Origin of the sequence: Synechococcus sp. Cu2B8-bc1011 (genome assembly GCF_047302735.1) — a bacterium.
Classification (GTDB): domain Bacteria; phylum Cyanobacteriota; class Cyanobacteriia; order PCC-6307; family Cyanobiaceae; genus Synechococcus_C.
The window spans coordinates 507,688-565,358 of sequence record NZ_CP138915.1; the positions used below are offsets into that span (position 1 = coordinate 507,688).

Here is a 57,671-nt window from a genome sequence, read left to right on the forward strand (position 1 = left end):
AGACATCGCCCCCGAAATGGTTTCATTCGCAACCTCGAGCTTCAACGTTCAAAGAGAAGATTTTGTGAGCTTATGGCCTCTTGGATGCGTTTAGCCATTTCACTTGGACTTCTTCTTGGCTCTCTTCACGGCTGGTATACCAGCGAAGCCAATGCGCATGCAGGCACCCCCTACGGCGTCAAGAATGTGAATTATCCTGGAGCTTTTGCTTCATTTGGTAGCGATTCACTCAACACGTTTCCATAGTGAGAGTCTGAATTCTTCAATTTAGGCATGAACTCTGGGGTCGTCTCTACAGGAAATCGCAGCCAAATCGCAATCGCGACGGGCTTTCTAGGAGCCTTCATTGTTGGCTCACTTGCGGTCCAAATGGTGCGCAGTCAAGGTGGGGTTGCGATCGACGGCACCAGACCCAATGCACAAGTGGAGCCAGTGATTGCTTCACCAGCCACCCTCTGGGCCGATATGGGATCCCGCAGCGAGTTGGTTGAGCAACTTTCGTCAGCAACGGCCACCAACGCATCGCCAAAAGCCGTTGTGGATCCAGTTGTGGGATCTGAGGCAACACTTTGGTCTGCCTTAGGAAGCCGCTGAACATGGAAGAAGGCCTCACTCACCTCAACACATCAGGTGAAGTTCACATGGTTGATGTGGGTGATCGCCGTCCAACGAAACGCCAAGCAACCGCTAAAGGCTGCCTTCAAATGCAGCCAACCACGCTGGAACTGATCCGTTCCGGCAACACACCTAAAGGTGATCTGCTCGCTGTTGCGCGAGTCGCAGCCATTCAGGCGGCGAAGCGGACCTGGGAACTCATTCCCCTTTGCCACCAGTTACCACTCAGTGGTGTGGAGGTCACGATTGAACCGGACTCCTCACTACCGGGACTCATCCTGTGCTGCCGATGCAGCACAACAAACAACACGGGTGTGGAGATGGAGTCCATGACAGCAGTGTCCATTGGATTGCTCACGCTTTACGACATGCTCAAGTCGATTGATCCAGGGATGACGTTGAGTCAGATCGTTCTTACCCATAAAGATGGAGGTCGCAACGGTGCCTGGTCCCGTTGAGCCCTATGGACGCGAAGGGTTACCTCTTAGCGAAGCCAGACATCGTCTACTCGCAGACATCCGCCCAATCAATGCGTTAACAACCGTGTCTCTTGAGGAGGCTCTAGGGCGCGTCAATGCCCGGTCAATCACTGCTCAGGTCTCGATTCCAGGGTTCCAAGCCTCGATCATGGACGGGTATGCCCTAGGGCAAAACAAGCGTCCAACAGTCGGCCAACACTGGACTCTCCAAGGTCGATCAGCCCCTGGCTCTCCTTTTGATCGGGTCTTAAACGCTGGTGAAGCCATCCGTATCTTGACCGGAGCCCCCCTCCCAGAAGGAGCAGGCTGGGTCTTGCCACAAGAATGTGCGGAGACCAGCCAAACGCAACTGACCTTGGCTGTTGAAGTTTCGGATCAACCCTGGATCAGAGCCGAAGACGAAGAATGCAAAACCGGGGATCTATTGATAAATCATGGCCAGCGCTTAACGCCTTCCCAGCTTGGACGCTTAGCAGGTTGCGGTGTAGCCACGCTTCAGGTCCATCAAAAACCTCGCATTGGCCTCCTGATCAGCGGCGATGAGCTCGTGCCAGCTGGCCTAGAACGACGAACAGGAGAGATATGGGAGAGCAATGGCACCCTGCTTGAGGCGATCTTGCACAACCTCCGCCAGGTCGTGCATTCGCGGTGCGTGGTTCCCGATCAACCAGAAGCTTTGCGGCAGGCGCTAGCTGAACTCAGCCAAACCTGTGATGTTGTGGTGAGCACAGGGGGAATTTCCGCTGGTGACACTGACTGGATCCGGGAGCTTGTCAACGAATTGGGGCAAGTGAGTTTCTGGAAACTGTTTCTGAAGCCAGGACGCCCCTTCGCCTTCGGGCACATCAACAGCCCAGAAGGCAACGTGCCTTTCTTTGGCCTCCCTGGAAACCCTGTCGCTGCAGCAATCACCGCCCTACAGCTGCTCTGGCCCGCCTTGCAGTTGCTGGAAGGTCAAGAAGAGCCTGATTTATTTCCACGCGTCAAAGTCAAACTGGCCAACGCTTTGGCTCGCCGGCCAGGCCGCCCCGAACTCGCCCGCGCTCAATTGGAGGTCGATGCGAGCGGAGAGCTCATGGCGCGAGTGAGCGATTCACAAGCCTCATCCCGCATTGGCTCCCTGCTAAACAGCGATCTTTTGCTGGAGATTCCCGCACAAACAGGAGGGTTGGAAGCGGGCGAGAGTCTTTGGGCGCAACTGATCCGAACACGCCTCCTCTAGTTCATGCATTCAAAGCGGTGTATTGCCGCTGAGCCATGTGCCCTGCCCATTCCTCCATTCTCTTTTCCAGAAAGGAGCCTGATGCTTAATCGCCTCCAGCAAATCCATGCAACAACGCTGAGCAGGGCCACGACGATCAGCCTCAACAGCCACTAGCACAATCACCTCCGAGGGCAGCATGCGACCCACCCGATGAAGCACAAGAGCTGAGTTGGCACCGTGATCAATCAACAACCGTTGTGCGTTCTGACGGATGACTCCCTCACACATTTTTGGATAGTGCGTGAGCTCAAACGCGTCCAAAGGTCTTCCATCCTGCGCAACATCACGCACACGACCCACAAATGTGGCTAACGCCGCCGCCTGAGACGACCACGCAGCCAAGTGAATCCAAGGATCAAAGATTTGGCTGTGAATTTGGATCGTGATCTTCTCTTGCATCAAACTCCCTTTAACCTCCCGTAAATGGTGGAAGAAACGCGATTTCATCCCCGGAATGCACCGACGTCATCGGAGCCACCAACTGCTGATTAATCGCAATTTGCACCGCTGCAGGTCGAGGACCAAGGTGCAACTGAGTCCAGATATCTTCAGCGGTAACAACCTCTCTGTCAGGGAGCGTCAGCAATTGTTCAGCCCAGCCCGCTTGGTCGCGAAGAGAGGCAAACAACAACACGTGGATGGATCTCTCCTGAGATTTCGTCATAGTGGACAATCTCGAGCACTGTTTGGTTTTAGCGTCAGAACAGGCGCATGATCTTGAACTGACCCTCTCCATTGCTCTTCTCACCATTTCCGACCGACGCACAAGGGCGGAAGACAGCAGCGGCGACGCACTGGCACAACGCCTGGCAACGGCAGGTCATCAACTGAGTGATCGAAAAATCTGCCCTGATGATCGTTACCTCATTCGATCTGAGCTGAGTCAATGGATCGCCAACCCAACCATTGATGTGGTGATCACCAGCGGCGGGACTGGGCTCACAGGTCGTGATGGGACCCCGGAAGCCATCGCTCCCTTACTCGACAAAACCATCGACGGTTTCGGAGAACTGTTCCGCGTTCTGTCCTACGAAAGCATTGGCACCAGCACTCTTCAAAGTCGTTGCCTTGCTGGCGTCGCCAACGGCACCATCGTTTTCGTTCTTCCCGGTTCTTTAGATGCTGTTCAAACAGCTTGGGATCGAATTATCTCCAGCCAATTGGACGCGAACACCCGTCCTTGCAACCTTGTGCAACTTCTGCCGCGATTACGGGAAACATCTTGGACACCCAAGCTCAATCCTGATTAGGTGAATAGGACTCGGACTGGTCTGAATCATCGCTGCGGCAAAAGGAACGGACTTCAAAATGGAATGGGCATCGTGACCGCAGCGGGCTCAGGTGAGCAAGCAGTGACTTGCTGGTTCACCACATCTCCCACGACAACGATGGAAGGCGATGCAAATTTTTCTGTTCGGGTGGCTTCTGCCACCTCCCGCAAGGGTGCCTTCAAGCAACGCTGACCAGCAACCGTGCCTTGCTGAACGACAGCCACAGGAGTATCTCCATCTAAACCACCGGCGATTAATTCCTCGGCAATCCGAGGAAGGTTATGCAAACCCATATAAATCACTAAACCATCACTCGCCGTAGCTAACGCACGCCAATTCACGGATGGGCGACGTTTGTCAATCTCCTCATGACCCGTTACGAAGGTGACCGACGAGCCTGCTCGACGATGCGTGACCGGAATTCCGGCATACGCCGGAGCGGCAATCCCGGCCGTGACTCCCGGAACCACCTCAACCGCAATGCCATGGGACACCAGATGAGCGGCCTCCTCTCCACCACGACCAAACAGGAAAGGATCTCCACCTTTTAAGCGAACCACCGTTTGATAGCGCTGACCCAAGGCCACCAACACTGAGTTGGTACTGGGCTGAGGCACGGAGTGGTGTCCGCGACGTTTGCCGACAAAATGACGTTCACAAGAGTCTGGAACGAGATTCAGGACCTCGCTTGGAACCAGGGAGTCGTAGACGAGAGCATCACAACATCGCAGTAGACGATGAGCCTTCACGGTGAGAAGGTCGGGATCTCCTGGTCCAGCACCGACGAGATACACAGTTCCTGTCATGGTCGAATCAATCACGGCAATGCAGCTAGACAATGAATAAGACCCTGACGAAGCTCGGGAACTTCTAAGAGGGATGGCAGCCCACCAGCCTGACCCAACGCCTCCGACATCCGGTTGGGAGCCAGCGAGAGCGGCAATGGAACCATGTTGGGTTGATTCTTAGCAAACTGGTCCCAGACATCAAAGGCCACCACAGGTAAGCCGAAGCGACGTTGCACTGAAATCAAAAAGCGATCAGAGAGCCCTGGCCTCAATGGATGGTGAACGAGTGCCAGAGATCGATTTTGAGCAACAACAACCTCAATCCAACGGGACATCAGCACCCACCAACACTCCCAGGAACCAAGAAAGGGAAGAGGCTTCACCACAACGCCCTCGCTCCTCAAGCGATCACGAATCAGAGGCACATCGCTTCTGGCATGACTGCCAGGAAGCAAGAGAAGGGGCACCAGCCATTGTGAGTCACACTGCGCTGCCGTCGGAACCTCTGCGGTGAGCACCTCCAATTCAACTGGGGCCGCTCGGCACTCAGCAACAGCCACCGAAATCTCCCGCACACAAGGGGGAACGAGGCCACCAGAACGGCCGTGGACCACCAGACGAAGGGCAGTTGCACCCCCTGATTCGCCCCGTTTCCGTAACAACGGCCACGGATCAAAAGCCCCTTGAACTGATGTAGTCAGGTGGTTTCCGTTCATGCATGCATGACTTACTACCGCAGAGGGCATTCTCGCGCCCCCATGCAATCAAGCGTTCGCAACAACCGAGCATCGCAGCGGTTCAAGAATGATTTCGATCGCGACTTAGCTGCCATGGCAAGGGTTTGGTCCATGATCCGCCAGGGGGCTGTTCGCTGGATCGGAGAAATCGGCCGCCAATACTGATGCAATCTTCTGCTTCTGAAATTCAAATCTATAGAGCCAGAAATCAAAGCACTTGCATGTAGCCAATCAAACAATATTTCAAGTCAGGAGCCGCCAATTTGGTTCCAACCGATACCGAAACATCACCCCATCGATCGCTATAAACATTTTGCAGCACGGATTTTTCTCTGATGTGCTGGAAATGTCGCTTACAGACGAATTCCCGTATCAAGCATCAGCGCTATGAGCATTCAAATCCCAACAAGACCATTCCTAGAAAACAAGACGCTCAATAAAATTGAGCAAAACAAAGCCTCTAAAGATGGCCTTCTTGTTGGAAGTGAATTAGAAGAGTTTGCAAGAATTGGCTGGGAAGAGGTTGATGAAACCGATCTTCAGCTGCGCCTCAAATGGTATGGGATGTTCTGGCGGCCAAAAACTCCAGGAAAATTCATGCTTCGCCTGCGAGTACCCAATGGTGTGCTCAGCAACGAACAGATCCGCGTTGTCGCTTCCATTGTTGAACGTTACGGCGAAAATGGAAGCTGCGATATCACAACACGACAGAACTTGCAACTTCGAGGAGTATTACTTGACGATCTCCCCGATATTATAAAACGCTTGAAGGCCGTTGGTCTCAGTTCAATTCAATCAGGATTTGACAACCCTAGAAATGTCACTGGAAATCCCTTAGCAGGAATTGATCCGAACGAAATCATCGACACTCGTCCCTTCACAACCGAACTACATAACTTTCTAACCAATAATTGCCAAGGCAATCCAGAGTTTTCCAATCTTCCTCGCAAATGGAATACTGCTGTTGCTGGCGCCAAAGATAATTTCTTACTTCACAACGACATCGTCTTTCACCCCGTTGAACGCGATGGTGTGATGGGTTTCGGTGTCTGGATCGGAGGGATCCTCTCTTCACAGATGAATGCTTATGCCATTCCCCTGAATGCCTGGGTGAAGCAGGATGAAATTTGTAAAATGACAGATTGCGTCATTCGCTTATGGCGTGACAACGGCGAACGAAACAAGCGCCCCAAAGGCCGGTTCCGCATGTATCTCGATCAACTAGGTATCGACACTTTTAGGAATGAGGTGGAAGGCCTCTTTGGTCCACTCACAGAGGATCCAGGGTCAGTCTTTAACTCCAACCCACGTTCTCACTACGGAATCCACCCACAAAAAAATGCAGATGAGTTTTTCGCAGGGCTGCATGTAAACGTTGGAAGACTCACTGCAGCCGACCTTCACAACCTAGCCACAGTGAGCCAGGAATACGGAACTGGAGAAATTCGCCTAACAGAAGACCAGAACGTCATCATCGTGGGGCTTACAACATCCAAGCTGGACCGCTTCAAAGCCGATCCTTTGCTGCAGCGCTTCCCTCTTGAACCAGGTGCAATCGCAGCGGGAACAGTCTCCTGCACAGGCAACACCTACTGCAGTTTTGGTCTCACGAACACCAAAGATCAAGCGATTGCTGCTGCTAAGCGACTCGATGCAGAACTCGAACTGCCCGAAGAGCTCAAGATCCATTGGACCGGATGCCCCAATACCTGTGGGCAAGCCTTCATGGGTGCGATTGGCCTGACAGGCACCAAAGCGAAAAACAGTAAGGGCGAAATGGGTGAGGGCTACACGCTGAGCATTGGAGGGTCGCAAGGCGAAAACCCACAGATCGGCGAAATTCAGCAAAAGGCTATTCCTGCAGAGGAGATTCAAAATGTTCTTAAACAGGTTCTGATTGAACAATTCGGAGCAAAACCTCGGGCTTAATCGCACTAAATCGCTACTCCTTTCAGAAAACCGTGGCGCTTTGTTTTGAAGCCATGGTTCAACGTTTCAGCAATCTTCACATCGGCTTATTTCACAATGGCTTTCAAAGTTGATTTCCTATCGCGTTTTGTTAACTGGCTTAGCGCAAGTGGGGAAGATAAAGCACCAATTTCTGTAGCACCACAGAATCAAGATTTTTTCTCACGCTTCATGAATCGCGTCAGCGGTTGATTCCCTTTCATCTACTAAACACCCAATCATGAGTGCAACAGCGTCCCAGATGGACTACGTCCTACCTAATGAACTCGTCGACGGCATGATTTTAGCCGGCGGCAAGAAAGCAACAGTCAGCATTAAAAACCTGCTGATCCGTGGTTTTTACTCCGGAGCCATTCTTGGTCTCGCAGTGGTCCTGGCCCTCACGGTGGGAATCCTGACAAAACTGCCATTCGTAGGTTCTCTCCTATTCCCATTTGGTTTTGCAAGCATTGTCCTCTTCGGGATGGAGCTCGTGACCGGTAACTTCGCATTGCTGCCGATGGCAACCTGGGCCGGCAAATGCAGCTGGAATGCAACATTTCGCAATTGGGTGTGGGTGTGGATTGGTAATTTCATTGGCACTCTTGTGGTGGCGATCATCATGGCCATCAGCCTGACGAGTGGCAGCTTGGATGCTGCTGCTGAAAATGTTGGACCACCGATTTGGGATCTCGTTGCTCAGAAAATCGTTGCTCTTAATCAGATCAACGTTGTGAAGAAGTACGAGGCCCTTGGAAGTATGGGCTTCTTTTTAGCATTCCTGCGCGGAGTTGTTGCCAACTGGTTGGTTTGCCTCGGCGTCACGATGGCTCTTGTGAGTAAAAGTGTTCCAGGAAAAATCTTGGCTTGCTGGTTACCCATCACCGCTTTCCAATCATTAGGCATGGAACACATTGTTGTGAATCAATTCCTACACACCGCTGGACCGATTCTTGGATCAGGAGTGCCCTTTTACAAAGTAATCTTCTGGAATTTCCTCCCAGTTACGCTAGGTAATATTGTTGGAGGCATGGTATTCATCGGCATGCTCTTTTACAGCACCCACCGCACCAAAATTTCAGATGTTCTACCTACAGAGCATGATGAGAAACTGGAACGTGAACTGGCCGCCGAACTTGGTGCTCGCTAATTTCAAACCCCATGAGTGCAATAGATGAGGCCACCCTCTGGGATCGGCTGTCCAATGCACGGAGGATTCCATTGAATCCAACCTGGCTGGGAGAGATTTTCTCTCCCAGCCTTTCTGATGAACTCCGTTTTGCAGTGGCTGAACGCTTGGGGATGTTGGCAGAAACAGGCTGGCCAATCATCCAGACTCTGATCAAGGAACACGGAATTCAACCTGAATTCATCCATGCCGCCGGCCTCTGCCATCAACCTGAAGCAAAAGATTGGCTGCTCGCACAACTGAACCAATCCAATACTCCCGATGCCTTACTGCTCAACGCACTGAGTTGCTGGGGTTCCGAACTGACACTGCCTCAATTTGAGCACATTCTGCAATTACCTGGCCAAGCACAACGCCTCGCTGGTTTAAATCTTCTTGGCTTCAAATCTCATCAACTTCAAGCAAGTGAATTACTGCAATTGTGTGAATGTACTCTTCAAGATTGGCGTGATCCTGTAGTGATTGCCTGCATTCGTTTGCTGCAGCGGCGAGACGAAAAGGTCATCAGTGACCGGTTGGCCAAGCTCGTCCACAACGGATCCGACGACAGTGCTCAAGCCGCATTAAAAGCACTGGGATGTATAGGAACAACCCATAGCAAAGCACAATTGAATTGTTTAAGCCTAGAACTCACGAACCCGCAACGACTCGCCCAAGCAAAGCAACAACTTCAACAGCAATATTAAGCCAAAAAAGCCCGGCCATGCCGGGCAATGCTCTTTAAAAAGTCAATGGCTCACCATTTCTTATAGGGAAGAAATTTTCCGCACATCGTAATCTCAACCCTATCCCCCTTTGGGTCCTCAACCTTATCAACATCCAAAGTAAAATCAATGGCACTCATAATTCCATCACCAAACTTTTCCTGAATAACATCTTTCAGAGGCATTCCATAAACCTGCATGATTTCATAGAAGCGATAGATCAATGGATCTGTAGGGATCACAGGATCAAGGCTACCTTTCGTCGGAAACTCCTGCAGTGCAGCGGTTATGGCTGGATCTAAATCTAACAATGTTGCTAATTTCTCTGCTTCTTCAGGGGAAGCGGTTGCCTGGCCATAAAAGAGAGAAGCAATCCAAACCTCATCGAGCCCAAGGGCCGCCTCTAAATCAGCGAAGGACAGTCCCTTCGCCTTTTTGGCCGCCATGAGCGAAGCGGTGAGCGTCGACGGTGAGGGACCAGCCAATGACGGCGCCAAGGTAGAAGTAGTCATGTAATAAGACCAATAAACGAACTACTAGAGATCAGCAACCCTTGCGGTGCGACTTAGCAGTGAATGAATCATCTACAAGATCAAGGCCTAAAACTGATGCATTAACTACCGATTCATAATCTCGGTAGAGCCAATAGCAGCATCGGCGACAGAACGACGGCGAGGAAGACAGCATCATATAAGCGTTGATGGTTAGTTCGTTTCATGTTTCTCTCCGCAATCGTGAATCAGTTCAATCAAATTCAGAATCAAACCCTAAAAATTATCAATAGCTTCCTAACGATTGACTCTCTATCAGTCACACCAGCAGTTGTACGTCAAACCTTCCCGAATCTGCTGATTGAACGCCTTTATTACGCCGAGGGGCGTCAGCATCCATTCCACCCCCTTCATGGAAGCTATGCAGACCTATGCAGGACCTAACTCGGAAGCTTCATAAAAGGCTCAGGTATCAATGAATACCGCCGAAGGGGATAATTCTGCGGAACGATCGCCTTCGGTTCCGGGCCTATCAATGCAAACCTCTCCTGAAGCCGCAAAGCGTGCATCCTTCAAGCAATTGCTACGCAAAATTGGCAGTGGAGAGCACACCAGCAAGGGGTTGACTCGAAACGAAGCCGATGAAGCCATGGAGTTGATGCTCACGGGAGGAGCATCAGACGTTCAAATCGGCGCCTTTTTGATTGCCCATCGCATTCGCCGGCCCGAGCCTCAGGAGCTCACCGGCATGCTCGACACCTATAAACGTCTTGGTCCCTGTCTTCTCAGTGAACCCGGTCAACCCCGGCCGATCTGCTTTGGCATGCCCTTTGATGGCCGCTCCCGCACGGCACCGATCTACCCCTTAACGGCCTTGATGTTGGTGGGGTCTGGTCAGCCTGTGGTCTTGCAAGGAGGGAGGCGAATGCCGGTGAAATTTGGAATCACCGCCGCAGAACTGTTTGCTTCGATCGGGCTCAACTTGCATGAACTGTCTCTCAACGATGTGCAAACAGGTTTCAACCTGCATGGTCTTGCCCTGATTTATCAACCGGAACACTTCCCCCTGGGCGAGGCTCTGATTCCCGCCCGAGATGATCTCGGGAAACGCCCTCCACTAGCCAGCGCCGAGCTGCTTTGGACCGCACACCAAGGGCATCACCTGCTTGTCAGTGGTTTTGTCCATCCCCCGACGGAAAACCGAGCCTGGCAAGCCCTGGAGCTCGCCGGAGAAAAGGAAGTCATCACCGTGAAGGGCTTAGAAGGCGGCACTGACCTACCTGTCAGTCGGGCAGGGATCACGGCGCGGATTCACAACTCAGGTGAACCCGAACGACACATCGTTCATCCCCGTGATCATGGCTGTTTCGGAAATGATCCCCGCTGGGAATCAGAGGAGGTCTGGGCTACCCACGCCAAAGAAGCACTTCTGGGTCAGGGGCCGATGGCCCAGTCCCTGCGTTGGAACACAGGCTGTTATCTGTGGTTGTGCGGAGTCAGCAAAAGCTTGGAGGAGGGTGTGGAAGAGGCTCAAACCATGCAAAGCAATGGCGTTGGCGCTGCCGTCTTAGAGCAACTGATCGAGTGGCGAGCGACTGTGGGAAGGTGAATAACCGCCTCGATCGAACGTGCGCCGTCCTCACGTTCCAACGTTATTTAGTGCGTTTCTAACGCTGCTCAATGACCGACTGAGCGAAAGCATTGTTTTTCCATTGCTGCCATATCTGTTGGCATCGTTCAATGCCGACGGTCGCACCCTTGGTCTGCTAGCTGGCAGCTACGCCCTCGCACAGTTCGGAGCAACTCCATTCATCGGTGCTCTGAGTGATCGCTTCGGCCGCCGACCCGTGATCGCCATCTGCGTGAGTGGTTCCGTCGTGGGCCTCGGACTGTTCGCGACCACGGTGAGCCAAGACTGGCCCACCGGTGCTGTGTTGCCCCTCTTTCTCCTGTTTGGAGCCCGTCTGATCGATGGGGTGAGCGGTGGAACAGCCGCAACGGCAGGTGCTGTACTCGCAGACATCACACCGCCGGAAAAACGCGCAAGGGCCTTCGGATTGATCGGGGTGGCCTTCGGCCTTGGTTTCATTATCGGACCCTTTCTGGGCGGCCAATTGGCCCGCATTGCCGTGACGCTGCCGATCTGGGTGGCAACCGGCTTCGCCGTGTTCAATCTTGTCGTTGTATTGACGTTGCTCCCTGAAACCCATCCGGTGTCAGAGCGCCGCGTGCTTCCTCGCAAACGGGAGCTCAACCCTTTCGCTCAAATCGCGCGGGTGATTGGCAATCCAGCAGTCGGGCGTCTGGCCTTGGGCTTTTTTCTATTTTTTCTTGCCTTTAATGGCTTCACCGCAATCCTGGTGCTCTATTTCAAGCAGCGATTCAACTGGGGGCCAGAGCTGGCTACCACTGCCTTTTTGATTGTTGGGGTCGTCGCCACCGTGGTCCAGGGTGTACTGATCGGTCCGTTGGTGAATCGTTTTGGGGAGTGGAAACTCACGTTGATCGGCCTCGGTTTCGTCATCGCCGGCTGCTTGCTGATCCCCACCACAAATCCTGAGCAAGCCAGGATCGGAGTGTTTACAGCTGTAGGGATTTTGGCCAGCGGAACGGGTCTCGTGACCCCGAGCCTTCGCAGCCTCGTATCTCGACGTCTCAGCGATGAAGGGCAAGGCGCAGCCCTTGGCAGCCTGCAAGCACTGCAGAGTCTTGGCAGTTTTTTAGGTCCACCATTGGCTGGACTGGGCTACGACCTCCTCGGTCAAACCAGTCCATTCTTTGGAGGCGCTGGATTGCTCGTGGTCGTAGTGCTCTTGGTGACCCGCAGTCCCCTTGAACACACCACAGGCTGACGGACGATTGCTACCTTTCCCTAGCGAGCACAGTGCTCAAGACACATCATTAACGGCGACATGCTTCCCGAGAATCTCTACATCAATCGGGAACTCAGCTGGATCGCCTTCAACAGACGGGTGTTGGCTCAGGCGCTTGACCAAAGAACGCAGTTGTTGGAACAGGCCAAATTCAGCGCCATTTTCAGCAACAACCTTGATGAGTTTTTCATGGTGCGCGTGGCGTCCTTGAAGTCTCAGGTTGAGGCCGGCATCGACAAGCGAAGCGAGGACGGCCTGACACCCCGGGAGCAACTCCATGAGATTCGCAACCAGCTCTCAGCTCTGCTGGAAGCCCAACAAAAGCACTACCTCAACCATCTCCGCGTAGGCCTCGAAGACTTTGGAGTCTTTCTGTTCAACTACGAACAATTGAACGAAGCACAACGTCACTGGGTGGACAACTTCTTTCAAACGGCGATTTTTCCGGTCTTAACGCCCCTAGCTGTGGATCCTGCCCATCCCTTTCCATTCGTTAGCAATCTCAGCCTCAACGTCGCCGCCCTAATCCATGACCCAGAGTCGGGCCAACGCCAACTCGCCCGAGTGAAGGTCCCTCAAAAGATCTTTCCTCGCTTTGTATCGATTCCAGTAGAGCTTGGCAGCGATGAATCCAAGGCCATGCACACGGCAGTCCCTCTTGAGCAGGTGATTGCCTTCAATCTCAGCTTGCTCTTTCCAGGAATGAGCATTGAAGGGCATTACTTTTTCCGGGTCACCAGAGATGCAGACCTGGAACTCCGCGACCTTGAAGCCGACGATCTCATGATCGCAATCGAACAAGGCCTGCGAAAGCGACGCATGGGTGGTGAAGTGGTCCGCCTGGAAGTGGCTGACGACACCCCTCAAGACGTCATGGAGATGTTGATGGAGGGAATGTCCGTTGTTGAAGAAGACCTCTACAGGGTGAACGGACCTCTCGGGCTCGATGACCTCTTCGGCTTGATGAGCCTGCCCCTACCACACCTAAAAGACACCACGCACTCAGGTCAAACTCCCACCGTCCTCAGTCGAACTCAGAGAGGCATGTTGGAAGACGGATCCATCAAAGAAGAGGAATTCGAGAGCATTTTTTCGGTGATACGCCGCCACGATGTTCTCCTGCATCACCCTTACGACTTGTTTTCCACGTCGGTCGAGGAATTCATCAATCAAGCAGCAGATGATCCCCTCGTGATGGGCATCAAAATGACCCTCTACCGCACCTCCAAAGATTCTCCGATCATCGCAGCACTCATCCGTGCAGCAGAAAACGGGAAACAGGTGATGGCCCTGGTCGAACTAAAAGCACGTTTCGACGAAGACAACAATATTCAGTGGGCCAAACATCTGGAACGCTCAGGAGTGCATGTGGTCTACGGCGTCATTGGCCTTAAAACGCACACCAAGATTGTTCTGGTTGTACGCAAAGAGAAAGAACGCTTGCGCAGCTATGTCCACATCGGCACTGGCAATTACAACTCCAAAACCTCACGTCTTTACACCGATCTAGGTCTGCTTTCAGCAAGACCAGAACTCGGCCAGGACCTCGTGGAGTTGTTTAACTATTTAACCGGCTTCTCTAAGCAACAAAGCTTTCGCAAGCTACTCGTCGCGCCTGTCTCCTTAAGAAAAGGCATGGAAGAATTGATTCGCCGTGAAATCGAACACGCCCAGCAAGGACGTGGTGGATCGATCAAAGCGAAGATGAATTCTCTGGTAGATCCAGGAATCATTGCCCTTTTGTATGAAGCCTCTCAAGCCGGAGTCACGATCCAATTAATCATCAGAGGGATGTGCAGCCTTTACCCCGGCCTTGAAGGCATTAGCGACAACATCAGCGTGGTCAGCATCATTGGCAGATTCTTGGAGCATTCACGTATTTTTTGGTTTAACAACGGGGGCGAGCCGGAGGTGTTCATCGGTAGCGCCGACTTAATGCCTCGCAATCTTGACCGACGCGTCGAAGCGGTTACCCCCATCGATGATCCTGACTTAAGAGCACAGCTCGAACGTCTGCTTGAACGCTACCTAAGCGACAACAGGGGTGCTTGGGACATGCAAACCGACGGTACTTTTATTCAGCGTTATCCAGAGGGAGAAGAACGCAACTCCCAATTGCAGTTAATTGAGGACTGGAAAGGAGGCTCAGTAGTTCAACCAAATCGCTAGCAAGTCGCTACAGCAACGAAAAGCCAAAAAAAGAAATAAATCATATATTTCCGTAGCAATTGACACCACCAACGGCTCCAAATAACCAGTTACCGAAAAGCTTCAGATTTACATCAATCCATCAGCCCTCAAGGTGCTAAATTGCGCCCAAATTCGTCAGGAGGCCAGGGTGATGGGGATCCCTCTGGAGTCCAAAGAAGCTGCCCCTAAAGGCACTTCCAAGGAACTTTTATTGCCGACAGCCAGTCGCCGCAGTGCGACCAATCGCGCAGGTGGCACAACCTCTGGTCGAGGGAATCGTTCAAGCGGTCGCTTAGCCACCGATTCCATTGGTCATTACTTAAGCAGCATTGGTCGCGTTCCTCTTCTTACAGCTGCTGAAGAAATTGAGCTTGCACATCATGTGCAAGCCATGAAAGAACTTCTTGACATACAAGAAGAAGAACGCACACCCAAACAACGCCATCGCATTCGAATGGGGAAGAGGGCACGCGATCGGATGATGGCAGCCAACCTCAGGTTGGTGGTGAGTGTCGCCAAGAAATACCAAAACCAAGGTCTCGAACTTCTCGACCTTGTTCAAGAAGGGGCCATCGGTCTTGAGCGTGCTGTCGATAAATTTGACCCAGCCATGGGTTACAAGTTCTCGACTTACGCCTATTGGTGGATTCGCCAAGGCATGACACGGGCGATCGACAACAGTGCACGCACGATCCGCCTGCCAATTCACATCAGTGAAAAGCTGTCGAAGATGCGCAAGATCACCCGGGAGCTCTCCCATCGTTTCGGGCGTCAACCAAACCGCTTGGAATTAGCCCATGCCATGGGCATTGAACCGAGAGATCTCGAAGAGCTCATCGCCCAAAGCGCCCCCTGCGCCTCTCTTGATGCTCACGCCCGAGGCGAAGAGGACCGCAGCACCCTTGGTGAACTGATCCCAGATCCCAACGGCGATGAGCCGATGGAAGGTATGGATCGCAGCATTCAGAAGGAGCACCTGGGCGGTTGGCTCTCACAGCTGAATGAGCGCGAACAAAAAATCTTGCGTTTACGGTTTGGACTTGGTGGCGAAGAACCCCTCACCCTTGCCGAAATTGGCCGTCAGATCAATGTGTCGCGAGAACGCGTACGCCAACTGGAATCCAAAGCCATTTTGAAATTACGCACGATGACCAATCATCAGCAGGCTGCCTGAGTCGTCCTTGCCTCTGCCATCTCTGTTGCTCATCGCCCTCTGGATGGCTGGTGTCCTCGGCAGCGCTCTTGCCTGCCGCAGCCTCTGGCCTCATCAACGCGAATTGAGTCGCAAGATTGTTCACATTGGCACTGGACCGGTTCTGCCACTCGCCTGGCTTCTCCATATTCCTTTCTCCATTGCAGTGCCTTGTGCTCTGGTGGTCACCCTGCTCGCCTTCATCAATCACCGTTGGAATTTGCTTCCCGCGGTGGAAGATGTGGGGCGAAACAGCTACGGGACCGTTGCCTATGGCATCGCGATCTGTCTGCTTTTGATCCTGTTTTGGGCTAACAATCCTGCCGCTGCCTGTGCCGGGGTGCTGGTGATGGCCTTCGGTGATGGCCTGGCCGGTTTGATTGGGCGTGCCGTCCGTTCCCCGAGCTGGACGATCTTGGATCAGCGCAAGTCCATCATCGGTACAACCACGATGGCCATCGCAAGTGCTGTGGTGTTGCTCGCTTTAGTGCTGATGACCCAAAGTCAACTCACCCCATTTCGGCTTTTAGCCGTCTGCACGCTGGCTGTAGGGCTCGAACAATTGAGCGTCTGGGGCATCGACAACCTCACCGTGCCCCTTGGAGTGGCCTTGAGTTGGACCTGGATGACTGGCTGATCAACTCCTCGTGAGCTGTGATCTAACTGAACCTTGCCCGAGCGACTGAAGCAGCAAGCTCTCCAAGCAATTCAGCAGTGGTTTCGATGCTGATGCATGCATCGGTCACGCTCTGGCCATAAGTCAGGGTCGATTGGTCTGCAGACAACTTTTGGTTGCCTTCCACAAGGTGGCTTTCAATCATGACGCCCATGACATGGTCTGACTTCTGATCGACCTGAGAGGCAACTGCCTGTAAAACCTCGCTCTGACGGCGGAAGTCTTTACTGGAATTGGCATGGCTGCAGTCCACCATCAAGCGATCAGGGAGACCGGCACTCGTCAGTTCGGCAGCTGAATCCTGAATCGCTTCCAGGTGGTAGTTGGTTCCTCGATTGCCACCACGCAAAACTAAGTGCCCATTTGGGTTTCCAGAGGTACTGACGATCGAAGCATGGCCCTCACGATTGATACCCAAAAAATGATGGGGCTTGGCGGCAGCCTGCATCGCATTAATGGCAATCGTGGCGCTGCCATCGGTGCTGTTCTTGTAGCCAATGGGCATCGATAAACCTGAAGCCATTTCACGATGGGTCTGGCTTTCCGTGGTGCGTGCACCAATCGCTGTCCAGCTGATTAGATCCGCGATGTACTGAGGGACTACAGGATCTAACAACTCAGTTGCTGTGGGCATTCCTTCTCGAGCCAAATCAAGCAACAAGGAGCGGGCCATCCGTAGCCCTGTATTGATGTCGTAAGAGCCATCAAGATGGGGATCATTAATCAACCCCTTCCATCCAACAGTGGTACGGGGTTTTTCGAAATACACCCGCATCACAATCTCCAGCTCGGCTGCATGACGCTCACGCAGAGGCGCCAAACGACGGGCGTAGTCGCGAGCCGCCTCCACATCATGCACAGAACAAGGACCAACAATCACAAGCAGTCGGCGGTCCAATCCACGCAAGATGGCTTCAATGCGGCTGCGAGCCGTTACCACTGTGTCTAAAGCCGTTGGATCAATTGGCAGATCGCGATGCAACAGAGCCGGAGGGATCAGTGGTCGCGTGTCCACCACATGGAGATCGTGGGTGGTGGTCATGCCTTGGCCTGAAATTCAATTCAGATTACGCAAGTCGATCCACCACAACAAACAACAGTGTGGAACGCTGACCAACAACAATGGTGTTTATCGCTGTCTGCGCCGCCAAAACCGATGCTGAGCACCTATCGCGAGAACGCCAAGGAACGGGAAAATCAGGGCATCCCGCCGCTTCCTCTTGATGCCGCTCAGACCCAGGCCTTAACGGAACTTCTGCAGAAGCCACCAGCGGGGGAAGAGCAGACCTTGCTGCACCTCTTAAGTGAGCGCATTCCTCCCGGCGTCGATGAAGCGGCCTACGTCAAAGCAACCTGGTTGAGTGCCGTCGCCCAAGGCAACGCATCCAGCCCCTTGATAACCCCGTTGGAAGCGGTGCAACTACTCGGCACCATGGTTGGTGGGTACAACGTGGCTGCACTGATCGAACTGCTCAAGCATCCGGACGAGACGCTTGCAAGCTGTGCCGTTCAAGGGCTAAGCCGCACCCTCTTGGTCTACGACGCTTTCAATGACGTCATGGAGCTGGCCAGCAGCAACCGTTACGCCCAACAGGTGGTGGACAGCTGGGCTGCAGCGGAATGGTTTACCCAGCGAGATCCACTGGCCAAAGAGATCACCGTCAGCGTGTTCAAGGTGGACGGCGAAACCAACACCGACGACCTCTCACCAGCCACCCACGCGACCACACGTCCAGACATCCCCTTGCACGCCCTGGCGATGTTGGAAACCCGTGATCCAGAGGGACTCAACACGATCGAAACCCTCAAGCAGAAAGGACATCCCGTGGCCTATGTGGGTGATGTGGTCGGCACGGGAAGCTCTCGAAAAAGCGCCATCAACTCCGTGCTGTGGCATACCGGCAATGACATCCCCCACGTTCCCAACAAGCGCGCTGGCGGGGTGATCATTGGCGGCAAGATTGCGCCAATCTTTTTCAACACAGCGGAAGATTCAGGTGCCTTACCGATCGAGTGTGATGTCAGCGATCTGAACACCGGAGATCTGATCACGATTCGCCCTTACGCCGGCACGATCGAACGCGATGGCAGGGTGATCAGCCATTTTGAACTCAAGCCGAGCACGATCAGCGACGAAGTTCGTGCTGGTGGTCGCATCCCACTGATGATTGGCCGCGCGCTCACCGACAAGGTGCGCAGCCAACTTGGACTTCCCCCTTCTGAAACGTTCATCCGGCCTAGTGCTCCTGCAGACACTGGCAAAGGCTTCACCTTGGCTCAAAAAATGGTGGGCAAAGCCTGCGGTCTTCCAGGAGTCCGTCCAGGCACAAGCTGTGAACCACTGATGACCACCGTTGGCAGTCAAGACACCACCGGGCCGATGACCCGGGACGAAATGAAGGAGTTGGCCTGCCTTGGCTTTTCCGCCGATTTGGTGATGCAGAGCTTCTGCCATACAGCCGCTTACCCCAAACCAGTGGACCTGCAGACCCAGAAAGATCTACCTGATTTCTTTGCCCAACGCGGCGGTGTCGCCCTTCGCCCCGGTGACGGCATCATCCACAGCTGGCTCAATCGCATGCTCTTGCCCGACACCGTGGGCACAGGGGGTGACAGCCACACCCGGTTCCCCCTGGGGATTTCTTTCCCAGGGGGTTCCGGGGTTGTGGCCTTTGCTGCCGCCATCGGCGCCATGCCCCTCGACATGCCCGAATCGGTCTTGGTGCGGTTCAGTGGCTCTCTTCAGTCGGGGGTCACACTCCGCGATGTCGTGAATGCGATCCCCTGGGTTGCGATCCAAAAGGGCCTGCTCACCGTGGAAAAAGCCAACAAGAAAAACGTCTTCAATGGCCGAATCATGGAAATTGAAGGGTTGCCAGATCTCAAGCTGGAGCAGGCCTTCGAGCTCACGGACGCCTCGGCCGAACGCTCTTGCGCAGGCTGCACCATCAAACTCTCCGAAAGCACAGTGAGTGAATATCTGAGCAGCAATGTGGCGCTGCTCAAAAACATGATTGCGCGCGGCTACAGCGATGCCCGCACCCTGGCGCGACGGATCAAGGTGATGGAGGACTGGTTGGCCAACCCCCAACTCCTCGAAGCGGATGACGACGCTCAATACGCCGAAGTGATTGAGATCAATCTGGATGAACTCACCGAGCCCGTTCTCGCCTGCCCGAACGATCCCGACAACGTGAAACTGCTTAGCGAAGTGGCTGGGGAAGCCGTTCAGGAGGTGTTCATCGGCTCTTGCATGACCAACATTGGCCACTACCGCGCGGCGGCCAAAGTGCTCGAAGAGGCCGGCGACATCGCCGCCAGGCTTTGGGTTTGCCCGCCCACGCGCATGGACGAGGACATGCTCAAGCAAGAGGGCTACTACGCCACGTTTGAAGCAGCCGGCAGCCGCATGGAAATGCCAGGCTGCTCGCTTTGCATGGGAAATCAAGCCCGGGTCGGGGACAACACCACGGTGTTCTCCACCAGCACCCGCAACTTCAACAACCGGCTTGGCAAAGGCGCACAGGTCTTCCTGGGAAGCGCCGAATTAGCAGCTGTCTGTGCCCTGCTCGGGCGCATCCCTACACCCGAGGAGTACCAGAGGATCGCCGCTGAAAAGATTGACCCACTCTCCGCAGAGCTCTACCGCTATCTCAACTTCGACCAAATCGATAACTTCGTTGAACAAGGTCGGGTGCTGAGTGCTTCAGAACAAGCGGAGGTCATGGCCGGCGCCTGACTCGCTTCCGCGCAAAACCATGTCTGCAGCTAGCGAACTGAAAGAAAAACAAGATCCATCCGGTTCGAGTCGGAGCATTCGCCGGCTGCTTGAACGCCGCTGGCTGGTTGTTGTGCTCGCCTTGATGTTCACGGGCCTTGGCGCAGCCCTCACAGGGGTGTTGTTCAAGGGAGGCATCAAAGTTTTAGGTGGCTGGCGCCTGGAACTTCTGGCAGACCTTCCCGCTTGGGCCGTTCTGCCTGGCTTAGGTGCAACAGGTGGTTTGGTGTCTGGATTGCTGGTATCTCGGCTGGCACCATCAGCAGGTGGATCCGGAATCACCCACATCATGGGATTCCTGAACCATCGGGCCGTTCCGATGGGTCTCAAGGTGGGCTTGGTCAAATTGGTTGCGGGAATCGTCGCCATCGGCAGTGGCTTCCCCCTCGGGCCGGAAGGTCCCGCCGTTCAGATGGGGGGATCGGTGGCCTGGCAACTGGCGCGTTGGCTAAGAGCACCTGCGGCATTCCGTCGCGTGATCGTTGCCGCGGGCGGTGGAGCAGGGATTGCGGCCGTGTTTCATGCTCCTATTGGCGGATTTTTCTACGCCATTGAGGAATTACTGCACTCCGTAAGACCAGTCGTAATGCTGCTGGTGATCGTCACCACCTTTTTGGCAGATGCCTGGGCGGATGTATTGGGGTTAACGGGTTTAAGCACGGGTGGTAGCGGGCTGAACACTGGCCTTGGCTTTCAGCTGGAGAAGGAATACGAACCACTGGTGAGGTTTTTGCCCATCGATCTGGGATACCTGATCGGACTGGGCGTTGTTGTGGGTGTGTTGGCCGAGCTGTATTGCCGCTATGTCATCGCCATGCAGAAACAGGGGCATCGGTGGTTCGGCGACCGCCTCGTTCTGCGGATGGTGATCAGCGGAGCACTGCTGGGTGGGGTGTATTCATGCCTCCCCTCAGAATTTCACAACCTCGAGGGCTTACAGAACCTCATCGGTGATGGGAAAGCTGATATTCCAATGGCGCTAGGCACCTTTGTGGTGCTGTTTTTCAGTACGGGATTAGCAGCAGCATCCGGTGCACCCGGAGGCTTGTTTTTCCCAATGTTGACCCTGGGCGGTGCGATAGGCCTCGCCTGTGGGATTTGGGTGGAAGCTCTCACCGGCCACGTCCCCAGCACCTATGTCTTTGCGGGGATGGGAGCATTCGTGGCAAGTTGTTCTCGCACACCAATCACGGCCATGTTTTTGGCCTTCGCTCTAACCAAGGATTTGCTGGTCTTAAAACCAATTCTGGTGGCCTGCTTAGCGAGTTTTCTGATTGCACGCCTGTTTGATCACCGCTCGATCTATGAACGACAGATGGGACTTGAGTTGCTGGAAGAAGATCACCTCCAAGCCAACAACGAACGTCGGAGAGGCCTGCACGATGAATGAGAAGGCTCGACGCGACCCCGTGCCTTTCAAGCACCAAAGCCAGAAACATCAGAACCAAGCAACGATGACTGAACATTGAGCTGGCAATGACAGTGCATCCGATAGCAGATCAAGACTGGTTATTGAGAATTCGCACTGATTAAAAGCACTTAACCACTAAGACACCAAAGCAGAATGCAGAAAAGAATTTACTAAGAGGGGTTAATCCAAATCTAAAGAAAATAGAAGTGTCGGACCTACGCCGACCTAGAATTTGTTATCAACAGCATTGATCCCCGATGGATCTCGCAGTTACCTGGCTAGATGAGCTACTCAATCTTTCTCTAGCAGCAAGGAAAACATTCAAAAAAAGGGCACTTCAAGAGCAATCATCCGAAACCCAAAAATCCCAGTGGCAGTCAGAAGGAACCAATTCGCAAGCTTTAGAGAAAACAGCTGAGAACTACGAGTTTACCAATAAAGCAGATAGATCGACTGAGATTAAATACGAAAAGGAAACCTCGATATCTGCTCATACCTTTCTAAGCAATTTAAATAAACAGACAGCCTGGACATACAACGGCAAATCAAAGCCCAGTTTCGATACATCAAACTTTAGCGCGGCAATAACAGAGGCAAGCAATTCCTCTAAAAAAGAGAGCTTTCAAACGCCAAATAATGAGCGACCTAGTGGCTATAGTTTCACCGAAGAAAGCTCATGCTTTTGTCCTTCATGTTCACGACTAAATCTATTGAGTGAGGGCAGCGATGCCTTAAAGGCATTAGCGCCGCAAGAAACACCACGCTATACAACTCTTAGCGACAATATCAACTTTGAAAATACGTTTTTCTTGCATAGCAATCCCCTAGCAAATCATACAATATACCTCGATTTCGACGGATTTTCTATTAATAGCACACCATGGGAGAATGGCGGCTCGATGAGTCTTGACCCATTTTATGTCGACCTAGATTTACCTGAAGTAAAAGCAGAAATACAACATATTTGGAATCGAGTATCCGCAGACTTTGCTCCTTTTAACATCAATGTTACAACGGAAGAGCCTGATATTGAAGACTTAAAAAATAGTGGAGGAAGTGACCAGAGATGGGGAATACGAGTAGCCCTAACATCCAATCAAAACCGCGATAACATCGATTTTTTGGGCAATCCTCGCGAGATTACAAATGCCGGAGGAGGAGGAACTGCATATTTTAACAGCTTTAATTGGGCAGATGATGATGTAGCACTAGTCTTCAATCAAGGCGAATATGCTGCATCAGAGACAGTAAGCCACGAAGTAGGTCATGCTTTAAATTTAAGACATGATGGAACAAATACAAGAACAGATAACCCAACCTATTATGAAGGCCATGGGACTGGCCAAGTCTCATGGGCGAGCATTATGGGAGCGTCATTTATTGGTGATGAGGAAAACGTAACAACCTGGTCCAAAGGTGAATACAACGATGCAAATAATCTCGAAGATGATCTTTCAATCATCACATCTGGCAATGGATTTGGATACCGAACTGATGATCATGCCAACGAATTCAATCTAGCAAGCAGCCTAAACTACTCAGAGATTAATCCTCTCAATCCAAGCGAAACGAACATTCTCACTCACGGCATAATCGAAACGAATGATGATATTGATTACTTCACTTTCCAGACAAGCAGTGGATTCATAAATCTAGATATCTCCAATACGACAACCGCATACATATCAGATGGTAGTGGAAATTATGAAAGCCAATATCTTAATTCCCGAGGGGCGAATCTTGATATTTCAGCAACATTGTACGATAGTAGCTGGGGGTTAGTAGCAACTAGCAATCCAAACAACTTTCTCAGTGCAGGTTTTGACAACCTTGCCTTAGACGGGGGAACTTACTTTCTAACAGTTGAAGGGGTTGGCACTGGGGATCCATTTAACGCAAACCCTACCGGCTATACATCATATGCAAGCCTCGGCGAGTATCTAATCAATGGATCTGTAGTCACAACAGAGGCCAACCTACGCCTTACTCCAATAGAGAGTACCAAAACCGAAGGGAACGAAGGAATAACGACATTCAGATTCGATATTATTTTAAGTGAGGCTCGGCAAAATCAAGTCACCGTAGACTGGAGTGTATCAGGAGATAATTCAACCAATGCAGCAGATTTTGTCAACGGATTGCAATTTGGAACAGCAGTAATTAACGCGGGAGAAACAAGAGCACAGATCGAAGTCTACGTACAGGGAGACAGAGAGATTGAGGATGATGAAACATTTTTAGTTGAACTCAGTAATGCACTCGATAGTGAAGGTAATTCTATTGATTTGAGTGCAAGTTCAGCCACAGCCACCATCAAAGCTGATGATGCCGAGATTCGAGGTCGCACCTGGAGAGATCTAAATGAAAACGGCGCCGTTGATGAAAACGAAAGAGGCCTTGAGGGTATAAAGATTTTTATCGACACTAATCTCAATAATCAATTAGACCCAGGAGAGCTTTTCACTTCAACCAACGAGCAAGGAGATTATAGCTTCCTAGTCGATCCAGGTTCTTATAATATTTCTACCGAACTAGACAACAATCAAACTTTAACGTTTCCATCGGGCTATAGCTCAGAAGTAGAACCAGACAGCTTCACACAAGGGACTGTACTCAATTCAATTAATGAATTAGCCGTACTCAGTGCCATTGGATCAAGCATCAGCAATCAAGATGTTACCGCCTTAGCACAAGATTACGTCTCCACAGGAACTTTAGGCCTAAGCAGCTCCTGGAATGGAGGACTTTGGAATACTGGGAATGCAGAGCTACGCGTTGACTTTGCATTACCAACAGATGAAGTAAGAATCGACTTTATTTCAGATGACAGTTCAGATTTTGGGCATATGCGGGCATATGACTCCAGCAGTAATCTTCTAGAAGAATATGTGACACAAGATTTGGGTACAGGCATCGTGGAAACGATGACGATCTCCAGAACTAATCCTGATATCGCGTATATCCTGGCATCAGGCAAAGATGGACAATTTGGATATCTAGATAACCTTCGATTCTCCAGTAAGTCTGGAGATAGTCAATCAATTGAAGTAACAGTTGGAGCAGAGATTTCAATCAACAATGATTTTGGAATTGCCATTGCAAGTCCTCCCCCAACCCTGAGCATCAGTGCGGACGCGTCTGCACAACCAGAAGGTGCTCCCGGAGACACAACAACATTCCTCTTCACTGTCACACGCACAGGCGATACCTCCAGATCAAGTTCTGCCGAATACACCGTTACAGGTTCAGGCAGCAACCCAACTGATTTACAAGATTTTATTGGCAATTCTTTCCCATCTGGTGTCGTCAACTTTGCCGCCGGTGAAGACACTCAAATCATCTCCATCGAGGTTGCTGGAGACAGCATCCTCGAGCAAGACGAAACTTTCTCGGTCAGCCTCACCTCTCCCACAAATGCATCCATCTCCCCCTCTAACGCTTCTGCTATAGCCACCATCTCCAATGACGACTCTCCTCCTCCCCCAACCCTGAGCATCAGTGCGGACGCGTCTGCACAACCAGAAGGTGCTCCCGGAGACACAACAACATTCCTCTTCACTGTCACACGCACAGGCGATACCTCCAGATCAAGTTCTGCCGAATACACCGTTACAGGTTCAGGCAGCAACCCAACTGATTTACAAGATTTTATTGGCAATTCTTTCCCATCTGGTGTCGTCAACTTTGCCGCCGGTGAAGACACTCAAATCATCTCCATCGAGGTTGCTGGAGACAGCATCCTCGAGCAAGACGAAACTTTCTCGGTCAGCCTCACCTCTCCCACAAATGCATCCATCTCCCCCTCTAACGCTTCTGCTATAGCCACCATCTCCAATGACGACTCTCCTCCTCCCCCAACCCTGAGCATCAGTGCGGACGCGTCTGCACAACCAGAAGGTGCTCCCGGAGACACAACAACATTCCTCTTCACTGTCACACGCACAGGCGATACCTCCAGATCAAGTTCTGCCGAATACACCGTTACAGGTTCAGGCAGCAACCCAACTGATTTACAAGATTTTATTGGCAATTCTTTCCCATCTGGTGTCGTCAACTTTGCCGCCGGTGAAGACACTCAAATCATCTCCATCGAGGTTGCTGGAGACAGCATCCTCGAGCAAGACGAAACTTTCTCGGTCAGCCTCACCTCTCCCACAAATGCATCCATCTCCCCCTCTAACGCTTCTGCTATAGCCACCATCTCCAATGACGACTCTCCTCCTCCCCCAACCCTGAGCATCAGTGCGGACGCGTCTGCACAACCAGAAGGTGCTCCCGGAGACACAACAACATTCCTCTTCACTGTCACACGCACAGGCGATACCTCCAGATCAAGTTCTGCCGAATACACCGTTACAGGTTCAGGCAGCAACCCAACTGATTTACAAGATTTTATTGGCAATTCTTTCCCATCTGGTGTCGTCAACTTTGCCGCCGGTGAAGACACTCAAATCATCTCCATCGAGGTTGCTGGAGACAGCATCCTCGAGCAAGACGAAACTTTCTCGGTCAGCCTCACCTCTCCCACAAATGCATCCATCTCCCCCTCTAACGCTTCTGCTATAGCCACCATCTCCAATGACGACTCTCCTCCTCAAACAAGCATTCTTTTTGAAGAAACCTTCGAAGACTCCGCAACGTGGGGAAGAAATTGGGGTTTAGATCCCCTGACTGGTTGGCAACGATCCAGTCGAAGAGCCACCGAAGGCACTTCGTCCGGTGAATTGAATGGAAATGTAAACAATGGAAGCATGACTTCTTTAGCTATTGACCTCAGCGGTAATTATTCATCAGCAACACTAAATTTTGACTGGCGAATTCAGCGTAATTTAGACAATAATGAATCCGTATCTGTAGACATCTCTAATGACAATGGAGAATCTTGGACACAGAACGAGCGCACTTTACGCGGCAATATTGACACTGAAAACCTCTGGACCCAAGAAAGCATTGACCTTACAAGCTTTATAGGTAGCTCAGAAGTTCGTATTCGCTTCCGTGGCACAATGAATGGACAGAATGAGCGAGTCAATGTTGATGCCATAAGAGTCACAGCAGAAAATATAATCAACGGTGCAGCTCCAATTCTGAGCATCAGTGCGGACGCGTCTGCACAACCAGAAGGTGCTCCCGGAGACACAACAACATTCCTCTTCACTGTCACACGCACAGGCGATACCTCCAGATCAAGTTCTGCCGAATACACCGTTACAGGTTCAGGCAGCAACCCAACTGATTTACAAGATTTTATTGGCAATTCTTTCCCATCTGGTGTCGTCAACTTTGCCGCCGGTGAAGACACTCAAATCATCCCCATCGAGGTTGCTGGAGACAGCATCCTCGAGCAAGACGAAACTTTCTCGGTCAGCCTCACCTCTCCCACAAACGCATCCATCTCCCCCTCTAACGCTTCTGCTATAGCCACCATCTCCAATGACGACTCTCCTCCTCAAACAAGCATTCTTTTTGAAGAAACCTTCGAAGACTCCGCAACTTGGGAAAGAAATTGGGGTTTAGATCCCCTGACTGGTTGGGAACGATCCAGTCGAAGAGCCACCGAAGGCACTTGGTCCGGTGAAGTGAATGGAAATGTGAATAATGGAAGCATGACATCTTTGGCTATTGACCTCAGTGGTGATTATTCATCAGCAACACTGAATTTCGACTGGCGAATTCAGCGTAGTTTAGACAATAATGAATCCGTATCTGTAGACATCTCTAATGACAATGGAGAATCTTGGACACAGAACGAGCGCACTTTACGCGGCAATATTGACACTGAAAACCTCTGGACCCAAGAAAGCATTGACCTTACAAGCTTTATAGGCAGCTCAGAAGTTCGTATTCGCTTCCGTGGCACAATGAATCGCGGAAATGAACGCGCTAACGTTGACAACATCAATATATCTGCCACAAGCGGGAACATTAACGGGCAATTAAGAAGCGAGAATTTCGAAGATAGTCAAAACACGATTGATGATTTGCTTGAGGTCGTGAAACCTTTACCTGATCCATTATCTTAACAAGGATTCAGATTTCAGCAAAGCAATTTAGAGGTCTTCCTTAGATTTATCGCATGCGTTTAATTGATATATCAAAATGGTGCAACGCGTTGCACCACCGCTGAAACAAGAAACTCTGCTCTTTAAACCTGCCTCACCTGAGGCAGGTGCACTGAAGACGGTGCTGGCATTCCCCAGCACCTACACCGTGGGCATCACCAGCCTTGGCTACCAACTCGTATGGGCCAGCTTGGCCATGCGCTCCGATCTCGATGTCAGGAGGCTGTTTACAGATCAGGGGGATCCTCAACACCGTCGCTGCGATCTCTTCGGCCTATCTCTGAGCTGGGAACTCGATGGGCCTGTTCTGTTGGATCTCCTGGAACAACAGCGAATTCCCCTCTGGAGCCATGAACGAGGTGATCAGGATCCAATCGTGTTCGGTGGTGGTCCCGTTCTGACCGCCAACCCCGAACCGCTGGCCCCATTTTTTGATGTCGTCCTTCTCGGGGATGGAGAAGAGCTGCTGCCCGCCTTCATCGATGCCCTGCTTCAAGTGCGGGACGAACCCCGTCACAAGCGCCTTCATCATTTGGCTCAGATCCCTGGCATTTACGTGCCCGATCTCCATGCTCCGCAATTCAGTGCCGACGGTGCCCTTCTCGGGCTACAACCCAGGGAGGCAGATCTACCTGAGCGCATTGCGAAGCAAACCTGGAGGGGCAACAGCCTGAGCCACTCCACGGTGATCACCCCTGAGGCCGCGTGGCCCGACATCCACATGGTGGAGGTGGTGCGCAGCTGCCCAGAGCTGTGTCGCTTCTGCTTAGCGAGTTATCTCACCTTGCCCTTCCGAACCCCATCTCTTGATGACGGCCTGATTCCTGCAGTCGAGAAAGGACTGAAGGCAACCCGTCGTCTCGGCTTGCTCGGTGCCTCCGTGACCCAACATCCTCAATTCAACGACTTACTGCAGTGGCTGGATCAAGACCGCTTTGATGACTTACGCGTCAGTGTCAGCTCCGTGCGAGCTGCCACCGTGACTCCTCAACTCGCTGGAACTCTGAGTCGCCGCGGTAGCAAGTCGGTGACGATCGCCATCGAGAGTGGAAGTGATCGGATGAGACGCGTCGTGAACAAGAAACTCAGCCGCGAAGAAATCAGCGTCGCCGCCCGGTACGCAAAAGAAGGTGGACTCAAAAGCCTCAAGCTCTACGGGATGGTGGGACTTCCTACGGAGCAGGACGACGACATCGAGGCAACCGCTGATCTACTACTAGATCTCAAGAAACACACCCCAGGGCTGCGCTTCACCTTGGGCGTGAGCACCTTCGTTCCAAAAGCCCACACCCCATTTCAGTGGCAAGGGGTCAGGCCAGAAGCTGACAAACGCCTCAAACGACTGGCCAAACGACTGAAACCGAAGGGTGTGGAACTCCGACCTGAGAGCTATGGCTGGAGCGTGATCCAGGCCCTGCTCTCACGCAGTGACCGTCGACTTGCGCCCGTCATCGCAGCTGTTCGAGGCTCCCAGGAGACTCTTGGCGGTTGGAAAAAGGCCTATCGCGCCGCACGCGCAGACGAATTACCACCCGCCAGCTCCGCCGGAGTGCTGTTGCCCCGGCCCCCCGCCTGGGAAGAGGTCGTCCATCACACATGGGGCGATCACCACATTCTTCCCTGGTGTCATCTTGATGGCCCCTTGCCCAGCAACACGCTTCTCAAGCATCAACGCCAAGCGCTGAGTCCAGAGAACGCTCCCGAACAGGCCTGATCAAACAGCGCAATCCCGCTAACAAAATCCAGCCAGCAATATTCACGCGGCTATCAAAAAACGGCAAATCGGTGCAGTGCAGAACCATCAAGGTCAGCACTGCTGCCCACCAGGCGCGATCAAACAATCGTGATAGCCCGCGACGGAGCGCCACGATCAACAAGGCCAGCACCAGCGCCGAAACCAGCAGCGCCACTGGCAATCCATGGGCAATGGCCAGTTCAAGGGGAAGGTTGTGAGCATGGCCATGCCATTGTCCTGTTCTCAGCGGATAAATCACCGAAAAAGCCGCTGCCCCCCATCCCAGCCAGGGCCTCTCAGCGATCAACTGAACCGCCACACCCCACTGACTCAGGCGCGTAGACGCAAGAACGCGCTCACCAGCGTGCTGACTATCACTGAGCCGGCCCCAGATCCCCTCTGGCAAAAGCGACCGTGCGGGGTCCTGAAGCAACAAAGGCACCCCAGGAACAACAGACACAAACAACAAGCCAAGACCAACAACCAACAACGGAACGAGCCAAGGCCAGCTAAGAGGACCCAACACAATCGGTAGCGCCAGGACCAATGCGCCCCAGCCATTCCGTGATTCCGTGAGCACAAGGGCCGTCACAAAAGCAACCACCAAGGCCAGAACAACACCCCTCCGCAGCTTGCTCAAACCAGGTTGAATCAGAGCGGCCAACGCCAACGGCCAAACCAGTGCCAACCAGGCGGCGGCGATATTGGCGTAATCAAACAGTCCTGACAGACGACCCTCTGGTTCGCCACCAGGGGTCATGAACCAAATAATCAATCCACCCAACACTTGCCAGGGACCTTGCCAGCCCCACCAAAGTTGTCCCAAACCCGTCAACACCACTGGGAAGCTGCCCGCCACCAACCAAAGCGCTGAGCGACGGCGTGCATCAGCCGAGCTGACGTAGGGCTGAAAGCCCCAAAACGCCCAAAAGAAAGGCAACCAGTTCCCCATGCCCACCCAGGCGAGAGATCCGGAATAGGAGCTAAAGCATCCAATCACCATCAACAACGACGCCAAAAACAAGGGCGCGTTCCAGGGATCACTCCAAAACGGACGCTCACTCCTCCAACTGCCCATCAGCAGAGAGGGAAACAACAACAAGCTGGCCAGCAGAGCCGAAGAGGGCAGTAAGAACAGGCCAATCTGGAAACATCGCCAACCCCAGAGCGACGCTTCGAGCGGGCGGGACGCGTCGATTTGCTGGATCACGCGTTTTGAGAGCAACGTCATACGAACGCCCTCATACAAGTGCCCTCATGCGAACACCGCAGTACGGCCGCGATACACCATGACCTGTCGGCACAAATGCAACCGCAGAGCCCTGGCCAGCGCTAACCGCTCCGTGTCTCGACCCTTGCGAATCAAATCCTCCACTTCATCACGGTGACTGACAGGAAGGGTGGCCTGCTCAATGATCGGCCCATCATCCAATTGTTCGGTGACGTAATGCGCCGTAGCACCAATCAACTTCACCCCCCGATCCCAGGCGCGGTGATAAGGCTGAGCACCTTTAAACGCTGGTAAGAACGAATGATGAATATTGATCACCTGGGGGAAGCGCTCTAAAAATTCGCCACTCAGCACCTGCATGTATTTCGCCAACACAGCCAGCTCAATGCTCTGCTCTTGAAGGAGATCAAGAATGGTGGCTTCAGCATCCCGCTTGGTTGCTGAAGTAACCGGTACATGAACAAATCGCCCTCCAAAGTCACCACAGAGTGGTTCCAAATCGGGATGATTGGAGATCACCAAAGCAACCTCCATCGGCAATTCACCACTGCGTGATCGCCAGAGCAAATCCAGCAAACAGTGGCTCTGCTTACTCACAAAGATCGCAACACGGGGCAACTCATCGGAGAAGTGAAGCTGTGCCTCACCACCGAGCCGCTCTGCGAGGGCACGAACCGCTGGCTCAATCGCATGCCGAGGCAATCCAAAGCCATCAAGCTCCCACTCAATCCGACTTAAAAACAACCCTGCACCCGAGTCGGTGTGGTGATCAGCGTGACGAATATTGCCGCCATTGGCCGCCACCCATCCAGCCAACTCGCTCACGAGTCCTGACCGATCAGGACAGATCAGTTGAAGGACGACCGTTAACCCGTTCACGCGCAGCAGAAATTCACAAGTTCATTCTCTCTTGGCAGTCCGTGCTGTGGGATCGAGATCACGCAGGTAAAATCTCGGCCTAACCTACCGACCTTTCCCCATGCTGAGCGCCCTACGTCGCCTCGCTGCGTTTTGCCTCTGCGTGTGCCTCTGCTTCAGCCTTGCGGCTTGCAGCGGTGATGGCAATGCCAAGCCCGCAACGATTAGCCCAGAAGACATGGCTGTGATCCGCAGGCAGGCTGAGGGATTCACGCAAGCTCAGGAACGCCTCCCAGACCTGGCCGCCCTCGTCAATCAGCGCGATTGGACCTTCACCCGCAACCTGATTCACGGGCCCATGCAAGAGGTTGGTCGCGAGATGTTGTACATCAATCAACGTCTCCTTCCCAGCGACCGAGCCGAAGCCAACAAACTGGCGACAAAGCTCAAAGAAGCTCTCGCTGATGTGGATGAGGCCGCCCGTCTCCAAGACGGAACACGCTTGCAAAGGTCCTACACATCCGTTGCAACCGGTTTTGCTAATTACGTTCGCGTCATTCCCGCCGAAGCTTTGAGCTGATCACTTCGATTGCCGTGATTGGTGCTGGTGCCGTCGGCGCCGGCACGGCCTGGCATCTAGCCCGTCAAGGGCACAACGTCACGTTGATCGATCCGTCCTTAGGCGCGGCGATTCAGCGCAGCAACAACCTTGGCCAACCCCTCAATGGCACGACTGCATCGCTTGGTGTCTTGATGGGGAATGTGTTTCGTCGATCCAGTGGACGTGCATGGCGTTTGCGTCAACGCAGCATGGAACTCTGGCCTCAATGGGTGGAGGGGCTGAACCATCCCGATACCCCCCTACAGCTCGATTCTCCACTGATCCAAATGGCTTCTAGCCCTGCGGAACAAGAACGCATGCAGAGCCTGGCCAATCATCGGCGCGAGCTTGGACTCGAAAGCTTCAGCGCAGCGAGCACAGAGTCCCATCACATGTTCAATCCAATTCCTTGGCCCAATCCTGGGCATGGAGGATTGCGTTCCCAAAATGACGGCCGTATTGATCCCCTGGCCCTGCAACGGGCGCTACGCCGAAGCCTCAAGGCGAAAAAGGTGGATCTCTTACCGGCTCGCGTGACGACACTCCGTCGAGCGCAGCATGGCGACGCAGACCGCTGGCGCCTGGAACTGGATACGGGACACAACACCCACTGCGACTTTGTTGTGATCTGCACAGCTTTGGCCAGTGCACTGTTGCTGCAACCTCTAGGGCACGAGTTGCCAATGGAAGCAGTCCTAGGCCAGGTGCTGGATCTTCAAGTGTCGGCCCCTACCAAGGCCTGGGATCACTGGCCAGCAGTGCTGGTCTGCAACGGAGTCAATTTGATTCGTCATGAAAGCGACAGGCTTTGGCTTGGAGCAACCCTGGAACCAGGAAAGGAGCCTTCCGCTGAGGAGACTTCGATCATGAGGCGATTGGATGGCCTGGCACCGAACTGGCTGCAACAGGCCAAGGTCGTTGATCAATGGCATGGCCTCAGGGCCAGACCCTCTGGGCGGCCAGCTCCCTTGCTTGAGGTCTTGGAGCCAGGCTTAATCCTGGCTAGTGGTCATTATCGAAACGGGGTTCTTCTGACACCTGCTACGGCAGACTGGGTTGGTCAGCAAATTATGACGACTACAACGATTCCAGACTCCTGACCTTGTCTCAACTCGATCTTTATTGGTCTTTGCCACCTCAGATGTAGAGATGACATGCAAGTAAATCGCCCACTCGACCTCATAGGTCGCCGTTTCTTGAACCGCTCCGGCACTGCACTGATCGGCATTGCAGCCGCTTGCAGTCTTACTGCCTGCTCGTCGAGCGATCAGGGAACTGGCAAACAACAAGGCCGTCTCTCCGCTGCAGGGGCATCGTTTCCGGCGGCGATTTACCAGCGCTGGTTCCAAGATCTGGCACCTCAAGGAATCCAGGTCAACTATCAATCCGTTGGATCCGGAGCAGGAGTCCGTCAATTCACGGCAGGCACGATTGATTTCGGGGCTTCTGATAAGCCCATGCAAGCCGAAGCTATTACCAAAGTGAGTCGCGGCGTCGTCCAAGTTCCGATGACAGCGGGTGCCATTGCTGTGGCGTATCACAATCCCGGCTGTGAATTGAAGCTCACCCGTGAACAACTGGCTGGAATCTTTTTAGGCACCATCAGCAACTACAGCGCATTGGGCTGCCCAGACAAAGCCATCAAGGTGGTCTATCGCTCTGATGGCTCTGGCACGACGTACAACTTCACCAAGCACCTCTCTGCCATTAGTCCGGAATGGAAAAACAGTGTTGGCGCGAGCAAATCCGTGCAATGGCCTACGGGTGTGGGAGCCAGAGGCAATGAAGGTGTCGCTGCCCAACTCACCCAGATCGATGGCGGCGTGGGCTACGTCGAGCTCGCCTACGTCAAAGGCGATCTACAGGCGGCAGCCATTCAAAACGGATCCGGAAAAAAGGTGACGCCAACCAATGCCACAGCAAGTAGAGCCCTGGGTTCGATCGATCTAGGACCCGATCTGATTGGTAGCAATGCCAACCCAATGCACGGTTATCCCATCGTGACCTTCTCGTGGGTGCTTGCTTACGCCACCGGGAACGGAAGCAACACAGCTGTACTCAAATCAACATTCGATTACATGTTGTCTGAGGAATCACAGGCGAAAGCACCTGAGCTGGGCTACATCTCTCTTCCCCCAGAGGTGATCGTTCAAGCCAAGGCAGCAGCTAACACGATCAAGGAATAACAGAAATCAACTGGATAAAAACACAAAAAAAGGGGGACTAAAGCCCCCCCTTTTTATATTCTTATTGGATCAAAAACCAAGACCTGAGTTACTTAGTTTCAGTAAATTCGGCATCGATAACATCATCTCCAGCATTACTAGATCCATCAGCAGAGTTACCAGAAGCAGCACCCTCCTCACCGGAAGCTGCTGCTTCTGCACCAGCCTGTTGGTAGACAGATGCACCAACGGTGTAGAGCTCTTGCTGTAGCTCTTCAAGAAGAGTCTTCATCGAGTCAAAGTCCTCTTTTTCCGTTGCTTCCTTGAGCTTGGTGGACTTCTCTTCAACCTTGGCCTTGGCCTCAGCATCAACTTTGTCGCCCAGTTCAGCCAACTGCTTTTCAGCCTGATACACGAGAGTTTCAGCCTGATTCTTCAGGTCGATCTTCTCGCGCTTCTCCTTATCAGCACTGGCATTACTCTCGGCATCCTTCACCATCTTCTCGACTTCATTGTCAGAGAGAGTGGAGGCTCCGGTGATCGAAATCGACTGCTCTTTGCCGCTGCCCTTGTCCTTCGCAGTCACGCTCAAGATGCCGTTGGCGTCAATATCGAACGTGACTTCGATCTGAGGCACACCGCGAGGGGCGGCAGGAATCCCATCGAGACGGAAGGTCCCCAAACTCTTGTTGTCTGAGGCCATCTCGCGCTCACCCTGGAGCACGTGAATCTCAACGTTGGTTTGACCATCCACAGCAGTGGAGTAGGTCTCTGATTTTTTAGTTGGAACGGTGGTGTTCCTCGTGATCATTTTTGTCATCACACCGCCAAGCGTCTCGACGCCCAGGGATAGGGGTGTGACGTCCAGCAGCAGGATGTCCTTGACTTCTCCAGCCAACACACCGCCTTGAATGGCGGCTCCAATCGCCACCACCTCATCAGGGTTCACGGTCTGATTGGGGTCCTTGCCGGTAGTGCGCTTCACAAGCTCAAGCACAGCTGGGATCCGAGTGGATCCACCCACCATCACAATCTCGTCAAGCTCACTCGATGAAAGCTTGGCGTCTTTCAAAGCTTGCTCAACCGGGATGCGACAACGATCGATCAACGTGGAAGCCAGCTCCTCAAACTTGCCGCGTGTCAGGGTGAGATCAAGGTGCTTAGGGCCTTCCGGAGTCGCCGTAATAAAAGGCAGATTGATTTCGCTCTGGGTCGCACTCGAAAGCTCAATTTTCGCCTTCTCAGCAGCTTCAGTCAGACGCTGCAGAGCCTGCTTGTCCTGACGAAGATCGATGCCTTCATTGGATTTGAAGCTGTCGGCGAGGTGGTCAACAATCACCTTGTCGAAATCATCACCACCAAGGTGCGTGTCACCCGAAGTGGAGAGCACTTCAAACACTCCATCTCCAACTTCCAGCACAGACACATCAAAGGTGCCGCCACCAAGGTCGAACACGAGGATGCGCTCATTGCTCTTTTTGTCGAGGCCGTAGGCCAGCGCCGCGGCCGTGGGCTCGTTGATGATGCGCAGGACTTCCAGACCGGCAATCTTTCCAGCGTCTTTTGTGGCCTGGCGCTGGGAATCGTTGAAATAAGCGGGAACAGTAATAACCGCTTGAGTCACAGTTTCACCGAGGTACTTACCAGCATCTTCAGCAAGTTTGCGCAGCACTTGGGCGCTCACCTCCTCAGGGGCGAACTGCTTCTCGAGAACAGGACACTTAACTTTGACGTTGGATCCCGATTTCTCGACCGAATAACTCACCTCTTTGGATTCTTCATTCACCTCGTCTACACGACGTCCAATGAAACGTTTGACGGAATAAAACGTGTTGTCGGTGTTCATCACCGCTTGACGCTTCGCGATCTGACCGACCAGTTGATCCTGATTTTTTGTGTAGGCCACCACCGATGGAGTGGTGCGGAAGCCCTCAGCATTGGCGATCACGGTGGGCTTGCCGCCCTCCATCACCGAGACACAACTGTTGGTGGTACCTAAATCAATGCCGACAACCTTGCCCATCAGTGCCCTCCTATCCCTCGAAAAAATGTGACTAGAACACGTGCATCTTCGTCAGAGACATCGCCAAGAGGCGAGGTGTGGTTCCCGAACAGCCCGAACGGCAGGCTGGTCATGGCCTGTCAAACAAAGGAATGATCAGCGGAAACACGGCACTGGTCGCACTGTTGGGACAACCAGTCAGTCACTCACTCTCACCGGCCATGCAAAACGCAGCCCTAAAGGCGATGGGCCTCGACTGGAGCTTCCTGGCACTGCCATGCAGCGCTGATGATCTCGCCACCGTGCTTCAAGGACTGGAGGCCGTGGGGTGCCGTGGGCTCAACGTCACCATCCCCCATAAGCAGGCCGTCTCCCAGCTCTGTAAAGAACTCAGTCCGCTGGCCCAACGGCTCGGCGCCGTTAACACCATGACTCCATTGCCCAGTGGTGGCTGGCACGGGCACAACACTGATGTAGAGGGATTTGTAGCCCCGCTCCTGCACAACAACGCCAACTGGAGCGGAACGCGAACTGTGGTGTTGGGATGTGGCGGCAGCGCCCGAGCAGTTGTAGCGGGATTGCAGGACTTAAACCCAAGCGAAATCACAATCGTGGGTCGTCGAGATCAAACACTCCAACCGTTTTGCAGCGATCTTCAGCAAGGAAGACCAGCCCACAGCGTCCAGTTACAACCTCTTTTAGACAACGACCCACAACTTCAAACCCGAATTCAGCAAGCGGATCTGGTGGTCAACACCACCCCCATTGGAATGAGCAGCCATCAGCCTGATCAAGGCCCCGTTCTGCCACTCGGCGAGGACATCTGGAACAACCTCACCGCTCACACCGTTCTCTACGACTTGATCTACACACCACGACCCACGCCATGGCTTCAGCGCGGGGAAGCGTTGGGCTGCCGCACCTATGACGGCCTGGAGATGCTCGTCCAGCAAGGGGCCGCCGCTCTCCGATCTTGGAGCGGTGTCGATGAGGTTCCTGTCAACGCGATGCGGGAAGCAGCGCTCAAAAACCTGAGCCATCCCTAAACGCGACCTAGCCTTGAAGCATTCACCAACTTCAACCTGTGCCCATCCCCATCTGGCAGCGCCTGCTTGGTTTGTTGGTTTACGTCTTGCCATGGAGCGATGCCATCCCCATCGGCCAACATCTGCTCATTCAGTTCCCTGTGCTGCAGTGGCTGACCCTGCCGGCCTTGCCTCTGTTCATTTTGGAACGGGGAATTCCTTTCGGTCTTGGAAATCTTCTGTTGTTTTTCTTGCTGTTCTTAGCGGTGGTGAGGAATCCAAATGTCCCTTACTTCATTCGCTTCAACACCTTGCAAGCGCTGTTGGTTGACATCGTGGTCGTACTGATTGGTTATGCCTTCACCATCCTGCTGCCCATCGGTGGCGGACTGATGATGCGCACGCTCTCCAGCACTGTGGTGGTGGGTGTTCTGGCTGTTGTGATCTTTGCCTTAATCGAGTGTTCTCGAGGTCGTGAGCCGGACCTGCCGGGCTTGAGTCAAGCGGTTCGAATGCAGTTGTACTGATCCCCATAGCACCAGGCGATATGGTGGTGGATCCGTCGCTCATTCACTGAGCCTTCAGTCCCCGTCGGATCTGTCTCCATGACCCAACAGCCTTACTACGAGACCATGTACATCCTCCGTCCGGACATCCCGGAAGAGGAAGTTGAGTCTCACGTGACCAAGTACCGCGACATTTTGACTGAGGCGGGTGCCGAGGTTCTCGACAATCAAATGCGCGGTAAGCGTCGTCTGGCCTATCCGATCGCCAAGCACAAGGAAGGCATCTACGTGCAGCTGAGCCATAACGGTGATGGCCAACAAGTGGGCGTTATCGAAAAAGCAATGCGCCTCAGTGAAGATGTGATTCGCTATCTCACCGTGAAGCAAGAAGGCCCGTTGCCTGCTCCTCGCGTCGCGCCTGGAACAGAAGCACCTGCCGAACCTGAAGCGGCTGCTCCTGCCTGACGGCCATTGTGCAAGCCATGGACGGGCGATAACGTCCGCCTATGGCGCATCAGGACTCCAACTATTGCTCACCACCCCCAGCCTGGAAAGCCGCTCGACCGCCCAGTGGTGATGTCGAAGCTCTCAGAGAGAGAGTGCATGAACTTGAAGAGCAGATCAGGGACTACGAAACGCTACTGAGCGAGCTCCCCGAGCTCTTTGAACGCAAATTCCAACAGAGATTGGAGCCACTCCTGGAGCGTTATCGGTTGTTGGCTCAGGCTCAACAACTCAATGCTGCACCGCCCGAAGCTGAGATTGTCCCCCTGCCCTTACGCGCCGATCGACAAGGGCAGCAGCGGCACAACATCGCAGCCTGATCTCAACGCCGATGCTTGGCGGCCCACAAGCGTGTGGGCAATCCCCAGACGTAGATAAAACCTTCCGCAGCACGATGATCGAATTTGTCTTCGCTGCCGTATGAGGCCATCTCGGGAACGTACAAACTGTTGTCGGTGGAAGCTCTTCCAATCACCGTGGCATTGCCCTTGTGAAGCTTCAGGCGCACAACCCCATTCACATGAACCTGGGTGCGATCCATGAAGCCATCAAGAGCCTCTTTGAGAGGACCAAACCAAAGGCCTTGATAGACGAGATCTGCCCATTGCATCTCGAGCTGGCGCTTGGTCCGCAAGACATCGGCAGCAAGGGTGAGACTCTCCAACTCCTGATGCGCCTGAATCAAGAGCAGCAATCCAGGCGTTTCGTAAATCTCCCGACTTTTAATTCCCACCACACGGTTCTCGATCATGTCGAGACGTCCAATGCCATGGGTGCCTGCCAAGCGGTTGGCTTCCCGGATCAGCGACACGGGCTCCAGCCTTGTGTCATTGATTGCTACGGGATTACCAGCTTCAAACTGGATCTCGATCTCCTCGGGATCATTCGGGGTTTGATCCACGGAAAGGGTCATCGCAAAGACCTCTTCCGGTGGGGCCACCATCGGGTCTTCCAAGGGACCAGCTTCAATGCTGCGCCCGAGCAGATTGAGATCGATCGAATACGGGGATTTTTTACTCACGGGAGATGGCATGCCGAACCGCTCGCCATAGGCAATCGTTTCCTCCCGGCTCATGCCCCATTCACGCGCTGGCGTTAAAACCTTTAAATCGGGTGCAAGCGATGCAATCGCCACATCAAAACGCACCTGATCGTTGCCCTTGCCGGTGCAGCCATGGGCCACAGCATCAGCTCCTACCTCTCGTGCCACCTCCACGAGACGACGAGCGATCAAAGGGCGCGCCAACGCCGTTGAGAGGGGATACCGACCCTCATAAAGAGCATTCGCGCGAATCGCAGGAAAGGCGAATTCCTCGATAAAGGGCTTAATCAGATCACCAACCAAAGACTGACTCGCTCCCGCCTCGAGTGCTTTGAGTCGTATCGGCTCCAGTTCATCGCCCTGACCGAGATCAGCGGCGAAGGTGATCACCTCCTCCACACCCCATTCCTGCTTGAGGTAAGGGATGCAGACGCTGGTGTCCACCCCACCGGAGTAGGCGAGAACGACCTTGGTTGCGCGTCCCATCAGGTGGACTCCTGCTCTGAATCAGATTGCACTGATTCTCTACTCCCGCCGACCCGCTGGACCGATTGGGGAGCCAAACGAGCAAGCCAAAACAGCCAAAGCGCCATGAAAAAGGCTGGAGTCAACAACAGTGCAAGCACCGGAACCGTGGACACCACCAGCGGATCTGGATGCAAGCGCCCCCATTTCCACAGACCAAAACTCAGTAACAAAGCCCCGCCCCACACAGAGAGGAGCAGCCAAACCTTGGCCAAGAGACGTCCTCAAGACTGCACTGAACTATGATGATCGATTACGGAACTGGACAGTGTCGTCTGAGTTGAGCGCCCTCGACAACATCAATCCAGCTCTCACGCGTTATGGGCGGCAAGAACCAGCACCGGTGCTGCCTCTTCGCGAAGAGCCCGATTTACTGAGCTGGCTGGAAACAAGCGGTCGGCTTGTCGAAGACGAAGAGTCCAGCACAGCTGAAGTGAGCACAGTGGAAGAGGAAGAGCTCTCTGCTCTCATGGGCGAGAAAGAGGATTACAACGCTGCCGATGAGCAAACAGAAGAGAATTGGGAAGATTGATTTAAGGTCCCTGCCCTAAGGCGTTAATGGAACGGGACGTGAACGACGCACAAGAGACTTCCCGCCCCCTCGATGGGAAAGTCTCTGCAGGTGTGCTGGCGGTTGTTGTGTATGCAGCAGCATTTGCATCAGACCGCTGGATCCCCAATAGCCTCCTAAGCCTCCCCTTGCTGATTGCGACGCTGATCGCTGCAATTGTGACCTGGTGGGGTGTACCAAAGTTGCGTGGCTTAAAGCTCGGGCAAGTGATCCGAGAAGAGGGACCCCAGGCCCATCTCAGCAAATCAGGAACCCCCACAATGGGCGGACTCCTGGTGGTGCCGGTCGGCGTGATCGTGGGCGGCCTCATCAGCTGGAGCGGTCAAGCCGCTGAACAACTTTTAGCTGTGGCGTTCATCACACTCGCCTACATGGTGGTGGGTGGAATTGACGATTGGCGCAGTCTCACCAAACACACCAACACCGGTTTAACGCCACGCGGCAAATTACTTCTTCAAGCCTTGGCGGCCGTGATCTTTCTGATCTGGGCCGGAATGCGCGGTTGGATCAGTGGTGATGTGGCCTTGCCGTTTGACATCAATCTTCCCTTCAGCTGGCTGATTTGGCCGCTCGCAGTCTTTGTGTTTTTGGCGGAAAGCAACGCCACAAACCTCACCGATGGCCTGGATGGTCTTGCCGCCGGCTGCGGTGCCTTGGTCTTCACAGGCATGGCACTCCAGCTCACACTGCGCGGAAACAGCGGAGATCCAAGCCTTGCTGGGTTCTGCATGGCCATGGCGGGCTGTTGGCTTGGTTTTCTTGTGCACAATCGCAATCCAGCCAAAGTGTTCATGGGAGACACCGGGTCTCTGGCTATGGGAGCGGCTCTCACCGCTGTGGCCTTGCTGACAAACAGCCTTTGGCCTTTGTTGGTGATGGGTGGAGTCTTCCTGGCGGAATCTCTCTCCGTAATTATTCAGGTGTGGGTTTTTAAAGCAACCAAAGGTGCTGATGGAGTTGGGCGAAGAGTGTTCCGCATGTCACCCCTTCACCACCACTTCGAATTGGGGGGTACACCAGAGCAACTCGTGGTGCCTGGATTTTGGATCGCAACAGCGGCTCTTGTCCTCATCGGAATCATGCTTCGACCTCTGTGATGGCCTGCATTCAACAGAAGGTGAAATAAAGTTTAGAACAGCCAGAGAATTCATTATTTTTTATACCTTAAAAACAATGAAAAGATATCGGCACTTAAAAATTCACGCCCAAACAACACCATAACCCACGAAAACAATCCAACAAAACATCTAAACATCACAAAACAACAACCTAAGAAACCGAGAAATTATTACCCAACAACACTAAAATAGAAAAACAATTTAAACCATAACATCTCAGAATGCTAACTGAAAGGCCACAAGGAAACCCATTACACTCTGAATCGCATATTCCGTAAAACTTACAATTCCAAGGGGTGTTTTGGTATTACCTCCTACACAAGCACAATTCAAAGCCAACTTATCAATATAAACAGCTTTTATAACAGATACCATTCCCTGTACACCAACAATAAAAGCAACCCAACCTGCAATCAAAAGGGGAGGTTCATATAAAAATCCTAAACCAATGAGTAACTCGACCCCTGGGAAAAGCTTTCCCCATATGGGTACACGCTGGGTGAGAAGATCATATTTCACAAAACTATTGGCAAAGGATTCAACATCCATGAGCTTGAGCATCGCTAAAGCACAGATGGAAAAACCCATAAAGTGCTGGATCATGCTGTCGCCAAGAACAATGGCCATCAGCAAAGCCGTGCCAAAGACGGCTATCACCGGTGTATAGGAATAATCAACCCCTTGCACATCCTCACCAAGTAAAGCTGCTAAATCGCTGTAACCACCAATTCGTTCTGTACCACTGAAAATCTGTGGCGTCGTAGGGACTCCATAGCGCTGCTTAAAAGCATCAACCTGTTCCTGACTGGTCAAACGATGATCTTCGAAGTGGATCTGTCGCTTTTGCAACAACTCAATCGCTTTCAGACCCCATGGACATTCATGATCTGGCATCGACATTCGATAAAGTTGAACATCACTTAACAATTGAGAAGACATCACTGATCCAGACTCTGTATAGATCGTAGCCATACCTTTTCAAATCGACTACAACCATTGCGGAAAAACGATTTAGAAATTATCCTTCGGATGAATAGCAATCAGCAATTCCAATCACTAAGAGTTCACTGTTACACAAATCTCCTGTATTCAAAGATCTTCAACAATTCGATTAAGTATTTCACTTGCGACAACCATAAAATCAACACAACAATTGATTAGCTGAAATCCAAGACAATTAAAAACATGCTTCTACATCAACCAGGAGGCATCTCCAAAGCAATTTCAATCCTCTGCTAAATCTTTGACTCATACCATGCCCACAGCCATACGTGTCTTACTTCACTTGGAAAGAAGCTGGTCTCACGCGTGATTGCACCAGCCTTGAAGCCATGGCCTCCCGCTTTGAAGAAGCAGCCAGCCTGATGCGCCGCATGGCACAACAGGGCTTTGAGCTCAACTCACAAGGACATCAACAACGCATCACCCATAGCGATGCCGAAGTCTTTGAGTCTTGGGGCTTTGTCAATGAAGAACCTGCCTTCCGCCAGCTCACCTTGATCAGCGATCCAACCTTTGGATCTCCTTCAAACTGATCAGCCGCGACGGAATTCACCGATCACCCAAACCAAAACAAAAACCAAGGACGACACACCTAGATAAATCAAAACCCATTTTTGAATGGTGGCGATCTCCAAACCAAACAGCAGACCATTGGCCGCGTCTCCAGCCGTTGTAAACGCAAGCGGCAAAGGCATGAGGGCAGAGCGAGAAGATCAAGCCATGCTGCCTTGAAACCCGCCATGACGAAATTCCCAAAAACAGTGATGCTGCTCGGCAGCGGCGAACTGGGCAAAGAGGTGGCGATCGCCGCCCAGAGACTGGGTTGCCATGTCATCGCCTGCGACCGTTACGCCGATGCGCCAGCCATGCAGGTAGCAGATCTGGCCGAGGTGCTGACCATGACCGATCCAAACGCCCTCAAGGCGGTTGTCAACAAGCATCAGCCGGATGTGCTGATCCCAGAAATCGAAGCGCTGGCAGTGGATGCCTTGCAAGCACTGGAAGACATCGGCATCTGCGTGATTCCCACGGCCAGGGCCACTGCAGTCACGATGAATCGCGACCGAATCAGGAATCTTGCTGCGGGTGAACTCGGACTACGCACCGCACGCTTTGCCTATGCCTCCGATGCACAGGAGCTCCAGCGTGCTGCCGGACCATTGGGTTGGCCCGTAGTCGTCAAACCAGTGATGAGTTCCTCGGGAAAAGGCCAGAGCGTGGTTCACTCAGCTGCTGAATTAGATCAGGCCTGGACGATCGCTATGGCAGGAGCCCGAGGCAGTTCCGCCCAGGTGATCGTGGAGGAATTTCTTGATTTTGATCTTGAAATCACCCTGCTCACCATCCGTCAACACGATGGAACCACCCTGTTTTGCCCACCGATTGGTCATCAGCAAGCCAATGGCGACTACCAATGCAGTTGGCAGCCTGCGTCAATCTCGCCCACCCAACTGCAACAAGCCCAAACGATGGCCCGAACCGTCACCGACAACCTTGGCGGTGCTGGTCTGTTTGGAGTGGAGTTTTTCTTGTGCGGCGATGACGTGGTGTTTTCCGAGCTCTCACCACGACCGCATGACACCGGCCTCGTGACCCTGATCAGCCAAAACCTAAGCGAATTCGATCTGCATCTCCGGGCCGTATTGGGACTACCCATCCCCTCGATCACTGCTGCCGATGCTGCGGCAAGCCGCGTCATCCTGGCCGAAAGCCAGGGGCACCATGTTCAATTCAGTGGTGTGGAACAAGCCCTCACGGAGCCAGACACCAATCTTTTGCTCTTTGGCAAACGAGAGGCTCGGCCAGGGCGTCGGATGGGCGTTGCTTTAGCCCGCGGAACCCAGATCAACGCAGCTTTAGCCAAGGCAGACCGCTGTGCAGCGGCAGTGAAGGTTCAGGTCAAGGATTGATCATGCCGGGCTCGTCCGCCCAAGAACCGATAGTGCTGAATGCCCTCCAGCACGCCAGGTAATTGGGCGCGAGTCGCAAAGTACACACGCTGTTGCTGTCGAAAATCATCCAAACAAGGATCGTGATCGCCCAAAACAACGGCGGCGGGTCGACCGCAAACCAACTCGCCATCACCTTGCTCACTGGCCACAACCAACATCTGCTCCAGTGGAAGGCCCCAGCGCAAAGCGAGAAAACGGATCGCTTCGCTGCGGGATGCGCGCAGGGGCAGCACATCTAAAAACCAATGACACCGCAACTGAGGACGCGCCGCCTGATGGCGTTGGCGCAAACGTTGTCGGATCAAGGGAAGGATCTCTTCACCAGCATCGAGAATCGTGTAGCTCAACTTGAAAGGACCTTGCTGATCAGGCCGCTGCAATGCAATGTGATCGGTGAGGTCAGCCAGTGCACTTTCCACACCTGCGCGGTCCCAATCCACTCCAATCTGAGCCGACCAAAACAAATCAGGTTCACTCTCCTGGCCGTAGTGAATCTCCGTACCAGCCCCAGTGATCCAAACCTTGGGTTCCGGTAACAGCAGCTCCCCAAAACGTTGTCTGGCGGCAGGCAAGGAGCGGCCGGACAGAATCCCTAAAGCACAACGGTCGAGCTGCTCACGCAAAACCTTGAGTGCATCACCATCCGGCTGTTCCAAATTGCTGTCGAGATCAAGCAACAGCAAACGGTCGCCCAAAGGCCGGAAACCTCCAGTGGAGGCGGTCTGACTGGATGGAAGCGCGATTGGCTGGGTCACCGCCATCAGACGCTCCTGCATCAAAGCCAGGTAAGAACAAACGTGGGCGTCCCAGCTGAAGTGGCGACTCACCGCCTCCACGCCGTTGTCACTCCAGCGGCTCCAGCGTTGAAGATCAGAACCCGCACACTCCAAAGCATCTTGAAGGGCCTCTCGATCCGTCACATCTGCGAGTAAGCCATTGTCACAGCGAGCGAGGATGTCCCGAGGACCTCCGTCATCGGTCGCAACCATCGGCAATCCGCAAGCGGCTGCTTCCAACAAAGTGAGTCCAAAAGGCTCTGTGAGCGCAGGATTCACAAAGAGGCCGCGGCGCTTGGCAGCCCAGCGATAGATGGCAGGAATCTGATCGCGACGATGCTGCTTGGGATAGGCAATACGGCCATAGAGGTCATAGCGATCAACGAGATCAAACACCTGCTGAAACACATCGCGCTGCTGTTTCTCCATCTGCCGGGGATCCTCCCGACAGCCGAGCACCAGCACCAAATTGTGTCGCTGCCGTAAAACAGCAGACCGACCGAACGCCTCAACCAGAGCGGGAATGTTCTTGCGACGAACAGCCCTAGAAATCGCTAACAGCGGTGGAAGGTCAGGCTGTCGCAAGAAAGGAGTTAAGAGCTCATCCACTTCACGAGCCTCAGCGGCCTGTAAGCCGGGGTGAAAACGGCGTGCATCGACACCGGGAGGAACCACCTGAGCGCGTTCAGCGCGAAATCTGCCGTAACGGGAATACTGCTGATCACATTCCTGGCGCGTACTGGTGATCACCAGATCGGCATGAGCCAGCGCTAACTCCTCCGCATCAATGCGACGGCTGATCGAATAGGTCTGCTCGAGCTGTTGATGGTCCCCACCTCCAGCTAAGAGGCGACGCTGCTTCTCACGACCAAGAGAATGCCCTGTGAACACCAAGGGAATGCCAAGACGACGACTGAGCAATGCTCCGACGTAACCAGCATCGGCGTAATGCGCATGAATCCAATCAGGTCGATTTTCGGGTTTCTGAAGGTGCACCGCCAGCTGATCCGCCAGGTCCTCGAGATAGGGCCAAAGCAATTCCTTGCGTAGATAGCGCTTAGGGCCGAAAGCAAAACGCTGGATGCCGGCACCGGCAGCAATCGCTTCCACTGGCTGGGCGTAATCAGCTGAAACCCGTCGGTCCTGAATCAGCCGAGTCACCACATCAACGCGATCCACTTCGGCCCGAGCCGCAAGGCTGCGCACCAGTTCGAGCACATAGAGGGTTTGACCTCCGGTATCAGCGTCCCGTCCCAGCTCCAAATCATGGGAGCGAAACAGTCCGTGAAGATGAAGATGAAGAAGCCGAAAACCCACAATCAACCCTCAACGGAACAAGACATCAGGTAGACGTCTTGATTAAGGGTTAAGGCGTTCAAACAAGTTCAAAGTTGAAGACATCCTTAGAAATCAGCAGCTAAAAGCGTTTACTTCGGTTAAAAGCCAGGCAGAAACTGGATCTTCCGCTTTCAACCCAGCAACGAGCAATCACAAACTGATTATGAAATGCAACGCAAAACAGTGGAAATCGATCAGCTTGTTCTGATGATTTGAAGACGACGTTTTCAGAAAAGGGGTTTTTTAGAGCTGTCCAGTGACATCCACCAAAGGAACGGTCGTATTCCCCCAACCGCCTCCACTAAAGGTGTAGGGCGACGGAACAGCCAGCTGTTGATTGATCCAAGCCAAGATCATCGGCCCAAGAATCGGAGATTCCTTCTGATCCGCAGGCGCCCACAGATTGAAATGGCTACCACCTGAAGCGAGAACAAGACGATGACCATTCGCCAATGGCTTCCCTCCCTTCAATGGCACCACTGCCTCAGGATCGGAGGGAACCACCCAATCTTTGGTTCCACTCACCAACAAGACCTTTGCCTGCAGGGAAGGGCCGCTCGACTCATCAAAAAGAAGCCTCATTGGTGGACTGACCGCGATCGCTGCCCTGACACGGGGGTCAGCCAGTGATCCCTGATCAGCTCCTGACAACCAGCTGCATTGCAAGACCCAACTCAGATTTCGATCTGGATCACGAGGATCCTGACAACGCGTTTTCAACTTCCTGCTGGTGGTCTGCAAACCACCGAGTTGCAACGCCGTTGTGGCACCCCATGAATGCCCCACAACCGCTACTGCATCAATAGCGATCTGTTGTCCCTTCAACAGGGTGCCAGCTTCCACTCCATCCAAAAGAGCTGAAACATCGAGAGGACGGAAACGAAGCTCCTCAGAACTGGGTGGAGCTGAGGCTCCATCGAATAATTGCTTTTGCTGCTTAGCGTCGCTTCCTGGATGATCTGGAAGAAACACGGTGTATCCATTAGCAGCCAACAACCGGCCCCAGCCTTCAAAACTGCTCGGCTCATCCCACAATCCATGAGAAATCACCACAAGCTTTCCGTTGGATGTGCGCTGTGGCGTCAACACAGTGATGTCGAGTGGCTCAGGGCGATGGCTCACCGCAAAGCGAATCTCAGAGCGTGTCCAACCCTCAGACCACGATTCAGCCAGTGACTTCGGAGCAGCAGCCGTCGCTGTTCCTTGCTTCACGAGGGCGCGGGCATCATCCTGATTGGCCTGCAAGCGTTTGGCGTAATAAGCCAAAGCCTGAAAGTCGATCGTTAGGGACTCGCCTGGAACGCGTCTAAGCAAGCCCAGCAGATTGGGCTCACCATCGCGATAGGCGGCTTGAAGAGCATCAGACAGAACGCGTCCGCTGGTATCCGCGGGCAAACCTTTCACCTTCACCAACTCGGACGCCGCCAATAAGGCTTGCTCCAGCAATGGATGGCCCACAGATTGCTCCAACACGCTCGATGTCCTCTCGGGAAGAGGTGCAGTGAGGAACTGAGCAAGTAGTCGAGACACGGAACCATCGCCGGCTTGATCTAATTCCTGCAAATCAGGATTGGCCTCAATCAACTCCGCCGTTGTGCGTGCCCCCTTCAACTTGAGCGAGACATTGACATCCAAAAGTGGCAGTTCAATCTCGAGTCGTTCGATGGCAGCAACCGATCCAGCCAATGAAACGCTCAATAAGGACGCCAACGCAGCCGCACGAACGCCATCAATACATCGATCAAAGAAATGAATCATGCCGCCGACTCGATTGATTCAGGTGGATGCTGCTCCAAGACTTGCTTGAGGTAACGACCCGTGTGGCTTGTTTCATGTTGAGCCACTTCTTCAGGGGTGCCAGTTACAACAATCTGCCCCCCCTTGTTACCGCCCTCTGGGCCTAAATCAATGATCCAATCCGAACAACGAATCACATCCAGATTGTGCTCAATACAAATCACGGAATTACCTTTGTCAACAAGTCTCTGGATCACATCCATTAATTTGTGAACGTCATAGAAGCTGAGTCCGGTGGTTGGTTCGTCAATCAAATAGAGCGTTTTTCCGGTAGCACGGCGTGATAATTCTGTGGCAAGTTTCACCCGCTGAGCTTCTCCACCAGAAAGGGTGGGAGCTGGCTGACCAAGCTTCACGTATCCCAGACCAACATCAACCAAAGTGGTTAAGCGATCAGCAGCCTGAGGGATCGCAGAAAATACATCAGCGGCCTGCTCCACCGTCATTTCTAAAACATCAGCAATCGTGTGACCTTTGTAAGTGACCTGGAGGGTTTCACGATTAAAACGAGCCCCTTTGCAGACGTCACATTGCACATAGACATCAGGCAAAAAGTTCATTTCAATAACATTTACGCCTTGGCCACGGCAGGCCTCACAACGGCCACCCTTCACATTAAAACTAAATTGACCCACCTGATATCCGCGAGCCTTTGCCTCCACCGTTGCCGCAAAAATCTGACGAATAGGATCAAAAGCTCCTGTGTAAGTGGCGGGATTAGATCGGGGAGTTCGACCAATCGGCGACTGATCGATCACAATCACTTTATCAATCGATTTAAGACCTCGAAGCTCTCCTAATCCTTGAGGAAAAGGAATCTTTCGACCAAGGCCATGTTCAAGCGCTGGATGCAGAAGCTCATTCACTAAAGTGCTTTTTCCACTACCACTCACGCCAGTAATCGACACCAAACGTCCTAGGGGAAACTCCACATTCAATCCTTCAAGATTATTACGGGAGCAGTCGAGAAGTTTCAAACTTCTGGTACCAACATTTCGCCTCTCAGCAGGAGTAGGAATACTCTTATAACCACTTAAATAAGCACCAGTTAAAGAATCCTTAGCCTTCAACAAGTCATCAATCGAACCCTCCGCCACGATGTGACCACCATGGACTCCGGCTCCAGGACCGATATCCACGAGATGGTCAGCAGCGCGGATCGTGTCCTCATCATGTTCAACCACCACCAAGGTATTGCCTAAATCCCGCAGACGTTCAAGCGTGGTCAATAAACGATCGTTGTCTCGCTGATGCAAGCCAATGCTTGGTTCATCGAGAACATAGAGAACCCCTGTTAAGCCAGCACCAATTTGCGTGGCAAGACGGATCCGCTGTGCTTCCCCACCTGACAGCGTCATCGCCGGTCGATCCAAGCTCAAATAATCCAAACCAACGTCAAGCAAAAAACGCAGACGCATCCGGATCTCTTTCAGTACAAGATCTCCGATTTGTATCTGTCGGGAATTCAAGAGGGGCTCAGAACCTTCAGAGCTGCCAACACCCATCAAGCTTTCAACCCTTTCGAGGGTCTGACCCACACTGACCGCTGTCAGATCCGTAATCCGATACGGGCCAACTTTCACTGCAAGCGCCTCAGGCCGCAAGCGCAGTCCAGCGCAACTCTCGCAAGGTACTAGCTCTAAATATTTTTCAAGCTTCTGCCGCTGTGCTTCTCCACTCGCATCACGAAGCTGGCGTTCGAGGATGGGCAAAATTCCTTCAAAGGGTCTCATATAGGTCTGAGACTTTCGATAACGGCTATCCGCCTGAATTTGAATCGGTTCACGACTGCCATTGAGTAAAATATCTTTTTGCTCATCAGTAAGATCTTTCCATGGTGTTTTAATTTCAAACCCAAAAGCTTCACCTACGGAATAAAGAAGAGAGAAATAATACGAGTTATCTTTTTCTGCCCAAGGCACTACAGCGGAATACACAGGCTGGGTCGGATCTGGAACCACCCGTTCAACCGTGAATTTCTTGATGTAACCAATTCCATGACAAACCTCACAGGCTCCATAGGGACTATTGAACGAAAAAAGTCGTGGTGAAAGCTCTTCCATCACCGCCCCATGAACAGGGCATGCATAGTTCTCGGAATAAAGCCTTTCTTTCTCCACACCTTCGGGCAATTCTTCTCCCTTTTTCGGTACCACTTCAACAAGAGCTAACCCATCACCACGTTTCAATGCCGTACGCAAAGAATCATTCAACCGTTCCTGAATTCCTTCTCGAGCGACCAGACGGTCCACCACAACTTCAATGGCGTGCTGATGATTTTTGTCGAGCTCAATGTTGTCTGCCAGCTCACGAACTTCACCATCGATCCGTATCCGTGCAAAGCCTTCAGCAGCTAAACCACTGATCAATTTGCTGTGCGTTCCTTTCTTTCCGCGCACCACCGGAGCTAAAAGTTGATAACGCGTTCCCTCAGGAAGCGTCAAGATCTGATCAACCATTTCATCAATGGTCTGGGGCCGAATGGAACGGCCACATTCAGGGCAATGGGGCTCCCCGGCACGACCAAATAAAAGGCGCAAGTAGTCGTGAATCTCGGTCACGGTGCCAACGGTGGAGCGAGGATTATGGCTGGTTGATTTCTGATCAATTGAAATGGCCGGCGATAGCCCTTCAATGGCATCCACATCTGGTTTATCCACCTGGCCGAGAAACTGACGCGCATACGCAGACAGGCTCTCCACATAGCGACGCTGGCCTTCCGCAAAGATCGTGTCGAACGCTAAGGAACTCTTTCCGCTGCCACTAACACCGGTGAAAACCACCATTTTGTTGCGCGGAATCGTGACATCCACGTTTTTGAGGTTGTGCTGACGGGCACCACGAACCCGAATCACCTCCTCAGGGGACCCCCCACTCAAGGTCTCAGCCTTCAAAGAAACAGCCTTCGACAAGGCGGAATCATCCTTTGCGGTCGGAGCAGGGCGCCCCATACAGAGTCTGTTCAAGAGCCGCTGATTCTAAGGAGACTGCCGCTGTTCAGGCTGCTCGCTGCTCCAGCAAACTCGCCGCATACGCCTGAGCGTCATCAAAATCCCCTCCGGCCAATTCAGCCAATTCTTGGCGTCTGGCCTGAGTGTCCCGCAGATGGGACACTCGCGAGCGTGTTTCTCCATCCGCCACCTCCTTACTGACGCGAAAGTGATGATCTGCTGCTGCGGCTACTAACGGTTGATGGGTCACACAAAACACCTGGCGATGCTTGGCCATCGTTCGCAGCAAGTTGGCCATCTCTCCACTGACGCGACCACTCACACCACTGTCGATCTCGTCGAACAGCAAGGTGCTGGAACCATCCACATCCGCCAGACAGGTTTTAAGAGCCAACAGAAAACGCGACATCTCCCCTCCTGAGGCCACCTCGGCTAAGGGAGCAAGGGGCTGACCTGGATTCGCCGAAAACAAAAAACAAATGGCATCGGCGCCTAGATCCATCGGCTCAACAGCAGAAAGATCCACACGAAAGCGCACATTTTCAAGACCCATCGGCCGCAAATGGGTCATCAATCGCTCCTCCAAGCTCGCTGCGGAAGCTTGTCGCAACATCGTGAGCGACTGGTTGCAGCAATCCCGATGCTTGCGAGCCTCCTGTTCCTGGTGACGCAACACCTCCAAAGCCGCATCGGCACCACCGGCTGCGTTTTGATCGCGAATGGCATCGCGCCGCTCGATCAACACCCTCAGTTCAACGCCGTAACGCCGCTCCAAGCGTTTCAACAAAGCGAGCCGATCCTGCAGCACACCCAATCGTTCTGGATCGCTTTCTAAAGACGCCCCATACACTTCAAGACCCCGAATTAAATCGAGCAAACCTGCCTCCATATCCAGGCATCTCTCAGCAGACACGTTCAATGAAGCGTCAAGGGTCTTCAATTGCTGCAGCTCGTGGCAACAGGCCGTGAGGTGATCCAATGCCGATGGAGCCTGTTCAGCGCCGTCTTGAAGCCGGCCAATCAACACAGCAAGACCTTCGAGCAAGCGCACGCCATGAACCAAACGGTCTTGCTCTTGTTCCAGCTGTTGAATTTCAGCGGGATCGTCAAGGAAAGCGGCCTCGAGTTCCATCAACAACGCGTCTTGTTCCTCCTGCTGTTCCAGAAGACGACGTTGATCGGTCTCAACCTTCAACACCTCGGCATGACAGTTTTGCCAAACCTGCCAAGACTCACGCACGGTTAGTAGACACTGAGCGAGCGGCTCACCTCCCAGTCGATCGATCCAACGACGTTGCTGACCCGAATAAGCAAGCTGCTGGGTTTGGCCCTGCACCGTGAGATCGATCAACAAAGGCCTGAGCTGAAGCAATTGCTGCCGATTCACAACAGTGCCATTCAGTCGTGAGCGGCTGCTCAAGCGTTCGTCCTGACGTCGCCACTCCCGCGACAAAACCAAATCGCCGCCGTCATCATCGAGTTGATGCTCTAAAAGCCACCGCCGCGCAGCATCGTCCGGGGTGAACGTTGCTTCAATCACCGCGCGATCACAACCCGTCCGCACCAACCGACCCGCAGACGTTCCCTGCATGCCGCCCAGTAGGGCGTCGAGTGCATCTAATAAGAGTGACTTGCCTGCACCAGTCTCACCGGTCAACACAGAAAGACCGTGTTCAAACGCCAGCTCCAAGCGCTCGATCAGTGCGATGTTGTCCAGTCTCAGACCGGTCAGCACGGCGAACCCCGAGGTTCCACAAACCGTAGCGACGGCTTCGGTCGTTTAGAAGGGATCACCAACGCAGTGGCGGCTGTGGCACAACACGAACTAGGAGATTTCATTGAGGCCGCCGGTCTGCTCGAGTACGACCCGGCAGCAATCACGCGGATCTATGCCGGCCATCCGCAGCGCCTACTGCGCCGCCTTTGGCAAACCCTTGTCCCCATTGGGCTTTTGCTTCTCGGAATCGGTGTCGACAAACTTCTTGGCCTACTCAGAAACCCTGAACGAGCCCGAAGCAGGGCAAGAGAATTTGCCAATTTGCTCGTTGATCTGGGCCCTGCATTCATCAAGGCTGGCCAGGCACTCTCCACTCGTCCAGACATCGTTCCTCCTGTGCTGCTCGAGGAACTGTCCCAACTCCAAGATCAACTTCCTGGCTTCGATAGCGACCTCGCCATGGCCTGCATCGAGGATGACCTCGGTGCACCAGTGGACAGCATCTATGAGGAACTCGATCGAGAGCCCATCTCCGCGGCGTCTCTTGGTCAGGTACACCAGGGGTATCTCAAAGGCGGCCAAAAAGTCGCCGTCAAAGTGCAACGACCAGGCTTAAGAGAACAAATCACTCTTGACCTTTATATCGTTCGCAACATTGCCGCTTGGCTTAACAGCAACATTGGCCTGATTCGTAGTGATCTTGTTGCACTGATCGACGAATTAGGCAGCCGAGTTTTTGAAGAGATGGATTATCTCAACGAAGCAGCCAATGCAAACAAGTTCCGTGAATTACACAAACAAAATCCACGCATTGCTGTTCCAGAAATCTTTTCCGATGCCACGAGCAGACGGGTCTTAACAATGGAATGGATCGATGGCGTAAAACTTACAAATTTAGAAGCAGTCAGGGAGTTAGGAATTGATCCCGATGACATGGTTGAAGTGGGAGTGAGTTGCAGCTTGCAACAGCTTCTTGAACACGGGTTTTTCCATGCTGATCCTCATCCAGGAAACCTTTTAGCCATGGCCGATGGTCGACTGTGCTATCTCGATTTCGGGATGATGAGTGAGGTCAGCCGCGAATCCCGTACCGGACTCATCCAGGCCGTTGTTCATCTCGTGAATCGTAATTTCGAACAGCTATCCAAAGATTTTGTCACGCTTGGGTTTCTAGCCGAAGACGTGAATTTAGAACCAATCGTTCCTGCCTTTGAATCGGTCTTCAGTCAAGCCATTGAGATGGGCGTGAACCGCATGGATTTTAAAAGCGTGACTGACGATATGTCTGGTGTGATGTACAAATTCCCCTTCCGAGTTCCGCCTTATTACGCCCTGATCATTCGCTCTCTCGTCACGCTTGAAGGCATCGCACTCAGCGTGGATTCAGAGTTCAAAATTCTTGGTGCGGCCTATCCCTATTTCGCTAGACGTTTGATGGAAGATCCAGACCCTCAACTGCGTGAAAGTTTGAAAGAGATGCTGTTCGAAGGTGACGCATTCCGATGGACAAGACTTGAAAACCTTGTCGCAAGCGCAGCGAGTCAAAGTCAACTGGATCTCGACACGTTGCTCGATCAAGTCCTTGATTTTCTGTTTTCAGCCAACGGAGGCATGCTTCGCAATCAATTGGTTGAAGCTGTCGCTGATCGTTTAGATGCCATTGGCTGGACAGCCCTGCAACGGATCGGACGCCGACTGCCGCGGCCTTTGCAACCACCGCTTCTGGTCGATATGGCCCCATCCCTCAACGAAGACAGTTATCTCGACCTTGAACCGATCCGGCAGTTGATCAGCGTTTTACAGCAATTGCCAGGTTTCAATCCTGATCTCGTGTTTAGTCGACTTCCGCGCTTGATTCGTGAACGCGATGCAAGACAAATGGGAGTTGCGCTGGCCCAAGGATTAGCCGAACGCGGAGTTGTCCGCCTCGTCAAAGCAGCGGCGGGAAGTCCGAATTAGATTCCGGCAAATGATCAAGACCATGCCTCGCAGATCCAGCCGCCAAACCATCCTGGCGCTTGGTGCCGCAATCGGTCTCAGCGTTGCATCTGTGCTTCAACCTGCCCATGCAGCCAAGGATGTGGCCCTCGTAAGCGGGGCCTACAAACGGTCGATTGCTGTCAGTGACCTTGTCTATCTCGCAGACACTGGCAAAGCTAAGGGCATTCTTTCTGACATTCTTCGTCTCGGAAAACAGGATCCCAAAGAAGTCGCAAAATTACTGAATCAAAAGCTTGATCTTCCTTTAGTTCTAACCAGTCGTTTGATGTCCACTCGCATTGGAGACGTCATCATCCGTCGTGTCGCATCGATCATTTATCCCCTCAAAGTGCCCGATCCCTCAGTCAGTGTTCCTGCCATCCGAGCCGGTGTGATTAATGGTCTGCAAAAAGAAGAGGGGGGCCTCTCAGTGATCAATTTTCTGGATGCCTATCCCGCAGAGGTCATGGAAGTCAACATTCCCGCCCTGATGGCTTTGATCGAAAAAGCTGAATCCATTGCTGGATTAGTGAAATTCTTCTCCGATTCCCCGCTCGACGGTTTGAAATAAAGCCCTCGTAAAACCCAGCTCCTCGATCCAGACACATAGATTTCTGGAATTGCTGCTCTCTGCGGGTGTCCGTGCTCAAGAACCTCCGCCGGCGTTTCACGGCCAAACCAGTCCTGCAGGACTGGCCAGGCTTGATCGAAGCCTATCGATCCTGGCTTCCCGTTTCCTCAGCCACACCAGTGATCACCCTGCACGAAGGTGCCACTCCGCTCATCCCCGTGCCATCCATTGCGAAACGGATTGGCCGCGGCGTAAAAGTTTTCGTCAAATACGACGGTCTCAATCCCACCGGATCCTTCAAGGATCGCGGGATGACCATGGCGATCAGCAAAGCCAAAGAAGCAGGGTGTGAAGCGGTGATTTGTGCCAGCACTGGCAATACAAGTGCTGCTGCTGCCGCCTATGCCCGTCGAGGCGGAATGCGAGCCTTCGTGTTGATTCCAGACGGATACGTCGCACAGGGGAAACTGGCGCAGGCCCTGGTCTATGGAGCTGAAGTACTGGCGATCCGGGGGAATTTCGACCGTGCTCTCGACATCGTTCGCGAAGCAGCCGAGAAATATCCGATCACCTTGGTGAATTCGGTGAACCCCTACCGCCTGCAAGGACAAAAAACTGCAGCCTTTGAAATCGTCGATGCCTTAGGAGATGCTCCCGACTGGCTGTGCATTCCGATGGGCAACGCCGGCAATATCACGGCCTATTGGATGGGGTTCCAGGAATATCAACAAGCTGGGCGCAGTCGGCGTTTGCCGCGAATGATGGGATTCCAGGCCAGTGGCTCCGCGCCACTGGTGAATGAAACCACCGTGACTGATCCAGAAACAATTGCGACCGCCATTCGCATCGGCAACCCGGTGAACCGAGCAAAGGCCATCGCAGCCCGTCAGGCGAGCAACGGGGCTTTCCTGGATGTCACCGATGCGGAAATCATCGATGCCTACAAACTTCTCGGTGCCCAAGAAGGAATCTTTTGTGAGCCCGCTAGCGCAGCCTCAGTAGCCGGATTAATCAAGCGTGCCGCAGAGGTTCCAGACGGATCCACAGTGGTCTGTGTGTTGACGGGAAATGGTCTGAAAGATCCGGACTGTGCGATCAACAACAACGACGCCGCCTTCTACGCCGATCTTGATCCTGATCTGAGCACCGTGGCCAAGGTGATGGGGTTTTAACGCGTCGCTCCCTTGAAAAACCAAAACACAGCCTGCAGTCGTCTGCATTACCGCCATCGGTTCTGAAGCCCACTTAACAATGTTGATGTCATCCGAATGAGCGGATTCATGGATGTCAACACCTGGATGATCGTTGGCTTCTTATTGGCCGCCTACTCGGTAGTCGCCAACGACTCACTGCAAACCCTCGGCACTTACATCTCTTCCAACAAGACACGCAGCCCCAAAGCGGTGCAGATGCTCTTCATCTGCACAGTCACAATTGCGGTACTGATGCTGGGCTGGTTTCTCAATTATGGGGATCCTGCTTGGGGTCGCCTCAATGTTCCTGGTAAGGAGTTCCCGCTTCCTGAACCCTTTACCTGGGTCTACATCCTTCCTCCCCTCGTCGTGCTGGCTCTCACCCAATGGGGTGCACCCGTGAGCACCTCCTTTCTGGTGCTCTCGACGTTCAAGCCAGCCAATATCGGACAGCTACTGAATAGCTCTCTTACGGGTTACATCGTGGCGTTTGGCGTAGGTCTCATCGCCTACGACCTGGGAATGTGGCTGCTGGAGCGCTGGGTGTTCCAGCAGACGCAAGAAGGCCAAAAGGTCAACAAGATCTGGTATGTCCTGCAGTGGTTTTCCACCGGTTTTCTATGGAGCATGTGGCTGGTGCAGGACCTCGCAAACATTTTTGTTTTCCTACCTCGCCAGCTTGACTTCTTCCCTATGGCGATCTGCACGGCAGTGCTCTGCGTGGGCCTCTGTGTACTGGTCGCCACCGGCGGTGGCCCTCTCCAGGCCGTACTTCGCACCAAGACCAACAGCTCCGATTTGCGCTCGGCCACGGTGATTGATTTCTTCTTTGGTCTCTGCCTGC

51 protein-coding genes (1 of these 51 running past the window's edge) are annotated in these 57,671 nt (G+C 53.1%); 34 read left to right on the plus strand and 17 right to left on the minus strand.

Features of this window, described 5'->3' with window-relative positions; all coding sequences use genetic code 11:
• Positions 1-84: 84 nt before the first annotated feature.
• The 4 genes from SIC18_RS02665 to SIC18_RS02680 are packed head-to-tail and all read left to right on the plus strand — an operon-like array spanning position 85 to position 2,316.
• Positions 85-246 carry a hypothetical protein gene (locus tag SIC18_RS02665; RefSeq protein ID WP_413430097.1) on the plus strand — a complete coding sequence of 54 codons (162 nt, stop codon included), beginning with the start codon at positions 85-87 and terminating at the stop codon, positions 244-246.
• Between the two features lie 27 nt (positions 247-273).
• Positions 274-594 (plus strand): hypothetical protein, encoded by a 321-nt coding sequence (locus tag SIC18_RS02670; protein WP_250394963.1) that lies wholly within the window; start codon positions 274-276, stop codon positions 592-594.
• Positions 595-596: 2 nt separating this feature from the next.
• Positions 597-1,073 carry a cyclic pyranopterin monophosphate synthase MoaC gene (gene moaC / locus SIC18_RS02675; RefSeq protein ID WP_413430098.1) on the plus strand — a complete coding sequence of 159 codons (477 nt, stop codon included), beginning with the start codon at positions 597-599 and terminating at the stop codon, positions 1,071-1,073.
• On the plus strand, positions 1,057-2,316 hold the full coding sequence (locus tag SIC18_RS02680; RefSeq protein ID WP_413430490.1) for a molybdopterin molybdotransferase MoeA: 1,260 nt from the start codon (positions 1,057-1,059) through the stop codon (positions 2,314-2,316). The genes moaC and SIC18_RS02680 overlap by 17 nt, the downstream gene beginning before the upstream one ends.
• 9 nt (positions 2,317-2,325) lie before the next feature.
• Here the strand turns inward: SIC18_RS02680 and SIC18_RS02685 are convergent, their stop codons facing one another.
• Complete coding sequence (locus SIC18_RS02685) at positions 2,326-2,757, minus strand: molybdopterin synthase catalytic subunit (RefSeq protein ID WP_413430491.1); 432 nt, start codon at positions 2,755-2,757, stop codon at positions 2,326-2,328.
• A 10-nt stretch (positions 2,758-2,767) separates the two neighbouring features.
• Positions 2,768-3,022, minus strand: coding sequence for a MoaD/ThiS family protein (locus SIC18_RS02690; RefSeq protein ID WP_048347560.1), 255 nt, complete (start codon positions 3,020-3,022; stop codon positions 2,768-2,770).
• A gap of 58 nt (positions 3,023-3,080) precedes the next feature.
• Here SIC18_RS02690 and moaB point away from each other — a divergent pair, with 58 nt between their 5' ends.
• The gene (moaB, locus tag SIC18_RS02695) at positions 3,081-3,608 is read left to right on the plus strand and encodes a molybdenum cofactor biosynthesis protein B (protein WP_250394971.1); all 528 of its coding nucleotides are present in this window, start codon (positions 3,081-3,083) and stop codon (positions 3,606-3,608) included.
• Positions 3,609-3,661: 53 nt separating this feature from the next.
• On the opposite strand, the gene cobA is transcribed toward moaB, so the two are convergent.
• A complete protein-coding gene (gene cobA / locus SIC18_RS02700; protein ID WP_048347561.1) occupies positions 3,662-4,435 on the minus strand; it encodes a uroporphyrinogen-III C-methyltransferase in 774 nt (257 codons plus the stop codon).
• An 11-nt stretch (positions 4,436-4,446) separates the two neighbouring features.
• Positions 4,447-5,133, minus strand: a complete 687-nt coding sequence (locus tag SIC18_RS02705) for a DNA mismatch repair protein MutS (protein ID WP_250394960.1) — start codon at positions 5,131-5,133, stop codon at positions 4,447-4,449.
• Positions 5,134-5,175: 42 nt separating this feature from the next.
• Between SIC18_RS02705 and SIC18_RS02710 the strand changes: the two genes are divergently transcribed.
• The 4 genes from SIC18_RS02710 (at position 5,176) to SIC18_RS02725 (ending at position 8,976) form a co-directional block, all read left to right on the plus strand.
• Positions 5,176-5,319, plus strand: a complete 144-nt coding sequence (locus tag SIC18_RS02710) for a hypothetical protein (protein ID WP_245407173.1) — start codon at positions 5,176-5,178, stop codon at positions 5,317-5,319.
• 222 nt (positions 5,320-5,541) lie between these two features.
• Entirely contained in the window at positions 5,542-7,083 is a 1,542-nt protein-coding gene (locus SIC18_RS02715; RefSeq protein ID WP_413430099.1) for a ferredoxin--nitrite reductase, read from the plus strand.
• A gap of 280 nt (positions 7,084-7,363) precedes the next feature.
• Positions 7,364-8,251, plus strand: a complete 888-nt coding sequence (locus SIC18_RS02720) for a formate/nitrite transporter family protein (RefSeq protein ID WP_413430492.1) — start codon at positions 7,364-7,366, stop codon at positions 8,249-8,251.
• 11 nt (positions 8,252-8,262) lie between these two features.
• Entirely contained in the window at positions 8,263-8,976 is a 714-nt protein-coding gene (locus tag SIC18_RS02725; RefSeq protein ID WP_413430100.1) for a HEAT repeat domain-containing protein, read from the plus strand.
• A gap of 50 nt (positions 8,977-9,026) precedes the next feature.
• Here SIC18_RS02725 and cynS read toward each other — a convergent pair whose 3' ends face one another.
• On the minus strand, positions 9,027-9,479 hold the full coding sequence (gene cynS, locus SIC18_RS02730) for a cyanase (RefSeq protein WP_413430493.1): 453 nt from the start codon (positions 9,477-9,479) through the stop codon (positions 9,027-9,029).
• Positions 9,480-9,710: 231 nt separating this feature from the next.
• On the opposite strand from cynS, the gene SIC18_RS02735 reads away from it, so the two are divergent.
• The 6 genes from SIC18_RS02735 to SIC18_RS02760 all read left to right on the plus strand — a co-directional run bounded on the left by SIC18_RS02735 (position 9,711) and on the right by SIC18_RS02760 (position 16,377).
• Positions 9,711-9,929: a hypothetical protein gene (locus tag SIC18_RS02735; protein WP_413430101.1), complete on the plus strand. Its 219-nt coding sequence runs from the start codon at positions 9,711-9,713 to the stop codon at positions 9,927-9,929.
• A 91-nt stretch (positions 9,930-10,020) separates the two neighbouring features.
• Positions 10,021-11,094 carry an anthranilate phosphoribosyltransferase family protein gene (locus SIC18_RS02740; protein ID WP_413430494.1) on the plus strand — a complete coding sequence of 358 codons (1,074 nt, stop codon included), beginning with the start codon at positions 10,021-10,023 and terminating at the stop codon, positions 11,092-11,094.
• Between the two features lie 19 nt (positions 11,095-11,113).
• Entirely contained in the window at positions 11,114-12,337 is a 1,224-nt protein-coding gene (locus SIC18_RS02745) for an MFS transporter (protein ID WP_048347568.1), read from the plus strand.
• 60 nt (positions 12,338-12,397) lie between these two features.
• Positions 12,398-14,527 (plus strand): polyphosphate kinase 1, encoded by a 2,130-nt coding sequence (gene ppk1 / locus SIC18_RS02750; protein ID WP_048347569.1) that lies wholly within the window; start codon positions 12,398-12,400, stop codon positions 14,525-14,527.
• A gap of 172 nt (positions 14,528-14,699) precedes the next feature.
• Positions 14,700-15,722, plus strand: coding sequence for an RpoD/SigA family RNA polymerase sigma factor (locus SIC18_RS02755; protein ID WP_048348392.1), 1,023 nt, complete (start codon positions 14,700-14,702; stop codon positions 15,720-15,722).
• Positions 15,723-15,765: 43 nt separating this feature from the next.
• Positions 15,766-16,377 (plus strand): diacylglycerol/polyprenol kinase family protein, encoded by a 612-nt coding sequence (locus SIC18_RS02760; RefSeq protein WP_413430495.1) that lies wholly within the window; start codon positions 15,766-15,768, stop codon positions 16,375-16,377.
• 22 nt (positions 16,378-16,399) lie between these two features.
• Here SIC18_RS02760 and SIC18_RS02765 read toward each other — a convergent pair whose 3' ends face one another.
• On the minus strand, positions 16,400-17,458 hold the full coding sequence (locus SIC18_RS02765; protein ID WP_048347570.1) for a 3-deoxy-7-phosphoheptulonate synthase: 1,059 nt from the start codon (positions 17,456-17,458) through the stop codon (positions 16,400-16,402).
• Between the two features lie 114 nt (positions 17,459-17,572).
• Between SIC18_RS02765 and acnB the strand changes: the two genes are divergently transcribed.
• The 4 genes from acnB to SIC18_RS02785 all read left to right on the plus strand — a co-directional run bounded on the left by acnB (position 17,573) and on the right by SIC18_RS02785 (position 29,381).
• Positions 17,573-20,155: a bifunctional aconitate hydratase 2/2-methylisocitrate dehydratase gene (gene acnB, locus SIC18_RS02770; protein WP_048347571.1), complete on the plus strand. Its 2,583-nt coding sequence runs from the start codon at positions 17,573-17,575 to the stop codon at positions 20,153-20,155.
• Between the two features lie 19 nt (positions 20,156-20,174).
• Positions 20,175-21,584, plus strand: coding sequence for a ClC family H(+)/Cl(-) exchange transporter (locus tag SIC18_RS02775; RefSeq protein ID WP_413430102.1), 1,410 nt, complete (start codon positions 20,175-20,177; stop codon positions 21,582-21,584).
• Positions 21,585-21,862: 278 nt separating this feature from the next.
• Positions 21,863-27,628: a Calx-beta domain-containing protein gene (locus tag SIC18_RS02780; RefSeq protein WP_413430103.1), complete on the plus strand. Its 5,766-nt coding sequence runs from the start codon at positions 21,863-21,865 to the stop codon at positions 27,626-27,628.
• A 76-nt stretch (positions 27,629-27,704) separates the two neighbouring features.
• Positions 27,705-29,381, plus strand: a complete 1,677-nt coding sequence (locus tag SIC18_RS02785; RefSeq protein WP_413430104.1) for a B12-binding domain-containing radical SAM protein — start codon at positions 27,705-27,707, stop codon at positions 29,379-29,381.
• On the opposite strand, the gene SIC18_RS02790 is transcribed toward SIC18_RS02785, so the two are convergent.
• Both SIC18_RS02790 and purU read right to left on the minus strand, forming a co-directional pair.
• Positions 29,329-30,633, minus strand: a complete 1,305-nt coding sequence (locus tag SIC18_RS02790; RefSeq protein WP_413430105.1) for an O-antigen ligase family protein — start codon at positions 30,631-30,633, stop codon at positions 29,329-29,331. The two genes, SIC18_RS02785 and SIC18_RS02790, sit on opposite strands and share 53 nt — an antisense overlap.
• A 24-nt stretch (positions 30,634-30,657) precedes the next feature.
• Positions 30,658-31,512: a formyltetrahydrofolate deformylase gene (gene purU, locus SIC18_RS02795; protein WP_048347575.1), complete on the minus strand. Its 855-nt coding sequence runs from the start codon at positions 31,510-31,512 to the stop codon at positions 30,658-30,660.
• Between the two features lie 100 nt (positions 31,513-31,612).
• Between purU and psbQ the strand changes: the two genes are divergently transcribed.
• From psbQ to pstS, 3 genes are read left to right on the plus strand one after another with little or no spacing between them, the layout of a single operon-like run.
• Entirely contained in the window at positions 31,613-32,071 is a 459-nt protein-coding gene (gene psbQ / locus SIC18_RS02800) for a photosystem II protein PsbQ (RefSeq protein ID WP_048347576.1), read from the plus strand.
• Between the two features lie 14 nt (positions 32,072-32,085).
• The gene (locus SIC18_RS02805; protein ID WP_413430106.1) at positions 32,086-33,192 is read left to right on the plus strand and encodes an NAD(P)/FAD-dependent oxidoreductase; all 1,107 of its coding nucleotides are present in this window, start codon (positions 32,086-32,088) and stop codon (positions 33,190-33,192) included.
• Between the two features lie 54 nt (positions 33,193-33,246).
• Positions 33,247-34,278: a phosphate ABC transporter substrate-binding protein PstS gene (gene pstS / locus SIC18_RS02810; protein ID WP_048347578.1), complete on the plus strand. Its 1,032-nt coding sequence runs from the start codon at positions 33,247-33,249 to the stop codon at positions 34,276-34,278.
• 88 nt (positions 34,279-34,366) lie between these two features.
• Here the strand turns inward: pstS and dnaK are convergent, their stop codons facing one another.
• Positions 34,367-36,280: a molecular chaperone DnaK gene (gene dnaK / locus SIC18_RS02815; RefSeq protein ID WP_048347579.1), complete on the minus strand. Its 1,914-nt coding sequence runs from the start codon at positions 36,278-36,280 to the stop codon at positions 34,367-34,369.
• Between the two features lie 131 nt (positions 36,281-36,411).
• On the opposite strand from dnaK, the gene SIC18_RS02820 reads away from it, so the two are divergent.
• The 4 genes from SIC18_RS02820 to SIC18_RS02835 all read left to right on the plus strand — a co-directional run bounded on the left by SIC18_RS02820 (position 36,412) and on the right by SIC18_RS02835 (position 38,614).
• Positions 36,412-37,305 (plus strand): shikimate dehydrogenase, encoded by an 894-nt coding sequence (locus SIC18_RS02820; RefSeq protein ID WP_413430496.1) that lies wholly within the window; start codon positions 36,412-36,414, stop codon positions 37,303-37,305.
• 38 nt (positions 37,306-37,343) lie between these two features.
• On the plus strand, positions 37,344-37,811 hold the full coding sequence (locus SIC18_RS02825) for a Tic20 family protein (protein WP_048347580.1): 468 nt from the start codon (positions 37,344-37,346) through the stop codon (positions 37,809-37,811).
• Between the two features lie 78 nt (positions 37,812-37,889).
• Positions 37,890-38,255, plus strand: a complete 366-nt coding sequence (rpsF, locus tag SIC18_RS02830) for a 30S ribosomal protein S6 (protein WP_011620813.1) — start codon at positions 37,890-37,892, stop codon at positions 38,253-38,255.
• Between the two features lie 41 nt (positions 38,256-38,296).
• Positions 38,297-38,614: a hypothetical protein gene (locus tag SIC18_RS02835; RefSeq protein ID WP_048347581.1), complete on the plus strand. Its 318-nt coding sequence runs from the start codon at positions 38,297-38,299 to the stop codon at positions 38,612-38,614.
• Positions 38,615-38,616: 2 nt separating this feature from the next.
• On the opposite strand, the gene SIC18_RS02840 is transcribed toward SIC18_RS02835, so the two are convergent.
• Positions 38,617-39,822, minus strand: coding sequence for an argininosuccinate synthase (locus tag SIC18_RS02840; RefSeq protein WP_048347582.1), 1,206 nt, complete (start codon positions 39,820-39,822; stop codon positions 38,617-38,619).
• Positions 39,822-40,076 (minus strand): hypothetical protein, encoded by a 255-nt coding sequence (locus tag SIC18_RS02845; RefSeq protein ID WP_413430107.1) that lies wholly within the window; start codon positions 40,074-40,076, stop codon positions 39,822-39,824. Before SIC18_RS02845 ends, SIC18_RS02840 begins: the two co-directional genes overlap by 1 nt.
• 53 nt (positions 40,077-40,129) lie before the next feature.
• Here SIC18_RS02845 and SIC18_RS02850 point away from each other — a divergent pair, with 53 nt between their 5' ends.
• On the plus strand, positions 40,130-40,393 hold the full coding sequence (locus tag SIC18_RS02850) for a DUF3134 domain-containing protein (protein WP_048347584.1): 264 nt from the start codon (positions 40,130-40,132) through the stop codon (positions 40,391-40,393).
• Positions 40,394-40,419: 26 nt separating this feature from the next.
• Positions 40,420-41,529 carry a phospho-N-acetylmuramoyl-pentapeptide-transferase gene (gene mraY, locus SIC18_RS02855; RefSeq protein ID WP_413430108.1) on the plus strand — a complete coding sequence of 370 codons (1,110 nt, stop codon included), beginning with the start codon at positions 40,420-40,422 and terminating at the stop codon, positions 41,527-41,529.
• Positions 41,530-41,766: 237 nt separating this feature from the next.
• Here the strand turns inward: mraY and SIC18_RS02860 are convergent, their stop codons facing one another.
• Positions 41,767-42,489 (minus strand): MauE/DoxX family redox-associated membrane protein, encoded by a 723-nt coding sequence (locus SIC18_RS02860; protein WP_413430109.1) that lies wholly within the window; start codon positions 42,487-42,489, stop codon positions 41,767-41,769.
• Between the two features lie 332 nt (positions 42,490-42,821).
• Here SIC18_RS02860 and SIC18_RS02865 point away from each other — a divergent pair, with 332 nt between their 5' ends.
• Positions 42,822-43,085: a hypothetical protein gene (locus SIC18_RS02865; protein ID WP_048347586.1), complete on the plus strand. Its 264-nt coding sequence runs from the start codon at positions 42,822-42,824 to the stop codon at positions 43,083-43,085.
• On the opposite strand, the gene SIC18_RS02870 is transcribed toward SIC18_RS02865, so the two are convergent.
• Positions 43,086-43,247 carry a hypothetical protein gene (locus SIC18_RS02870; protein ID WP_048347587.1) on the minus strand — a complete coding sequence of 54 codons (162 nt, stop codon included), beginning with the start codon at positions 43,245-43,247 and terminating at the stop codon, positions 43,086-43,088. It abuts the gene before it with no gap.
• A 45-nt stretch (positions 43,248-43,292) separates the two neighbouring features.
• On the opposite strand from SIC18_RS02870, the gene purT reads away from it, so the two are divergent.
• Positions 43,293-44,462, plus strand: a complete 1,170-nt coding sequence (gene purT, locus SIC18_RS02875) for a formate-dependent phosphoribosylglycinamide formyltransferase (RefSeq protein WP_413430110.1) — start codon at positions 43,293-43,295, stop codon at positions 44,460-44,462.
• On the opposite strand, the gene SIC18_RS02880 is transcribed toward purT, so the two are convergent.
• The 4 genes from SIC18_RS02880 to recN all read right to left on the minus strand — a co-directional run bounded on the left by SIC18_RS02880 (position 44,447) and on the right by recN (position 53,101).
• Positions 44,447-46,597, minus strand: a complete 2,151-nt coding sequence (locus SIC18_RS02880) for an HAD family hydrolase (protein ID WP_048348398.1) — start codon at positions 46,595-46,597, stop codon at positions 44,447-44,449. The two genes, purT and SIC18_RS02880, sit on opposite strands and share 16 nt — an antisense overlap.
• 264 nt (positions 46,598-46,861) lie before the next feature.
• Positions 46,862-48,376, minus strand: coding sequence for an alpha/beta hydrolase family protein (locus SIC18_RS02885; protein ID WP_413430111.1), 1,515 nt, complete (start codon positions 48,374-48,376; stop codon positions 46,862-46,864).
• Positions 48,373-51,366, minus strand: a complete 2,994-nt coding sequence (uvrA, locus tag SIC18_RS02890) for an excinuclease ABC subunit UvrA (RefSeq protein WP_048347590.1) — start codon at positions 51,364-51,366, stop codon at positions 48,373-48,375. The genes SIC18_RS02885 and uvrA overlap by 4 nt, the downstream gene beginning before the upstream one ends.
• A gap of 46 nt (positions 51,367-51,412) precedes the next feature.
• Positions 51,413-53,101, minus strand: a complete 1,689-nt coding sequence (gene recN, locus SIC18_RS02895) for a DNA repair protein RecN (RefSeq protein WP_413430112.1) — start codon at positions 53,099-53,101, stop codon at positions 51,413-51,415.
• Between the two features lie 75 nt (positions 53,102-53,176).
• Between recN and SIC18_RS02900 the strand changes: the two genes are divergently transcribed.
• The 4 genes from SIC18_RS02900 to SIC18_RS02915 form a co-directional block, all read left to right on the plus strand.
• Entirely contained in the window at positions 53,177-55,042 is a 1,866-nt protein-coding gene (locus tag SIC18_RS02900; RefSeq protein ID WP_245407378.1) for an ABC1 kinase family protein, read from the plus strand.
• 22 nt (positions 55,043-55,064) lie between these two features.
• A complete protein-coding gene (locus tag SIC18_RS02905) occupies positions 55,065-55,634 on the plus strand; it encodes an alpha/beta hydrolase (RefSeq protein WP_413430113.1) in 570 nt (189 codons plus the stop codon).
• Positions 55,635-55,699: 65 nt separating this feature from the next.
• Positions 55,700-56,806 (plus strand): threonine synthase, encoded by a 1,107-nt coding sequence (gene thrC / locus SIC18_RS02910; RefSeq protein WP_413430114.1) that lies wholly within the window; start codon positions 55,700-55,702, stop codon positions 56,804-56,806.
• A gap of 96 nt (positions 56,807-56,902) precedes the next feature.
• A protein-coding gene (locus SIC18_RS02915) for a hypothetical protein (RefSeq protein WP_413430115.1) crosses the window boundary here: on the plus strand, positions 56,903-57,671 show its 5' portion. The gene runs 230 nt beyond the window's last position; the window shows 769 of its 999 coding nt (coding positions 1-769); its start codon is at positions 56,903-56,905; its stop codon lies off the right edge, out of view.

Excerpts from the sequence above, each read along its gene's own strand:
- SIC18_RS02665 (WP_413430097.1), top strand. The coding sequence starts at position 85 with ATGCGTTTAGCCATTTCACTTGGACTTCTTCTTGGCTCTCTTCACGGC.
- SIC18_RS02670 (WP_250394963.1), top strand. The coding sequence starts at position 274 with ATGAACTCTGGGGTCGTCTCTACAGGAAATCGCAGCCAAATCGCAATC.
- moaC (WP_413430098.1), top strand. The coding sequence starts at position 597 with ATGGAAGAAGGCCTCACTCACCTCAACACATCAGGTGAAGTTCACATG.
- SIC18_RS02685 (WP_413430491.1), bottom strand. The coding sequence starts at position 2,757 with ATGCAAGAGAAGATCACGATCCAAATTCACAGCCAAATCTTTGATCCT.
- SIC18_RS02690 (WP_048347560.1), bottom strand. The coding sequence starts at position 3,022 with ATGACGAAATCTCAGGAGAGATCCATCCACGTGTTGTTGTTTGCCTCT.
- cobA (WP_048347561.1), bottom strand. The coding sequence starts at position 4,435 with ATGACAGGAACTGTGTATCTCGTCGGTGCTGGACCAGGAGATCCCGAC.
- SIC18_RS02705 (WP_250394960.1), bottom strand. The coding sequence starts at position 5,133 with ATGAACGGAAACCACCTGACTACATCAGTTCAAGGGGCTTTTGATCCG.
- SIC18_RS02710 (WP_245407173.1), top strand. The coding sequence starts at position 5,176 with ATGCAATCAAGCGTTCGCAACAACCGAGCATCGCAGCGGTTCAAGAAT.
- SIC18_RS02715 (WP_413430099.1), top strand. The coding sequence starts at position 5,542 with ATGAGCATTCAAATCCCAACAAGACCATTCCTAGAAAACAAGACGCTC.
- SIC18_RS02720 (WP_413430492.1), top strand. The coding sequence starts at position 7,364 with ATGGACTACGTCCTACCTAATGAACTCGTCGACGGCATGATTTTAGCC.
- SIC18_RS02725 (WP_413430100.1), top strand. The coding sequence starts at position 8,263 with ATGAGTGCAATAGATGAGGCCACCCTCTGGGATCGGCTGTCCAATGCA.
- SIC18_RS02735 (WP_413430101.1), top strand. The coding sequence starts at position 9,711 with ATGTTTCTCTCCGCAATCGTGAATCAGTTCAATCAAATTCAGAATCAA.
- SIC18_RS02740 (WP_413430494.1), top strand. The coding sequence starts at position 10,021 with ATGCAAACCTCTCCTGAAGCCGCAAAGCGTGCATCCTTCAAGCAATTG.
- ppk1 (WP_048347569.1), top strand. The coding sequence starts at position 12,398 with ATGCTTCCCGAGAATCTCTACATCAATCGGGAACTCAGCTGGATCGCC.
- SIC18_RS02755 (WP_048348392.1), top strand. The coding sequence starts at position 14,700 with ATGGGGATCCCTCTGGAGTCCAAAGAAGCTGCCCCTAAAGGCACTTCC.
- SIC18_RS02760 (WP_413430495.1), top strand. The coding sequence starts at position 15,766 with ATGGCTGGTGTCCTCGGCAGCGCTCTTGCCTGCCGCAGCCTCTGGCCT.
- SIC18_RS02765 (WP_048347570.1), bottom strand. The coding sequence starts at position 17,458 with ATGACCACCACCCACGATCTCCATGTGGTGGACACGCGACCACTGATC.
- acnB (WP_048347571.1), top strand. The coding sequence starts at position 17,573 with ATGCTGAGCACCTATCGCGAGAACGCCAAGGAACGGGAAAATCAGGGC.
- SIC18_RS02775 (WP_413430102.1), top strand. The coding sequence starts at position 20,175 with ATGTCTGCAGCTAGCGAACTGAAAGAAAAACAAGATCCATCCGGTTCG.
- SIC18_RS02780 (WP_413430103.1), top strand. The coding sequence starts at position 21,863 with ATGGATCTCGCAGTTACCTGGCTAGATGAGCTACTCAATCTTTCTCTA.
- SIC18_RS02785 (WP_413430104.1), top strand. The coding sequence starts at position 27,705 with ATGGTGCAACGCGTTGCACCACCGCTGAAACAAGAAACTCTGCTCTTT.
- SIC18_RS02790 (WP_413430105.1), bottom strand. The coding sequence starts at position 30,633 with ATGACGTTGCTCTCAAAACGCGTGATCCAGCAAATCGACGCGTCCCGC.
- psbQ (WP_048347576.1), top strand. The coding sequence starts at position 31,613 with ATGCTGAGCGCCCTACGTCGCCTCGCTGCGTTTTGCCTCTGCGTGTGC.
- pstS (WP_048347578.1), top strand. The coding sequence starts at position 33,247 with ATGCAAGTAAATCGCCCACTCGACCTCATAGGTCGCCGTTTCTTGAAC.
- dnaK (WP_048347579.1), bottom strand. The coding sequence starts at position 36,280 with ATGGGCAAGGTTGTCGGCATTGATTTAGGTACCACCAACAGTTGTGTC.
- SIC18_RS02820 (WP_413430496.1), top strand. The coding sequence starts at position 36,412 with ATGATCAGCGGAAACACGGCACTGGTCGCACTGTTGGGACAACCAGTC.
- rpsF (WP_011620813.1), top strand. The coding sequence starts at position 37,890 with ATGACCCAACAGCCTTACTACGAGACCATGTACATCCTCCGTCCGGAC.
- SIC18_RS02835 (WP_048347581.1), top strand. The coding sequence starts at position 38,297 with ATGGCGCATCAGGACTCCAACTATTGCTCACCACCCCCAGCCTGGAAA.
- SIC18_RS02840 (WP_048347582.1), bottom strand. The coding sequence starts at position 39,822 with ATGGGACGCGCAACCAAGGTCGTTCTCGCCTACTCCGGTGGGGTGGAC.
- mraY (WP_413430108.1), top strand. The coding sequence starts at position 40,420 with ATGGAACGGGACGTGAACGACGCACAAGAGACTTCCCGCCCCCTCGAT.
- SIC18_RS02860 (WP_413430109.1), bottom strand. The coding sequence starts at position 42,489 with ATGTCTTCTCAATTGTTAAGTGATGTTCAACTTTATCGAATGTCGATG.
- SIC18_RS02870 (WP_048347587.1), bottom strand. The coding sequence starts at position 43,247 with ATGCCTTTGCCGCTTGCGTTTACAACGGCTGGAGACGCGGCCAATGGT.
- purT (WP_413430110.1), top strand. The coding sequence starts at position 43,293 with ATGACGAAATTCCCAAAAACAGTGATGCTGCTCGGCAGCGGCGAACTG.
- SIC18_RS02885 (WP_413430111.1), bottom strand. The coding sequence starts at position 48,376 with ATGATTCATTTCTTTGATCGATGTATTGATGGCGTTCGTGCGGCTGCG.
- uvrA (WP_048347590.1), bottom strand. The coding sequence starts at position 51,366 with ATGGGGCGCCCTGCTCCGACCGCAAAGGATGATTCCGCCTTGTCGAAG.
- SIC18_RS02905 (WP_413430113.1), top strand. The coding sequence starts at position 55,065 with ATGCCTCGCAGATCCAGCCGCCAAACCATCCTGGCGCTTGGTGCCGCA.